Here is a 56,707-nt window from a genome sequence, read left to right as displayed (position 1 = left end):
GGCTCGAAGCGATCCGCGCAGCCGAGGCCCACGGCCACGCGCCGCCGCCGCGGTACGTGCCGCCGGGCGTGCGCGCGCTCGTGCCCGCGCAAGCCGCGCAAGCCGCGCCTGCTTCGCCCGAGGCCGCGGGCGTGGTGCAATCTGCGCCCGTCGCCGGCGCTGCCGTGGCCGCGACCGATCCGAGCGCGAGCGCAGCGCCGCAACCGCAAGCGCCGCAGCCGATCCCGCAAGCGCCGAGCGTTCGTCGGGTGAAGCTGCGTGTCCTCGGCAACCCCGAGGCCGCCGCGTACTTCCTGCGCGGCGGGCCCGGGATCGTCGAGGTCCACGTCATGGGCGGCCTCGTGCACGTGGGCTACACGGGCACGGAGACGAAGATCGCGGAGATGGTGACCCACCTCGTGCACCGCAACATCGGCATCGTGGGCGTGGAGCCGGAGAGGAACGAGCTCGAGCGCATCTTCCTCGAAGTCACGCGCGGAGACGTCCAATGAGCGCGCAGACCGGAACGGCAAGGGCCGCAGGCGCCTCGCTCCTGCATCGCCTGAAGGACGATCCGAACCCGATCTGGATCCGCGAGCTTCGCCAGTCCGCGCGCCTCGTCCGCACGCCGATCATCCTCTGCGTGCTCTCGATCCTGGCCACGCTGGCGATCGCCGCGATCGGCGGCCTCGTCTCGATCAACGAGAGCCCCGCGACCACGGGGTACGTTCTCTTCCAGGTCTTCTTCTCGCTCGCGTACTTCGTGGTCACGTTCGTCGGACCCGCGGTCGCGGCGAACGCGATCGCCTCGGAGCGCGAGGGCCGCACGTGGGAAGCCGTGATCCTCACGGGCCTGCGTCCCGCGGTGATCGCGCGCGGAAAATTCCTCGCCGCGTACACGTCGATCAGCATGTACGTGGTGATGCTCGCGCCCGTGGGCGCGCTGCCATTTCTTTTCGGCGGCGTCACCGCGACGGAGACGATCGTCGCGTTCGGGTTCCTGTTCCTCATCGCGGCGCTCGCGGTCGCCTTCGGGCTCGCGGTCAGCTCGAAGATGAACAGCCTGCGCGCCGCGCTCGTGGTCACGTTGATCTGCGCGGTGATCGCTTCGCTCAACGTCTACGGCTGGTTCGGCGTGGGCCTCTCGGTCGCCGCGCACGACGCCTGGTCCGGCGTGCCGGAAGGCCCGCCCGTCTGGCTGCCGACGGCGTACGCACGCGCGCCCTTCGATCTCACGTACGTCCTCTGCTTGATCATGCTGCCGATCGTCGCGACGGGCTTGCCCGCGTGGTTCCTCTACGAGGTCACGGTCGCGAACCTCACGAGCATCACGGACGATCGCTCGACGGGCCTCAAGCGCTGGTTCCTCGTGGCCGCGCCGGTCTTCGCGCTCTGCTCGGCCGCGCCCGTCGCCGCCGTCGCCACGCACCGTCGCCTGGAGGTCGCGATCGCGGGCATCTGCGTGCTGCTCGTGTTCCTGATGATCTCGGTCTACATCTTCCTCGGCGACTCGCTCGGGCCTTCGCGGCGCGTGCGGCTCCACTGGGATCGACAGGGCGTGGGCGGGATCAGGCGGCTGCTCGGGCCGGGCATCCTCGGCACGTCGATGATGCAGCTCTCTATGGCCGCCGTCGCGTTCCTGATGCCGGTCGCGGCCGGCATCCTCGCCGTGATGGACAACACGAACGCCGCGGAGGAGATCCAGCAGATTCTCCTCGTCGCGCTCTACGCCGGCTCGTTTTATCTGTTCTCCGTGGGGCTCGGCGCGCTTCTCCGAGCGCGGCTGAGCACCACGCTGCTCTCGCGTGTCTTGCTCCTCGCGGTGCATTTCCTCGTCACCGTGGGGCCGTGGATCGTCGCGGCGATCGCGGGCCTCTTCGCGTCGGCCTCGGGCCGAGGCGCGCTCATTGTGGCCGCGCCGTCGCCGCTTTATGTCTTCGTCGCGCTCGACGCGCTGGGGACGTCCGGCGAGGAGCTGCTCGTCGTGGCTTCGGTGGCGGCTTCGGTGGTGTGGGGCCTGTTCGGGCTCCTGTTCCTCACGCTCGCGCGGGGCCGCGTGAGGCGCGTCATCGCGGCGCACGAGGTCGCGCTCGGCGAGAGTGATCGGATCCTCGCCGAGGAGGACGCAGCGGCGGTGCGCGTGATGGAGGAAGCAGCGGCGGCAGCGGCGGCCGCGGCGGCAGCGCCCCCGGTGGCCGACGCGCCTGCGGTCGCGCCCGAGCCTGCGGGCTGAGCGAGGTCGCGCGGCCGGATCAAAGTTCACTGCAAAGCGAATCTCCGGGCTGGCACAACGACCCTTTGCGGGGCGGCGGTTTCCTGGGGGGTAGCTTGCGCCCTGTCTCGGGCGTGAACTCCACGAGTTCGAGCAGGTTCACGAAGCGGGCCCTGTGCCCGCCGGGATCGGTGCCGAGGCTTTTTTTGGCCATCGCCACGACATCCGCGAGCGTCATCTCGCCCTTGAAGGGCGAATCCCGCAGGAGCAGGCCGAATGCCGCCACGGACGCGGCGAAGTGGAAATCCGTGCTCTGCGTCCCCCGATACCTGTCGTCGATGAGCGGCACTTCGATCTCGCGGCTCGTTTGTCCCGTCGCATCCTTGTACCGCACCCGCAGCGTCAAGAGATACGGCACCGGCGGCGCCTCCGAGCCCCCCGAGGTGTCGGGCCTGGGTTCGAGCTCGTAGAGCGCCGTCACCGCATGCCCGGCGTAGAGATCGACCGGGCCTTTCCAGGCGTCCAGAAACTCGCGCTCCGGGCCCGTCCGATCCTCGTTGCCGATCAGCCGGAACGACCGCACGTACAACGGAGCGAAATCGACCTCGACCCGCACGTCCCTCGCGATCGGCGTGCGCGTCCCGAGGGCCTCGTCGACCAGCGCTGTGCGCGCGTCGTTCGGCCCGCCGATCGGCGCGAAGCTCCCTTTTCCTTCCTCGGCGAGGAGCTTCAGGGTTTGTCCTGCCGGGCCGTCCATCGGGCCGAAGCCGAGCGTCGACAGGGAAATGCCCGTCGTCGCCTTGTCCCGGATGAGCGCCGCGAGTCGGCCTTGCTCCGACCCTGCCGCGAATTGTTCGTCCGTCGCCAGGAAGACCCGGTTCACGCCACCCTCGACGAAATGCGCCTGCGCCGCCTTGAAGGCGCGCTCGATGGAATCGCCGGGCGAGGCCGCTCCGCTCGGTTCGAATCGATCGATGGCCGTGAGGATTCGGGGTTTGTCGTCGCCCGGCGTCGGGGGTAACCAGGGTTCTTGCGAGGGACCTCCGTGCTCGATGAGCGTCACCCAATCTTGCGCGTCGAGCCGCGAGACCACCCTGCGCAGGGCGGCCTGGAGGAGCGGCAGTTTGTCCGGATCTTTTGCGAAGCCCGGCGATTTGTCGATCACGAAGATCAGGTTCGCCGGGGGGCGGCGCGTCGAATCGAGCGGCGCTGCTTTCAGCACGAGCCGCACGAGCCTGTGCGACGGCGTCCACGGCGCGTATCCGACCTCGGCACGGGCGGCGAGCGGCTCGTCCCCGAACGGAGGCGGGTCCTCGTAGGCGAACGCATTGACGAGCTCGTCGACGCGCACGATGTCCTTCGGCGGCCTGCGTCCGGCTTCCTGGATGTACCGCTCGACGAGCGAATACGAGGCCGTGTCCACGTCGAGCGGGAACGTCGTGCGTGCGATGCTCGTCGTGTAGACGAACGGGTTCTCGTCGGCCCGCGGCTTCGATCGCGCGGTCAACCTGCGGGGCTTCGGGATTTGCGAAGGGACCCCGCCGCCTTGAGCCGCCCGCTCCTCCTGGAGCATTCTCAGAGCCTCTCGCCGCGTCGCATCGTCGATCTTCGTGTCGTCCTTCGGGCGCGGGGCCGTCGTCTTTTTCTTGTCGTTCTCCTTCTGCGGCGCCTCGAATGCCGTGGCGTCTTTCCTCGCTTGCTCGGTCACGGGTTCGGCATTGCGGCGCGCGAGCATGACCCCGATCGGAATGGAGACGAGCGCGACGGCCGCCGCTGCGAGCCACGACGGACGCAAGAGTCGCCTTCGGAGCGGCGCCACCTTGGGCATTTCCGTCTCGCGCGTGGCCTCCTCCAGCACCTTTCGCTGCTGGGCCGGGAGCTCCTTCGGCGCGCGCTCCGCGAGGCCTTCGCGCAGCATCTCCGCCGTCATGCGCAGGGCGTCGATCTCCGCGCGGATCTCCGGATCGCCGTCGAGGGCCGCCTCGATTTCGCGCGACTCTGCCTCGTCGAGCTCGCCGAGCACGTACGAGAGCAGGCGCGGATCGTCTTTCGAGAGCGTCATCGGTTCCTCCGCCCGGCTTCGCGGTCCTTTTTCTCCACCTGCTCGCGCAGCGCGCGCAGCGCCGTATGCAACAAAAACCCCACGTTCGAGACGCTCGTCCCGAGCACCTCGGCGATTTCTTGGTAGCTCAGGTCGCCGCTGAATTTGAGCAGGACCGCCTCGCGTTGTCGCTCCGGCAGGGTATCGAGCGCGCCGAGGACACGGCGCATCGCCTCCCGGCGTTCGAGGGCCTCCGTGGGCCCGGGTTGATTGTCCGGCATGACCTCGTCCACCTCCGCCACGGGCTCGACCTGTCGTTTGTCGCGCCGTACGTCGAGGGCCCGGTTCCGGCAGACCGTGAAGAGCCAGGCCCGGAGGTGCGGCTCCACCGCCGCCCGGTCCTGGTTGCACAAGCGCAGGAACGTGTCCTGCACCACGTCGGCTGCCTGGGCGGATCCCACGATGGCCGAGGCGTAGCGGAGCAAAGGGGCCTCGTAGCGCGAGAGCGCGAGAAGGACCCAGTGGCTCGTCGGTTCGCTCGGCATGGGCGCGAAAGAGCTGTCGTTCGCTCGAAGAACGGGGGGGCGGGAGGTTTCTTAGAGAAAAAAGGAGCGGGGTCGGGACTTTGTCTCGGGCGGCTTCTCGCGGGGCGCGGATCGAGGTAGGGGGCCCTCATGTCCGACGCCTCCTCGGCCCGCAAGACGCGTTTGGCGCAGGCGGCCTACGTGATCCTGGGCCTCCTCGTGCTGGCCTCCGTTGCGCTCGGCGTGATGATCAAGGTGTACAAGGTCCCGTCCGGGGCGATGATACCCACACTCGTTCCCGGGGACCACGTCTCCGCGACGCGGGGCGGCGAGGTGCATCGCGGCGACGTGATCGTGTTTCCGTTCCCCGAAAACCCGGAGCAGCTCTTCCTGAAGCGGGTGATCGGGATGCCGGGGGACGAGATCCAGTTCGTGGACGGTCGGCCCATCATCAACGGCTTTCGCGTCCCGCAGTGCCGCGTGGGCCTATACGATTGGGAGGGACAGACGCACGAGCTCTTCCTCGAATGGATCGGCGATCACGTGTACGGCGTTTTGCTCGACGGACCGGTCGACGGGGGGTCGTGCGAGAAGGACAGCGATTGCAGCGGGATACAATCGTGCCGGGGCGGGATTTGCGGGATGTTGCAAGGGCCGTGGCGTGTGCCTGCGGGGGAGGTGTTCGTCATCGGCGACAACCGGATGAACAGCCACGACTCGCGGAGCTGGAAGCATGGAATCGGGAGCGGCATGCCCATTTCCACGGTCATCGGGCGCGCGGGGAGGATCGTGAGCGGCGGTTTTTCCGGCCGCACGGCGGCGTCGGTGGACGGACCGCCTCTCCTGCCGGCCGGCGCGGCGTCGCTCGGGCCTGCGATGGAAACGTGCTTGAAGAAAAAACCGTCCGTGACGACGCCGCCCGCGCGTTAACGCGCGCGCCGCCTTCGCGCCGCGGCGATTCCGGTGCCGACGGCGACCATGGCGAGCCCGAGCCACGGCGCGGCCTGGTCGCCCACGGCGGTGCACGTGCATCCCTTCACCACGACGTCGCCCCCGTCCCCGCCTCCCCCCGCGCCGTCGCCCGCGCCCGCGCCGCCCGCGCCGCTGCCGCCGCTGCCGGAGCCCGCCTGGGCGCCGCCGACGCAGACCTTGATGGATTTGCACGTGCCGGTCGCGCAGGCGCCTGCCGCGTCGCAGGGCTCGACCACGATGGGCTTGAGCGGCGGGAGCGCGGCGTCCGGATCGAGCCAGCCGCCGACGCAGTTGATTTCCTGCATGCAAAACGAGCGATCCGCGCACGTGGCGCCGCCGCTGCAATCGGCGTCCGTCGCGCAGTTTCGCGGCTCGCAGTGCGGGCCGCCGTGACACGTTTCGCCCTCGCTGCCGTCGGGGCAATTCGTCGGGGGAGAGTCGACCACGTCGGCGAGGGCGGGCGTCGCGGCGAAGAGCGCAGCGGACGCAAAAAGCAAAGCGAATGAGCGCATGAAGTTTTCCTCCTCCGGCGCCAGGGCGCCGGTCTCGGGATCACAGTACCGCCGCAGCACACTTTGGTCCAAGGGGAACGGCGAGGACGCTTCCCCGCGCGCTTCGAGATGCGGTAGGATCCCGCCATGGACGTCGCCACCCTGATCGCGCGGCAAGATCGCGGCGAGCCGCTCGATTTCCTGTTCTTCTGGGGCCATACGCCGAGCAAAGACGGGACGCTGGGTCCTTTCATCTTGAGCCAATGGTATCCGGCGCCGTTCGTTGTGCGCGGACAGCGGTACACGGCCGCCGAGCATTTCATGATGGCCGAAAAGGCGCGGCTCTTCGGGGACGAGGCGACGCGCGCGAAGATCCTGGCGACGGAGGATCCGGGCAAGGCGAAGGCGCTCGGCCGCGAGGTGCATGATTTCGACGAGGTGCGGTGGCGCGAGCATCGGTTCGGGATCGTGGTGGAGGCGAGCCTCGCGAAGTTCGGCCAGAATGAAGCCCTCGGCGATTGGCTGCGCGGGACGGGATCGAAGATCCTCGTCGAGGCGAGCCCAAAGGACGCGATCTGGGGCATCGGGCTCGCCGCGTCGGATCCGCGTGCGACGGACCCTCGGGCCTGGCGAGGGCTGAATTTGCTAGGGTTTGCGCTCATGGACGCGCGCGAGGGGCTTGCCGGCGCGGCGCGTCCTCGATAGGCTCGGCCCCCGAGGCGACGTGGTCGGCCGATGAGTAGCGACAGCGAGGAGATCGAGCTTCCGGTCAAGGCGGGCGACGTGATCGCCGGGAAATACCGCGTCGATCGCGTGCTCGGCGTGGGCGGCATGGGGGCCGTCGTCGCGGCCGAGCACACGGAGCTCGAGCAGCGGGTGGCGATCAAGTTCATGCTCGAGGCCGCCGCCAAGAACGAGGTCGGCAAGAAGCGCTTTTTGCGCGAGGCCCAAGCCGCGACGAAGCTCCGGAGCGAGCACGTCACGCGCATGCTCGACTTCGGCACGCTCGACGACGGCGTGCCGTACCTCGTGATGGAGCTGCTCGAAGGCAAGGACCTCGACGCGATGATCCGCGCGGTCGGGAAGCTGCCGATCGAGGAGGCGTGCGAGATCCTGCTGCAGACGTGCGAGGCGCTCGCCGAGGCGCACGGGCGCGGCATCGTGCACCGCGACATCAAGCCCGCGAACCTGTTCGTGACGCGGCGGGCTGACGGGAGCCCGGTGGTGAAGGTGCTCGATTTCGGAATCGCGAAGCACGGGGATCCGGCGGCGATCGACGGGACGGCGCTCACGCGCAGCAACGCGCTGCTCGGCTCGCCGATGTACATGTCGCTCGAGCAGTTCCGCGCGGCGCGGGAGGTCGACGCGCGCAGCGACATCTGGTCGCTCGGCGTGGTGCTGTACAAGGCGCTCACCGGGGGGATGCCATTCGTCGCCGATTCGCTCGGCTCGCTCATCATGGTGCTGATGACCGAGGATCCGGAGCCGCCGCAGCGCCACCGCGAGGAGCTGCCCGCCGAGCTCGGGGACGTGGTGCTGCGTTGCCTGCAAAAGCACCCGGCCGATCGATTCCAGAGCGTCGCCGAGCTCGCGGACGCCCTCGCCCCCTTCGTGCCCGAGCGGTCGCAGGCGCTGCTCGATCGCATTCACGCGCACCTCGCCGGGCCGCGGGATGCGGGGAGCTTGCGGCCCGAGGCGCCGATCTCGAAATCCGGCACGACATCGCCCGGACAAACGACGGGCTCGTCGCTCCGAAAGAAGGAGGCTTCGTCGGGTGGGGCGACGGGCGAGCAGGTGTCGGCGCCGACGATGGGGAAGACGGCCTCGGAGTGGTCGCAGACCCAGCCGGGGGCGGCGTCGCGATCGGGGAAATGGTTCGTCCTGACAGGCTTGGTCGCTTTGCTCCTGGGAATCGTGGGGACGCGGCTGTTCGGGGGGCGCGAGGAGAAGGCCATGACCGCGGAGCCGCCGCGGCCGCCGGCGATCGAGGCGCCCGCGGCGATCGTGACCGTGGCGCCCGTGTCGAGCGTGAGCGTGACCGCCGCGCCCGCTCCGACGCCCGAGACGACCGCTGCGCCTCCGAGCACGTCGGCGGCGCCTGCCGCGAGCGTGGCGGCGCCCAAGGTCGCGGCGCCCGGGAAGACCGGCGCGACGAAGCCCGCGGTGACCCAGGCGCCGAGCGCGGCGCCCACGCCCGGCCTCGTTCCCGATTTCGGAGGCCGCAAATGAAGAAACGCGCCGCCGCCGGGTGGCTCCTCGCCGTGGCGCTTGTCGGCGCGGCGGGGCCGGGGTTTGCCCAGCAGGGCGACGTGGCCGCGGCCGAGCACCTCTTCAAGGAGGCGCTCGCGCTCATGGAGAAGGGCGATTACGAGCACGCTTGCCCGCGGCTCGCGGAGAGCCACAAGCTCGATTCGGGGATCGGCACGCTGCTGTACCTGGGGGATTGCCAGGAAAAACTCGGCAAGCTCGCGTCCGCGTGGGCGACGTTTCGCGAGGCCGCCGACGCGGCGCGCCGGGCGGGGCAACCAGAGCGGGAGAAGATCGGGCGGGCGCGGGCGGACGCCCTCGAATCGAAGCTCTCGCGCCTCCGCATCGAGGTGCCGGATTTGGTGTCGCGCGAGGGGCTCGTCGTGCGACGCGATGCGCTGGATGTCGCGTCCGTCCTGTGGAACACGGCCGTACCCATCGATCCGGGGACGTACAAGATCGAGGCGACCGCGCCGGGAAAAACAACGTATTCGGTGTCCGTGGTGATCGAGGCGGGATCGGCGACGACGACCGTGACGTTGCCGCCGCTCGAAGACGCGAAACAAGTCGAGGCGCCGAAGCCCTTGCCCGCGCCCGTGAAAGTGCCGCCGCCTCCGCCGCCTCCGGCGCCTCTGCCGAAGCCGCGAGGAATCGGGGCGCTCGGGATTGCGGGCCTCGTGGTGGGCGGGGCGGGTGTTCTCACGATGGGCGCGTCCCTCGGCGTGGGGCTCGCGGCGCGCGCGCGGTTCGACGAGGCGGCGCCGTTTTGCGACGCGACGTATTGTGATCGGGAGGGCGTAGCGATTCGCAAGGACGCGAAGGAGCTCGCGGGCGTGGGGACGACGATTTTCGTGCCCGGCGCGGTCCTCACGGCGGCGGGCGCCGCGCTCCTCGTCGTATCGCTCGCGACGCGAGGGCCGGCGGATGTGGCGCCGAAGCCGCGCGCCGCATTGACGCTCGGGCCCGGGGGGATTTTCGCGCGAGGGAGTTTTTGATGCGCGTTCGTCCTGCCCACCTTGGTGTCATCCTCGGGGCGCTCGGCTCCGCGGGCGTGACCGGGTGCGCCTCGGTCTTTGGGATCGAGGAGGGTGTGCTTCGCCCGATCGTCGAGGTTTCAGGCTCGATCGGCAAAGATACGACGTGGTATGCGGATCAGACCACGATCCTCACGGGATTCGTGGTGGTCGAAGCGGGCGCGACGCTCACGATCGAGCCGGGAACGAAGATCCTCGCCCAGATGGAGGGCGGGCTCCTCGTGAAGCCGGGCGCCCGGATCGTCGCGCGGGGCACGAAGGAGGCGCCGATCGTCTTCACGAGCGCCGCGTCCGAGCGCGCCGAAGGGGATTGGCGGGGCGTCATTCTTTGTGGCCGCGCCCCGATCAACGGCGCTCCCAGCGGCATGCGCCCCATGGATGTTCTTCCGCCCGGCATCCAGGCGACCTGCGGCGGGACGGCCGAGGACGATGACAGCGGCGTGCTCGAATTCGTGCGGATCGAATTCGCGGGCCGGAACAAAGACCTCCCGGGCTCGCCGGGCGGATTCCGCCTGGAGGGCGTCGGCAGCGGCACGGTCGTCGACCACGTGCAGGTGCATCGCACCGAAAGCGACGCGATGGATCTACGGGGCGGGACGGTGTCCGTGAAGCACATCCTCGTCACGATGTACGAGGACGACGGCTTCGATTGGGCGCTCGGCTGGCGCGGCAAGGGCCAATTCATCGGCGTCGTGATGGGCAACATGCAAGGCGACACGGGCATTCAGGCCGGCCAGGGCACGAGCGACGCCGAGATCGACGGCGCGGGCTCGGCGCCTTCGGATCCCTTGCTTTACAACGTGACGTTGAGCGGGATGGAGGACCAGTACGGTCCGAACATCAAGCTGCGGGGCGGGACGCGGGGGCGGATGTTCGACATGCTCGTGGCGCGCGCGGGGACGTCGGGCCTGGGCATCGAAGAGGCGCCGGCGCAAAAGAATGCGAACGAGGGGCTGCTCGACATCCAGCATTCGATTTTCGCGAACGACGACAACTTCGTGGACGAGCCCAATTTTTCGGCGTCGGATTGGGCCATGGATCCGGCGCGGAACAATCGTGCTCTCTCGGCGAGCGAGAGTGGTTTGCCGTTGTTCACGAACGGCGCGATCTACCTGTCGCTCGTGACCGGGGCGGAGGCGCTTTCGGGCGCGGTCGCGCCGCCGGACGACGGGTTTTTCGATCCGAGCGCGCTCTTCGTGGGCGCCTGCGGCTCGGTGTGCCCGGATTTCGAGGGGTGGACGGCGTTTCCGGACCGTTGAGATGTGGTAGGCTGTGTCCGCGCCGAGCTATTTGAGGCGATCGAAATGGACCGCTTCCTGCTCTGGACACCCATCCCACCGACCCCCTGACCCTCACCCCCGCCGATACATCACATCCGTCCGGAGAACGTATTTCGTCCCCTCGATCACCGGCGCTCCCCGGTGGTATATCGGGTGCGAGAAGATGAGCGCCATGCCGCGTCGCGGCGCCACGCGGAGCTCGTCGTCGTTCACGAACATGAAATCCGTCGTCCCGCCGACGCACGTCTCGTTCAGGTAAAAGATCAACGTCAGCAGGCTCTGCTCCTCGGGCGTCCGCACATACGCGCCGTCCCGGTGCCAGTCGAATTGCTGGCCCGGCGTGTAGCGGTAATACCGGAACCGCTCGTTCAACCCCACGGGGCGATACGCGCCGCGCGGAGACGGCACGTGCGCCGCGATCCGCGGCCAGAGCAGCGCCGCGAGGGCCGGGTCGTCCTGCATGACGCGCCGGTTGTTGCGGATGTCCGGCGCCATCATGAACTTGTTCGGCCCCACCGTGATCGGCGCGTCTGTGAAGCCGTGGGCCTCGGCGCGCCGGATGAGGTCGTCGCACTCGGCGGGGGCGAGGACGTTCGCGAGCGTGAAGAGGTCCCCGTCGTTCGCGAGCAGGCGTTTCTCGATGGCGTTCATGCCGGACACCATGCGGCCGCGCTGGGCAGCAGAACAGGGCAGAACCGGGCAGGAACCGGGCGGGCCGGGCGGTGGACAGGAGCGCCGCGCGGAAGGATGATGCACGACGCCCATGGCGCAGCGGTTCCATCACGAGGCCTTGCTGCGGGCGCGCCTCGAGCTCGAGCTCACCCAGGAGGAGCTCGCGGCTTCGGTTGGCGTGGACGTGCGCACGTATCGTCGGTACGAATCCGGCGAGGTCAACGAGGGCGGCTTCTCGGTCCGGCAACCCGCCCGGCGAAAGCTCCTCGAAAGGCTCTCCGCCGAGCTCGGGATCGCCGCGGCCGATCTCGTGATCGAGGCCGATCCCACGCCCGCTCCGGCGCTCCACGCGCCCGCGCCGAGGCTCTTTTCGCCCGAGCATGTGCATACGCTCCAGCGCGCGCCGCATTTCGTGGGGCGCGAGGACATCCTGGAGGAGCTTTGGGCGTGGGCGTCGGCGCCCGAGAAAGGCAAGGGGCCGGGCGTGGTCGCGCTCGTGGGCGTGGGCGGCGCGGGAAAAACGGCCATCGCCGAGCGGCTCGTCACGCGCATCGGGGACACGCCGCGGCGCGGCGGGCTCTTCGTGTGGAGCTTTTACGACGACGAACGAACCGAGGCATTTTTGGCCCATGCCGTGCGGTATTTCGCAGGGGTGGAGCCGCAGGCGGGGGAGCGGCTGGAGGCGCTCTTGCTTGCGCTCGGGAGCGGGCCGCCGCACCTCGTCGTGCTCGATGGGCTGGAGACCGTGCAGGCCGCGGGCGGGGCCTCACGCGCGCACGGCGAGCTCGAAGATCCGCTGCTCCGGCGGCTGCTCGTGGCGCTCGCGCGGGGGCTCGGGGCGGCGCGCGCGCTCGTCACGTCGAGGTTTTTGCTGGGGGATCTCGCGCCCTGGGGGGACGCGGGCGCGCGCACCGTGAAGCTCGGGCCGCTCTCGCCGATCGACGCCGAGCGGTTGCTCCGGTCGTGGGGCGCGGACGGGGATGGCGAGGCGCTCGCGCGGGTCGTTCATGCCTCGGGCGGGCATGCGCTCTCGCTCGCGGTCGCGGGTTCGTATGCGGGGGCGTTCCTCGGCGGCGATCTGCGCCCGCTCGATCCGCTCGATCTCGCCGAGGCCGCGCGCGACGATCCGCTGGCCCGGCGCCTCGCGCGGGTCCTCTCGGCGTACGCGGCCGCCTTGCCCGACGCCGAGCGAGACCTCCTCGCGCGCCTCTCCGTGCTCTCGGCCGGCGCCGACGAGGACGCGTTGCTCGTGCTCGCTTCCGCTTCCCCGCGCGTCGCGGGCGCGCTCGCCGGGGCCTCCGCGGAGGGCGTTCGCCGCGCGCTCGCTCGCCTCGAACGGCTCGGGCTCGTGTTCCGCGCCGGAGGCGAGCCGCCGCGGTGGTCGTCGCACCCGTTTGTCCGGGACCATTTCCGCTCGTTGCTGCCGGTCTCGCCCTCGGCCGTGCAGGCGGCGATGACCGCGCCCCCCGAGGGCACGTTGATCTTCGCGCCGCGGCAAAAACCCCGGGACCGCGGCCGCCTCGACGCCGTCGAGGAGGTGATCCGGGCGTTGCTCGACGCGGGCCAGCCGACCGAAGCCTATCGGGTGTATTCACAAACCCTGGGCGGTTTTTCACACCTCGGGCTTGTCCTCGGTGAAATGAGCCGCGGAGCTCGGATTTTACGGTTGTTTGGCGAAACAACCGATCCGGCCGCGCCCGCCGCGTCGCTCGCGCTTGGCTTTCGCCTCGCCTTGCTCTACGAGCGTGGGCTTTATGCAGGGGCGCTCGGGGACCTCGCGTTTGCCCGGCGCTCCTACGAGGCGCACAACACGCTGGTCGAAGGGACGCCCGAGGTGACGCACCTCGTTACAGGATTGCGCACCTTGGCGTACACCGAGCGGCTCGCGGGGGCGCTTTCGGCGGCGCGGGCGCACGTGTCGCAGTCGCTCGTGATGGCGGAGTCGGCCGGGCTCGGCACGCACATCGCGCGGGGAATCGCGCTCTCCGCGTCGATCGCGCACGACCTCGGGGACATCGACGCCGCGCGCGCGGGGTTTTCGCGGCTCGCGGCGATGGGGGACGCGCGGGTCGCGCGGCGCGGGTTATGGGAGGCGGAGCATTGGCTCGCGCTCGGGCAGCGCGAGGAGGCCGTCCAGATGACCGAGGCGAACGTGGCCGCCTGCGAGCGTCTTGGCTGGGCCGGGCACGCGGCGCAGGGGCAGGTGCTGCTCGGGCTCGCCGTGGTGGAGGAAGATCCGGCGGAGGCGGAGCGACGTCTCCACGCGGCGCGGGCGTGGGTCGTTGTGTCCGGGGAAGTGGAAATGGCGGCGCGCGTGCACGAGCTGACGGCGCGGATCGCGCTTTCACGGGGGGCGTTTTTCGAGGCCGCGCGGGAGGCGCTCGCGGGCGAGCAGCTCGCGGAGGCGTGTGGGCTCGGTCTATTTCGGACGCGGCTCTTCGCGCTCGGGCTCGAAATCGCGCACGCGCGGGGCGACGAGGCGGCGATGGGGCGGGCCAAGGACGTGCAGCGCCAAGTCCTTGGCGAAGATGCCTGGGGGTGCGCAGACGTGTTGCATTGGGCCGGGCTCTGTCATTCGAGCGTGGGCGAAGCGGAGCTTGGGAAACGGTACCTCGAAGCGGCGCTCGTTTTGCGGGAGCGGATCGGCCATCCCGGGCGCGAGGCGACGCGCGAGGAGGTGTGCCGGCGCTAACCTTATGTCGACTACGGAGGCAATCGATTTCGTTTCGTCGCGTGCCAGGATTCACAAGCATCCAGAAAGGCCACTATCCTTGTAAGGCCCCCGGATTGTCGACGAGTTCTCGTAACGAGCGGCGTCCCCACGCCGAGCCTCGGGGACACGACGATCGCGCCCCGGCGCGGCGTCGACCCGGAGATCCCACGAAACGCCTCGAGCGCCGTCACAAACCGAAAAACCCTGCGGGGCACCCCAGATCCTTGCTCCCCCGACGGAGGAACCATGAGACGTCTCGCTTTCGCGGCGCTGTTTACTTCCATCCTCGCCGCACCGGCCCTCGCTTCCGCGACCCCTTCCAGCGCATCGCGCCCCTACAGCCTGCAGTACGCCGTCACGCCCTATCAGGTCTCGATGGATCCGAACGGGCTCGCGCAGGCGTCAGCGCACGTACAGAACGCCGTGAACGCCGGCGGCATCGACGGGGCCGTGCTGCTCGTCGCGCGCCACGGCAAGGTCGTGCTCCACAAGGCGTACGGCCGCCGGGATGGAAACTTCGCCGGTCCTTCCTGGCAAAACCCCTCGATGCCGAAAGACGGCATCTTCGACCTGCAATCGATCACCAAGATCTTCACGGCGTTCGTGGCGATCGATCTGCACGACCAAGGGCTGCTCGACCTCTCGGCGCCGGTCGCGGCGTACCTGCCGGAGTTCGCCACGCCGGAGAAGTCGGGCGTGCTCGTGGCCGACCTCGTCCGCTTCACGTCGGGCCACTCGATCGACGCCGCCGCGTCGCTCGTCGGCGACCCGGATCCGTGGAGCACGATGATCGCCGAGAGCCTCGCCTACACGCCGGGCACGGCGGTGTTCTACAGCGACATCGCGTATCGCCTGCTCGGCCGCGTCGCCGAGGCGGCGGGCGGCGCGCCGCTCGACGTGCTCGCGAAGAACCGGATCATGAGCCCGCTCGGCATGAAGGACACGGCGTGGAGGCCACTCGTGACCATGTCGTCGAAGTCGAGCCGCTTCGTCGGCACGGGCTACTCGACGGTGCGCGAGCCGGACGGCTCGCCGCGGTACATGCGCGGCGAGGTGGCCGACGATCAGGACTACTGGATCGAGTCGCAAGGGCACGGCATCACCGGCTGCGACGGGACCTTCTCGACGGCGTGGGACCTGGCGCTGCTCGGGCAGATGTTCCTGAACCGCGGCGCGCGTGTCCTCGGCAACCCGAGCTGGGGCTACTGCACGCCCTGGATGTGGTCGTGCGGCATCGACTTGCTCGCGGCGCCGGCGCTCGTCGAGGAGATGATGGAGGTGCAGTCGAAGGACGCGTCGGGCACGCCGCTCGGCATCCACGGCGCGACATCGAGCTGGCTCGACGACCTGCTCTTCGCGAACAAGGGATACGGCTGGGAGCTCGCGGACGCCTCGCCGGGGGCCCACGTCGTGACGGGCCTCCACGCGTCGCCGTACGCGGTCTCGAAGATCGGCGGCTCCGGCACGTTCCTCACGGTCGACCCGGATCCCTCGCGGGACCTCGTGATCGTCCTCTTGACGAACCACGGTTTGCCGCCGTTCGTCGGGCCCGACGGCATTCAGGTCGACGGAAACGGGAACCTGCTCTGGCCGGGGTACGAGAACATGCTCGGCGCGATCCAGCCGCACGTGGTGAACGACCTCGTGCAGCTCTCGATCACGGGGCCGTGACGAGAAGCCCGAGGGGCGCGCGTCGTGAGGTCGGCGCGCGTCCCCTCGCTTCGTTTTCAAGGGTTCACTGCGGATTGTCTTGGCAGCACCCGGTGATGCAGCTCTCGCCGAGGGGGCAGGGGGCCTGGCCGGGCAAGCCGCACTTCTGCACGCCGGGCGGGCAGACTTGCTCGACGCAGCCGGGCGGCAGGTCCGGCTTGCCGATGCAGACCTCGCAGAGCTCGCACGTGTTGAGGCACGCGGTGACCTGCGTGCAGGGCTTGCACTTCGACGGGTCGTTCAGCGTGTTCGCGTTGCAGCTCCCCGTGCCTGCCGGGTTCTCCGATCCGAGCCAGATCGTGTGATCCAAGCCGGGCAGGGCGCAGCAGCCGAAGCAGTCGCAGCCGTTCGGCGTGAGCGGGCCACAGTAATTGAGGCAGAGCTGCGATTGCGTGGTGAACGCCGTGGCGCACGTCCCGTTGTACCCGGCGATGTTCGCGTTCGGGTTGTACGCGCACTGGCTGCCCTCCGGCGGGTAGTTCGGCGGGACCTCGAGCGTGTCGCACTTGTGGCTCCAGTAGCAATCGTCGTTGCCCGCGCCGGTGTCCTGATCGAAATAACAATCCGACTTGCAGGGCGAGTTGTTCTGGCCCGGGATGCCGCCGTAGAAGCTGTTCTCGGTGTTGTCGCAGGGGCCGAGGCACGGGTCGTCGGCCGCGTCCGTCTTGCAGTCGCCGTCGTTGTCGATGCAGTCGCCGCAGGCGTACGTCTTGCCCTGGCACGTCGCGACCTGGCAGAAGTTGCCGCAGCCGCCCTGCGCGGGGTTGCACGTCTCGCCGCAGCCGCAGAGGTTCGTTGCCGCCGCCGTTGCCGCCGCCGTTGCCGCCGGAGCCGGCCATCGTGCCGCCGTTGCCGCCGCCGCTGCCGCCGGAGCCGGCCATCGTGCCGCCGTTGCCGCCGCCGCTGCCGCCGGAGCCGGCCATCGTGCCGCCGGAGCCGGCCATCGTGCCGCCGGAGCTGGCCATCGTGCCGCCGGAGCTGGCCATCGTGCCGCCGGAGCTGGCCATCGTGCCGCCGTTGCCGCCGCCGCTGCCGCCGTTACCGCCACCGATGCCGCCGGAGCCGGCCATCGTGCCGCCGTTACCGCCACCGATGCCGCCGGAGCCGGCCATCGTGCCGCCGTTGCCGCCGTTGCCGCCGCTGCCGCCGTTGCCGGTCGTGCTCCCGCTCCCCGTGGTTTGAAGGATCGCACCGTCGCCGCCGCAGCCGATGGCGGCGACCGCCACCCACGCGAACCAATGCCGTTGGAACCCTCGTCGCTTCAGCATCGCCCTCTCCGTCGCAAGAAGCCGCCCGACAAGCACAGCATAAACCTAAAAATTCAATGACAGAGGATGGTAGATGTTGTTACCGCCACTGTTCTCGCGTGGCTGTTCTTGGGATCTCTTTGTTGGTGGTTGGGAACACTTCGCGCCGGGGTGGGGTGCGGGGTGCGACGCTCTCGACGCCGCGGCGGCGCTGGGCCAGAAGGGCTCGGATGCAGGCGACGCGTCCGGGGATCCCCTCCCGGCTCCTCGATCCGGCCTTCGTACGTGAGCTCGAGGTGCTCAGGCGCCGGCTCGAAATCCGCGCGCGTTCGGGCGCCTCGGGCGAACACGTCGCGCGGCGGCGCGGCGGCGCGGCGGAGTTCCAGGAGCACAGGCCCTACAGCCCCGGCGACGACCTGCGCCGCATCGACTGGGCCGCCTACGCGCGCACCGACGAGCCCGTGTTGAAGCTCTTCCGCGCCGAGGAAGACGTGATCGTGCGGCTCCTCGTGGACACGTCCGCGTCCCTGGATTTCGGAGAGCCGCCGAAGTTCGAGTCCGCATGCCGCATCGCCGCGGCCTTCGGCTACATGGCGCTCGCGGCCTCGGAGCGAGCGCAGGTGATCTCGGCCGGGGAGGGGATCCAGCGCGAGGAGACGCCGGTGCGGGGTCGGAGTGGGCTGCCTTCGCTGTTGCGAGCGCTCGGAGGGATCACGCCGGGCGGCGGGACGGATCTCGCGCGGGCCGTCGATCGGCTGATACAAAAGAACAAGCGTGCAGGGATGCTCCTCGTCGTCTCCGATTTCCTCGACGGCGGGCCGCTCGGCCCCGCGCTCTCCCGCGCGGCCGCGGCCGGGCACGATCTCGTGCTCGTGCAGGTCGTCGCGCCCGAGGAGATCGAGCCTGCGTACGAGGGAGACTGGGCGCTCGAGGACGCCGAGACCGGCGCGGTCGTCGAGGTGACCATGGATGCCGCGTCGATCGAAGCGTACGTGCTCAGGTTCGCGGGCCTCTGCGAGGAGCTGCGGCAGATGGCGAAGCGGCTCGGCGCGACGTACGTGCGGGTTCGCACGGACGAACCCTTGGAGAGCGCGATCCGGCGGATCGTCGCGCGGAGCATCGACTGAATGTCCTCGCCGCTCGATCTGCTCGCGCCGAAGGGACTCGCGCTCCTCGGGCTGCTCGGTCCGCTGGTGCTCCTCTACATCCTGAAGGTGCGGCGGAAGCGAAAGCGCGTCGCGTCGACGTGGCTGTGGGCCTCGGCGAAGCGGGATTTGATCGCGCGTTCGCCGTTCCAGAAGCTCATCGCCCAGGTGCCGCTGATCTTGCAGGCGCTGGCGCTGCTCCTGCTCGCGTTCGCGCTCGCGCGGCCGGCGACGCGGGGGAGGGCGATCACGGGGGATCACCTCGCGATCATCGTGGACGCGAGCGCGTCGATGTCGGCGCAGAGCGTGGCCGGCGCGGAGACGAAGACGCGGATGGACCTCGCGCGCAAGGTCGCCGAGGACATCCTGTCGTCGCTCGGTCCGGGCAGCGACGCGCTCCTGCTCGAAGCGGGGCGCGACGCGCGCGTGGTGGCGCCGCTCGATCGTGACGCGGTCCGGCTGAAGGCCGCGTTGAAGACGCTGCGCGTGCACGACGTGGAGGGCGACCTCGGCGCGGCCGTGGCGCTCGCGGTGGATCGGCTGCGGCAGCTCGGCGGATCACGGCGGATCGTGGTGATCACGGACGGCAACCTCGCCGCGCCGGCCGCGCTCTCGGGTGCGTCGCTGCCGATCGAGGTGATCACGGTGGGCACGCCGGTGGACAACGCGGCCATCGTGCGCGTCGACGTGCGGTCGGGGATCGAGCCGACGCTGAAGCGCGAGCAGGTGCAGGCGTTCCTCGTGATCGCGAACTTCGGCAAGGCGCCACGCGAGCTCTACGTGACGATGCGCGAGGACAACGCGTCGGACGTGCTCGCGTCGCGGAAGGTCCTGGTCGCGCCGGGCGAACGTCAGGCCGTGGTGCTCGACTTCCTGCCGGCGCCCGGCGACTACCGGCGCGGGCTCATCTTCGACATCGCGCCGCACGACGCGATGGAGGTCGACGACGCGGCCTTCGCGCGCGTGCCGGCCGGGGACAAACTCCCCGTGGCGTATGCGGCGCCCGATCCGCAGAAGACGTCGCCTTGGATCGAGCGAGCGATCGTGAGTGATCCGGCGACGACGCTGAAGACGCTCTCGGTGGCGGAGCTCGCGCAGGCGGCCGCCGTCGAGATGGATGCGTTTGTCGTGGTGGAGGGCGCGTGTCCGGACTTCGTGCCGGGCGGCGATCTCCTGATCGTCGCGCCGCCCGCGGGTCGATGCTTCGGCACCGTGGTCGGCAGGACGCTCGAAGCCCCGTCGATCACGTCGTGGGAGACGGGCGACGCGCGCATGCGGTTCCTCTCGCTCGACGGCGTGTCGATCTCGCGCGCGATGGCGCTCAAGCCCGAGGGACCCACGCAGGAGCTCATCCGCACGCAGGACGGCACGATCGCCACCGACATCTCCACGCCGACGCGCACGGGCACGTTGCTCGGCTTCGACGTCGGCGACAGCGACTGGCCGCTCAAGGCGAGCTTCGTGCTCTTCATGCGGAACCTCCTCGAGCAGGCGCGTATCCATCGCGCGCACGGCATCACGGGGCCCGCGCGCGCCGGCGAGCCGCTTCGCTTGCGCTTGCCCGCGTCGGCGAAGGACGTCGAGGTGAAAGGTCCGACCGGCGATCGGCTCGACGTGTCGTTGCGGAGCGGGCTCGCGGTCGTGCCGGAGATCTCGAAGGTCGGCCTCTATCAGCTCTCGTGGCAAGGCCCCGAGGGCGGCGCGATCGTGGCCCCGGCGAACCTGACGAGCGCGGCCGAGAGTGATCTCGGCAGCGTCATGGCCCCGGCCGGAGCGGGCAAGGACGAGATCAAGGTGACGGCCGCGGGCTTCGAGCCCGACGCGCACAACGAGTGGAGCTGGGTGCTCGCGCTCGTGGCGCTCGGCTTCGTGGTCTTCGACATCTGGTACCTGACGCGCAAGCCCCGCCTCGCGCCCGCCGCCACGCCCACCGCGCCCAAGCGCCCACCGGCGCCGGAGAGGAGGGCCGCAGCGTGATCCCGAGTCATCTGCGCCCGTACGTGCCCTTCGTGGTCGTTGGCCTCGGCCTGCTCGTGTTCGTCCTGCTCGCGCGCTGGGTGATCCGCGAGGCAGGCCTCACGAAACGCAAGATCTTGCTCGCGGGGATGATCACGGGCGCGCTGCCGGCGCTTTACGTGGGCCTCGTCTGGACGGGCCTCGTCCCCGGCGGCTACCTGCGCCTCGCGCGGCCGCAGATCACGCTGCTCGTGCTCGCGTCGACGATGTTCGTCGCGTACCGCATGGCGACGGGCTGGACGAACCAGGGACCGTTTCGCACGCGGCTCGGTGATCTCCTCGCCCAGCTCGCCACGTTCATCGCGGCCATGGCCGCGGCCGGCCCCGAGCTTGGTCGGCCGCTCGATCGGCTCACCGTGCTCGTGGCGATTGATCGCAGCCGCTCGATCGATCTCGTGCCGAGCGCCGAGCAGCGCGTCAAGCAGGAGCTCACGGTGGCCGAGATCGGCATGCGCGAGGAGGATCGGATCGGCACGATCATCTTCGGCGCAGACGCGGCGACGGAGGATCCGCCGCGGCCGAAGTCGGACCTGCCCGCGCCGCAACGTGTCTCCATCGGGCGCGACGGGACCGATCTCGGCGCGGCGATCCGGCGCGCGCTGGCCGAGGTGCCCGCCGACAGCGCCGCGCGTATCGTGGTGCTCTCGGACGGCGTGGCGACGCGTGGCGACACGATGGCCGCGGCCGCGGCGGCCGTCGCGGCGGAGATCCCGGTCGACGTGGTCCCGCTCGAACAACGCTCGATCCCGGACATCCGGGTCGTCGCGCTCCGAGCGCCGACGCGCGCGGACGAGGGCGAGCCCATCGATCTACGCCTCGTGACCTCGTCGCCGAGCCCGGCCGCGATCCAGATCCGGCTGCGCCGCGACGGCGAGCTCATCGCGGAGTCGGGGGCGAAGATCGCCGCAGGCGAGGACGTCCTGCGCATCCGCGAGAAGGCGCCCGGCCCTGGGTTTCACCGCTACGACGTGGAGATCACCGCGGCCGACCCGGCGCTCGATCAATCGCCCGAGGACAACGCGGGCAGCGCCTTCATGCGCGTGCGTGGCCAGGCTTCGGCGCTCGTGCTCGACGGGGACGCGGGCAAGACGGCGTTCGTCGCGCGCGCCCTGCAGGCCGCGGCGTTCCAGGTGGACGAGGGCTCGACGAGCAGCGTGCCTGCGGACCTCGCGGGGCTCGTCGGCTACGACCTCGTCGTGATGGGCGACGTGCGCGCCTCGGATCTGTCGCCCGGCCAGATCGACGCGCTCGCGAGTTACGTGCGCGACCTCGGCGGCGGCCTGCTCCTCATGGGCGGTGATCGCAGCATGGGTCCGGGCGGATACGCGCGCACGCCGCTCGAAGAGGTTTCCCCGGTTTCCTTTGATCTCAAACAAGAGCGGCGCCGCGCGAGCCTCGCCGAGGTGATCGGGATCGACATCTCGGGTTCGATGGGAGCCACGGCCGGCGCGCACACGAAGCTCGAGCTCGCGAACGAGGCGGCCGCGCGCAGCGCCGCGCTGCTCGGCAGCGGCGACCGGCTCGGCGTGCTCCACGTGGACACTGCCGTCAACTGGAGCGTCCCGCTCGGCCCGGTGAGCGACAAGGCCGCGATCGACAAAGCGATCCGCGGCGTGGGCCCGGGCGGCGGCGGCATCCTCGTCGACATCACGCTCGAAGCCGCGTACGCCGCGCTCGCGAAGGAGAAGGTCAACCTCAAGCACGTGCTGCTCTTCGCCGACGGCTCCGACGCCGAGCAGATGGGCCCGTGCCGCACGATGGTCTCCGACGCGTTGCGCGCCGGCATCACGACGAGCGTGGTCGCGCTTGGCAACGGCGGCGACGTGCCCGAGCTGGAGACGCTCTCGCGCCTCGGCAGCGGCCGCTTCTACCTCATCGAGGACGCGAACCGCCTGCCCGCGGTCTTCACGCAGGAGACGATCCTCGCCGCGCGCTCGTCGATCGTCGAGAAAGAGTTCCGCGTCTCGCGCAGCGCGCCTTCGCCCATCCTTTCGGGCGTTTCCCTCGACGAGGCCCCCTCGCTCGATGGGTACGTCGTGGCGATCCCGAAGGGTCGCGCGAGCGTGCTCATGACCGGGCCCGAGGGTGATCCGATCCTCGCCGTGTGGTCGGCGGGCGTCGGTCGATCGGGCGCGTTCACGAGTGACCTCAAGGATCGCTGGGGCCGCCGCTGGACCACGTGGCCCGGCGCGGCGCGGCTCGTCGGCCAGCTCGCGCGCGACCTCACGCGCAAGGGCGAGGACGGCCGCGTGCGTGTCGAGGCCGACGCCTCGGGCGGCGAGCTCCACGTGCGCGCCACGGTCGTCGGCGACGACGGCCGCGCGCAGTCGTTCCGCCGTTTGATGGTGCGCGTCGCCGGGCCCGACGGGTTCGTCCGCGAGACCGCGCTCGAAGCCACCGGCGCCGGCGCGTATGCCGCCTCGATCCCGCTCTCGCGCCCCGGCACGTACATCGCGATCGCCAAGGACGAGCAGTCGGGCGACGTCGTCGGCACGGCGGGCGCGGCGCTCACGGCCGGCGAGGAGCTCCGGCCCACGGGCTCCGACGCTGCGCTGCTCGGCCGCATCGCGGACCTCACGGGCGGCAAGCGGCGTGACACGCTTGCCGGCATCTTCGGCGACCGCGCCGCGCGGCGTTTCTCTTACCAGGACATCACGCCCATCTTGATCGCGATGGCCGGCTTCGCGCTCCTCCTCGCGGTCGCGGCGCGCCGCTTCGCCTTGCCGGAGCCCGTCCTCGCGTGGGCCGCGCGCACGCGCGCCGCGCTGCAACCGAAGCCCGCCGAGGCCCACGCGCGCCCCGATGCGCGCTCGCCCGACGCCGTCGTCGGCGCGCTCCTCCAGGCGAAAGAGCGCGCCGCCCGCGATCGCGCCGCCCGCGAGGCCCCGCTCCCCGCGGCCTCGGCCGCTGCCCTCGCGCAGCCCTCCGCGCCGGCCCCGCATGCGCCTCCACCGGCTGCTGCGAGGCCGCACGTCTCGGCCCCGACCGCGGCCCCGCATTCGCCCATCGGCGCCGCGCCGCCTGCGGGACCGCCGCAGCCCCGCCCGCTCACGGCGGCCGAGATCCTCCTCGCGCGCCGCAAAGGCCAGCCGCGATCCTGATCGTCGCGAAGAACGCTCGTCCCTGAAAAACGCGCGCTACCGGACGACGCGATACCCCTGCGTCCAGGCCATCTTCCCGTTCGGCAACGAGACGCGCGCGCGTACCCAGGTCTCGCCGCCGCGGAGCTCGTACGAGGCGTCGCCCTCGGCGCCTCGTTCCACCTTCGCGAGCTCTTTCCCGCCGTCGCCGATGAACACGACGACCGCGCCTTCTTCTTTCGGCCACACGCTCAGCTTGTTCTCGGTCACGCGGATCCGCGTGAGCGTCACGCCCGACGACGCGTAGAGCCGACCCTTCGCGAGCCCCTCGCAGATGAGCCCTCGTTCGGGCTTCTCCGCGAACACCTGCACCCAGCCTTTCCCAGGCCGCGCCGGCTTGATGTTTGGCTTCGTCAAACCGAGGTGATGCGCGTCGTCGACCGCCACGCCCGCGATCGTCCACCCCTCGTCGAGCAGCGTGTTCCACACGGCCTCGTGGGAGGGCCGCTCCGCGTTGCCCTCCGTGTTCACGTACGGGTGGCCGCTCCAGATCTCGAGCAGCTCCGCGCCGCGCGTGACGCGCACGTCGTCCAGCGTGAGCGCCCAGTCGAAGTTCGGGTGGTTCACGAGCGCGACGCCCTTCTGGTCGTGCACCTGGGTGAGCCCGTGCAGCAGCGCCTCGCGCTTCGTGTTGAACCGGCCGCCGCCGATCGTCTTTTTCGTGCAGAGGCCGTTGACGTGGACGGGTTTGCCCTCGGCCATCATCGTGATCTCTTCGCCCCCGATGATCACGAACCCCTTCTTTTCGAGCGCCGCGAACGTCTCGGGGCTGACGCGGTTGTCGTGATCGGTGAGCGCGAGGAACGCGTAGCCGTGGCTGCGATACCAGGTGTAGACGTCTTTCGGCGGACGATCGCCGTCGCTCCACTGGCTGTGCGTGTGGAGGTTGCCGCGCTGGAACGTCGAGACGTCGAGCGTCTCGGCGAAGTGCGGCGGGCCGAGCTTGGGCGGCTCGATCTTGATGTTGATCGACAAGGGCGCCGCGAGGGCGGCGCGCACGGGAGGCACACGCGTGAACGCGATGGCTGCCACGCCGCCGATCGCGGTGACCCCCACGCCGAGCGCGATCCAGCGCAACATGCCCGTCTTCGATCGCATCGGCCTTTCCCTGCCCGCGAGGATAGCTCCATACGCCGCGAGGGCGGAAGCTCCCCCGCGGCGCGCCCGTTCAGTCGAGGACGAGCCTGACTTTCACGGCGACGTCGATCCCGTCCGTTGGCCACGCCAGGAAGTTCGGGTTCGTACGGCCGCTCCACTCGACGCGGACCTTCTTACCGTCTTCGAAGAAAGGACGAATGTCGCCGTCGTGGAGCACGTCGAGGATCACGTCGGGCTCTTTCGGGGGCATCTCCGACTTCGAGACGAGCGGCGTGCGCCCCGTCGAGGTCACGGCTTCGCCGAGGATCTCGTCGACGAACGTGACGTCCTCCGCAGGCGGCGCCACGGAGATCCGCACGAACCCGAGCCTGGCCGCGCCGTACGAGTTGACGTCGCTCTCCAGCGTGACCTCGTTCCACCAGAAGAAGCTCCCGTCGACCTTGGGGGTCACGGTGAATTCAGCGTCCACGTCGTACTCGCTCACGACGGACGAACACCCGAACGTGCCCATGGCCATCGCGGCTCCGACGAGGAGAGCCCATCGCGCCCCGCGCCTCTCGCCGCCCACCCTTTGCTCCGCGCCTGATTCGATGAAGCCATTCATTCTGAAATCGTAGCACGCCCGGGGCCTGGATCCCGCCGCGTGGTGCGCGCACCCAAGGGCGCACGAAACCGCGCGTCCAAGGGGACACCCTCGGCCGGGCAGCGCCTGAGGCGCCGCGGCGTTGGGGCATTCAGACCGAAGGAGTCGTCGCGCATGGCCACGATGCAGGAGGGCGCCCTCCTCTTTTCGTTGAAGTACCTCGCGCGCCTGGAAGAGGCGCGCGTTCGTCCGGAGAACGAGGCCGCGGGGCGGCTCGAACACGAAGAGGTCGAGCGCCACGCGCGCGAGGCCTCCTCGATGCACGCCCGGATCGAGGCCGAGCGCCGCGCGCGAATGGACGCCGAGCGCCGCGCCGAGGAAGCGCGCATCGAGGCGATCCGCGTCACCGCCGTCGAGCGTGCGCGCGCAGAGGCCGAAGCGAATGCGCGCCTCGAGGTGATGCGGATCGTCGAGGCGCACGAGCGCGCCCTCGCCGTATTGAAGGAGGACAAACAGAACCAGCGCCTCGGCCGCGCCGTGCGCCTCGGCGCCCTCGGATCCATGCTCCTCTTTGCCGCGGCCTTCGGCTTCTATTTCGGCAAGATCAAGCCCGACGGCGAGGCCCAGCTCCGCGCCCAGCAGGCCGCCATCGCCGCGGCCGACGAGGAGGCGTCGCGGCTTCGCAAGAAGCTCGCCGAGCGCGACGCGCGCATCAAGGAGGCCGAGCGCGTGCTCGGCGCGCTCGCCCGGCCGGCGCGTTAGCTAGATCGAATAGTCCTGCACGAAGAGCTTCGCGTCGCGCAGGTTCACGAACACCTCTTCCCCCTCCGCGAGCCCGAGCTCGGCGACGCGATCCTTCGTGAGCTCCACCGTCAGCGGTTGATCGTCGTCCAGCGTGAGCTCGATCCGCACCATCCAGCCGACCCGCACGAGGCGCTCCACCCGCGCGGTCGCCACCTCCACGCTGCTTCGTTTTTCCACGCGGCTCGTCACGCCCACGAGCTCGACGTCGTGCGGCCGGACGAACGCGCGCACGCTCGTCCCGTCCCCCGCGCCCGGCGGCGCGTGCACCGCGAGGCTCCCGAGCGCCGCGCGCCCGCCGCGCACCTCGCCTTCGAGCTCGTTGATCGAGCCCACGAACCCCGCGACGAACGCCGTCGCCGGGCGATCGTAGATCTCCTCGGGCGTGCCGATCTGCTCCACCTTGCCGCGGTTCATCACGATGACCCGATCGGCCACGCTGAGCGCCTCTTCCTGATCGTGCGTGACGAACACCGTGGTGATCGCGCGCTCCTCGTGGAGGCGGCGGAGCCATTCGCGGAGCTCCAGCCGGACCTTCGCGTCGAGCGCGCCGAAGGGCTCGTCGAGCAGGAGCACGCTCGGCCCCGGCGCGAGCGCGCGGGCGAGCGCGACGCGTTGCCGTTGCCCGCCCGAGAGCTCGTGCGGGTACCTCCCGCCAAGCTCCGCGAGCCGCACCAGCGCGAGCAGCTCGCTCACCACGCGATCGATCTCCGTCCGCGATTTGCCTCGGATTTCCAGGCCAAATCCGACGTTTTCGCGCACCGTCATGTGCCGGAACAGGGCGTAACTCTGGAACACGAACCCGATGTTCCGCTCCTGCACGCGCACGTCCGTCACGTCCACGCCGCGGAGCAACACGCGCCCTTCATCGGGCGATTCGAGCCCCGCCAGGATCCGCAGCACCGTCGTCTTGCCGCCGCCGCTCGGGCCGAGCAGCGCCACGAGCTCGCCCGATCCGATCTCGAACGACACGGCGTCGACCGCCCGTCCGCTCCCGCCGGCAAAACGCTTCACGAGATCACGCGCCACGATACCCACGAGCGCCTACCCTCCCGGCTCCGCGCGTGCGCCGCGCTTCCGTCGCATGAGGTCGAGCAACAAGAGAAGCCCGATCGACGCGAGCGCGAGCACCGTCGCCACCACGTACGCGCCGCGGTCGTCCCGATCTTCGAGCGCCCGGTACACGAAGACCGTCGCCGTCTCCGTCTTCCCCGCGATCCCGCCCGAGACCAGGAGCACCGCGCCGAACTCGCCGATCGCCCGCGCCATCGTCAGCGTCGTGCCGTACGCGAGCCCCCAGCGAATCCCCGGCAGCGTGACACGAAAGAACGTCACGAACGGCGACGCCCCGAGCGTGTACGCCGCGAGCTCCTGATCCGTGCCCATCTCTTCGAGCACCGGCCCGACCTCGCGCACCACGAACGGGAGCGTCACGAACGCCGTCGCCATCGCCATCGCCGGCCAGGCGAACGCGACCTCCCAGCCGAGCGCGTCCGTGATCGGCCGGAGCAGCCCACCCTTGCCGAAGAGCGAGAGGAGCACGACGCCCACCGCGACCGGTGAGAGCGCGAACGGCACGTCGACGAGCGCGTGGAGGACACGCTTTCCCACGAAGCGATCCCGCACAAGGACAAAGGCGAGCGCCGTGCCGAGCGTGCCGTTCACCACGACCGCGAAGGCCGTGAGCTTGGCCGTCATCCCGAGCGCGGCGAGCACGTCGGGCCGCGCGAGCACCTCGACGAAAGGCCGAAGCCCGCCGCCGAGCGCGCCGCGCAGGAGCGAGAAGGCCGGCAGGAGCACGAGGGTGCCCACGTAAAGCACGGCCGCCCCGATCAGGACGACGCGCACGCGGCCCTGTCCGCCGCCCGCTCGCTCAGCCATGGGCCCCCCGCTGCCGCGCTGAGACGACGAGCACCACGCAGAACGAGATCGTCACGAGCACGAGGGACATCGCGCTCGCCGCGTGCACGTCGCCCGACTCCACCTCCCCGAACACGTGCACGGCCGCGGTCAACGTCCGCCGTGGGATGTTGCCGGCCACCACGACCACCGAGCCGAACTCGCCGAGGGCCCGCGCGAAGCTCTGCAGCGCGCCCGAGACGATGGCCGGCGCGATCGCGGGGAGCGTCACCCGCCGGAACGTCGTCCACTCGCTCGCGCCGAGCGTGTAGGCGGCCTCCTCGTCGGCCCTGTCGAGCTCGTGCAGCACGGGCTGGACCGTGCGCACGACGAGCGGGAGCGTCACGAAGAGCAGCGCCAGGATGATCGCCGGCGGGGCGTACACGACCCGCACGCCGGCTGCCTCGAAGAGCTGCCCGAGCGCGGCGCGGGGCCCGAGGAGTGTGACGATCATCATCCCCGTCACGAGCGTGGGGATGGCGAAGGGCAGGTCGATGAGGACGTCGAGCAGCTTGCGCCCGGGGAAGCGGTAGCGGACGAGCACGTAGGCGATGAGCGTGCCCATCACCGCGTTCACGGCGGCCATCACGAGCGCCGTTTCCAGCGTCAGGAAAACGGCCCCGCGCGCGACCGGGTGGACGAGGGCCCGCCCGAGCTCGGCGAGGCCCTTCGAGAGCCCCTCCCGCGCGAGCGTGGCCACGGGCAGCGCCACCATGACCAAGAGGTAGGTCGCCGCCGCCCCACGCAGGCCGAGCTTGCCGAGGGGCTGTCCTCGCGCCCTCGATCGGCCCGTCGGCCGCGCCTCGGACAGCTCCACCGTCGTGCTCAAGCGAGCGAGAGGATGGCCCGCCGTGGAGCTCGTCCGCAATGACGATGTGAAAGTTGCATCGGAAAGATGCAACAATATCCGTGACGCCCATGGAAGCGGGGATGCGTCCGCCGGTCCGAGCTGCCCGTGTTCCTGCGGACAGCTTGCAAATCTGCCCGTGATCTGCCGTCGATCCGTGGGGGAGGTCTCCAGGGTTGCGGCGGCTCGGCGATTCTGGTAACCACCTCGAACGTGATCGGCGCGATGCGTGGGAACCCACACGACATTTCATCGCGATCTACCGATCGCCCTTGCCCAGGCCGAGGGACACATGGCCCCGACGTCGGGCGTTCGAGCGCGACGTTTCACGGCTTGACGGAACGAGCGTAATCGCCCCCCAACATGAGCCCGCCGGAAACCCTCTTCGACAAGGTGATTGCCGCCAGTGGTCTTTCGGAGGTGTTTGCCCGAGGTACCATCAAGCGCGCGTGCTCGCGCGTGGGGGTGACGGCGGAGACGATGAGCCCCTCGGAGCTCGCGCGCGCGCTCGGCTCGATCGAGCAGGCGCTTTCCGTGTTTTTGCCGCCGGATCAGAAGGATTCGCGCATGCAGGCCATCCGCGCGCTCTCGCGCGGCTGAGCATTTCAAGCCGCCTTTTGGCGGATCGTCATCACGGGGACGGGGGCTTGGCGAACGACGGCGGTCGCCACGCTGCCGAGGAGCACGCGGCCGATCGGGCTGCGGCCGTGCGTGCCCATCACGATGAGATCCGCCGAGATTTCGGCCGCGGTTTTGCAAATCTCGTCGGCCGATCGCCCCTCGCGTAGCACGCCGTCGAGCCGGACGCCGCGGGTCCGCCGCGCCTCGACGGCGGTGTCGAGCCTTCGCTGCGCGGCCTGCCGCACGTTCTCCGCGATCTCGGACGCGGGGAGGTAGGAGCCGTCGGGGAAGCTGTAGACGGTCAGGCTGTAGACGTGCACGACGGTGATCACGGCGCCGAGCTTCGCGGCGAGCTCGATCGCATGTTCGAGCGCGTGCTCCGAGGTCTCTTCGAAGTCGATCGGCACGAGGATTTTGTGGAACGGCATGGTTCCTCCCTGATGCGCCGAGCCTGGATCGGTAAGGTCTCTCGGCAAGCGAGAGCGGACGCGGGCTACCCTGGACGGACGCGGCGATGGCGGGGAATCGGCTGTGGAAACCGGCGTTTCCCGCGTCGCGATAGTTGCTTGCGCGTTGGTGACCGTGGCGTTAGCCTCATGATCGCCCTAGGCCCGTTCGTCGTCGAACTCTGACAGCCCGCTTTGCTCGCGGTCGCTCGATCTGTATCGGCTGACGGTCGCTCGTCTGTGTGGTCTCGAAGCGATCCGATGCACGGCCCGGGTCGCATCCGGGGAAGGTCAGGAGAGGTCGTGCATCGGGTGGTCTGAGGATGAGCAAGCGACTGTACGTGGGCAATTTGGCCTTCCATTCCACTGAGGAGAGCGTCCGCAGCGCTTTCCAGAGTGCCGGTGTGGAGGTCGTCGGTGTCCAGGTCATGACCGATCGGGTGACGGGGCAATCGCGCGGGTTCGGTTTCGTGGACGTGGCGGGCGACAAGGAAGCGCAGGCGGCCATCGACGCGCTTCATGGCAAGAGCCTGGACGGGCGCACCCTGACCGTGAACGAGGCGCGTGAGCGCACGCCGGGCGGCGGCGGTGGTGGTGGTGGCTTCCGCGGTGGTGGCGGCGGCGGCATGGGCGGCGGCGGCGGCGGCGGTGGCTACGGCGGCGGCGGTGGCGGCGGCGGTGGTCGTGGTGGTGGCGGCGGCGGTCGCGGCGGCGATCGGCGCGGCGGTCGCGGCGGCGGCGGCGGCGGTCGGGATCGCGGTCGCGGCGATCGCGGCGATCGCTGGTAAGACGTGAGGGCCCGGCGAGAGCCGGCCCGAAAGAAAGCGCCCCGGAGCCAAGGCTTCGGGGCGCTTCTGTTTTGTGCGCGTCTCCGCGCGTATCAGCGCTTGAACGGCTTGCGGCCGGCGAAAACCTGACCCTCGCCGAGCTCGAAGCCGATGCGGAGGAGCTGGTTGTACTTCGCCACGCGATCCGAGCGGGAAGACGAGCCCGTCTTGATCTGGCCCGCGTTCGTGGCGACTGCGAGATCGGCGATGAACGTGTCCTCCGTCTCGCCGGAGCGGTGCGAGATGATCGACCGATAGCCGCCTTCGCCCGCGGTGCGAATGCAGTCGAGCGTCTCGGTGACCGTGCCGATCTGGTTCAGCTTGATCAGGATGGCGTTCGCGATCCCGTCCGACATGCCGCGCGCGAGGCGCTCGGGGTTCGTGACGAAGAGGTCGTCGCCGACGAGCTGCACCTTCTTGCCGAGCCGCTCGGAGATGAGCTTCCAGCCCTTGTCGTCGTTCTCCGCGCAGCCGTCCTCGATCGAGGCGATCGGGTAGCGCTTCGAGAGCTCCTCATACACCGCGACGAGCTCCTCGGGCGTCTTCGGCCCCTTGTCGAAGGTGTAGATGCCCTTCTCGGCGTCGAAGAACTCGCTCATCGCGGCGTCGAGCGCGAGGCCGACGTCCTCGCCGGGTTTGTAGCCGGCGGCCTCGATCGCGCGCATGACCTCCTGCAGCGCCGTCTCGTTCGTGGCGAGGCGCGGCGCAAAGCCGCCCTCGTCGCCGACGGCCGTCACGTGCCCGCCCTTCTTCAGGATCCCTTTGAGCGTGTGGAAGATCTCGACGCCCATGCGCAGCGCCTCGTCGAACGAGACGGCGCCGTACGGCACGATCATGAACTCCTGCACTTCGAGGCCGTTGTCGGCGTGCACGCCGCCGTTCAGGATGTTCATGAGCGGCGTCGGCAGGACACGCGCAGCGGCGCCGCCGAGGTATCGCCAGAGCGGCAGATCCACGGTGTCGGCGGCGGCGCGCGCCACGGCCATCGAGACGCCGAGGATCGCGTTCGCGCCGAGCTTGCCCTTGTTCGAGGTGCCGTCGGCGTCGATGAGGACCTTGTCGACGGCGGACTGATCGAGAGCGTCCATGCCCACGACGGCGGGGCCGAGGACGGTCTCCACGTTGCGCACCGCCTTCGAGACGCCCTTGCCCAGGTACCGCTTCTTGTCGCCGTCTCGCAGCTCGACGGCCTCGTACGCGCCTGTCGAGGCCCCGCTCGGGACGGCGGCGCGCCCCAGGCCGCTGGTCGTCCTGACCTCGACCTCCACGGTGGGGTTGCCACGGGAATCGAGGATCTCACGGGCCATCACGCTTTGAATCTCGGACATGAGGAACGCTCCTTCGGCAGAGGGCCGGCAGCATATGCGCGGTGGGCGCCGCCGAACAGTGCTCGATCACGACAGAAGTCTTCCTCCCCGGGGCGCGACTCGCGTTATGCTCCCCGGCCGCGTGGAACGTTCGATCGGCGTGTATGGCGAGGAGCTGCTCCTCTGGATTTGCGCGGTACGCCAGTCCCCGAGGCGTCCGCCTGCGGAGCACCTGCTCCAGCAGGCAAACTCCTTGATGAACGAGCTCAAGAGCTCGAAGGCGAGCGACGAGCTGCCCGTCGTCTCGTCCGACGATGGCCAGTTCGCCATCGCCGCGATCATCGACGAGATCGCGATGAGCCTGCCGGATCTGCGCCCCCTCTGGTCGCAATACTCGCTGCAGGCCACGCGCTGGCATACGACGAACGCGGGCGTCGAGTTCTACCAGCGCCTCGATCGCGTGAAGGAAGGCCCGAAGAGCGTGCTCGCCACGTACTATGTCGTGCTTGGCCTCGGCTTCCTCGGCAGGTTCGGGTTGCCCGGCCAGGTGCAGTACGGCGCGACGCAGACGCGCATCGACGTCGCGCGGATCCTCGGCGTCGACCCGGATCGCGACTGGCACGCGGGCGCGCTGCGGCCCGTGCGCGAGGAGACGGTGCGCCCGATCGACCACCAGAACCCCTGGTGGAAATCGCTGTGGATGGCCCGCGGGATCGGGATCTTCTTCGTGGTCGTGGGCTTGATCCTGATCATCGTCTCTGCCGTCGGGGGCAAGTGATGGCGAACGAGATCGGCCCGTTCACCCAGGAGATCGACGCGCTGCTCGCGGCGATCGCGCAGAAGCACCCGAGCAAGAAGCCGCCCTACCAGGTGCCGATCTACCTCGTCGTCGGGGATCCGGGGATGGGGCGAACGACGGCGATCCGCTCGCAGTTCCTCACGTGGTCCGGCGGCGACGGGCCCTTGCCGCCCGCGTCCTCGACGCCGTTCTGCACGTACTGGATGGCCGAGGAGTGCGCGTTCATCGAGCCCGAGGGCCACGTCATGGGCCCGCGCCGCGATCCGGCGCTGCTCCAAGCGCTCTGCGAGGAGCTCTTGCGCAAGCGGCCACGCGAGCCGCTCGACGCGCTGATCCTCGTGCTCAACGTCGCGGCCTTCGCCGACCTCGACGAGGCCGGCGTGCAGGCGTACGCGAAGAACTACCGCGACGTGCTCGTGGAGATCGGCCGGCACCTCGGCGGCGACGTGCCCACGTACGTGATCCTCACCCGCTTCGACACGGTGTGGGGCTTCGCCGACGTGTTCCAGTGGACGGCCGAGCGCAAGCGCGAGGATCCGTGGGGCTTCACGCTGCACCAGGAGGTCGCGCCGCAGGACGCGCTGCCGAAGATCCGTGAAGAGATCGACGGGCTCGCCGCGCGCTTCGAAATGTTCTGCTTCGCGAAGCTCTCGGGCGAGGAGCATGTCGAGACGCGCATCCGTGCCTACCAGCACCTCGTGGAGGTGCGCGAGCTGCTCGATCGGCTCCGCATCGTCTTCGGCGTGCTCGCGATGCCGAACGCCTACGAGCGTGTGCCGTGGTTCCGCGCGATGGCCATCGGCAGCGCGGTGCCCGGCGTCGGCGATCGGCAACGCGCGGGCGTCGCGCGGTTCCAGAGCATGGGCCTCTACCCGGCCTCGATGCCCCAGGGCATGCGGCCGGGCGGGCTGCCGATCCATGCGCTCGTCAAGACGGTCACGCTGCCCGAGAAGGACCTCGTGCCGCTGCGCGTGCGCTGGCGGGATGATCTCGCGACCTTGATCCTCGCCGGCTCCGCGATCCTCGTGTGGATCGCTGCGATCATCGTCGCGGGCGTCAACCGCTAGCGCCCGCGGGCGATCTCGATCTCCATCGTGACCCACGCGTCGAGGTCGGGCTCGGGCTTGAAGAGGCCGAGGTCGAACTCGCGCCCGTTGATCAGGATGAACGGCGTGCCCATCAGGCCGGCTCGATCCGCGTCGGCTTTGTCCCGATCGATCGTCTTCGTCGCCGCCTCGGATTGCATGTCCGCGCGCAGCTTGCCCATGTCGAGCCCGAGCCCTTCGGCGATCTCGCCGATCATGGATTCGCCGAGTTTGTCCTGGTTCTCGAAGAGCGCGTGCTCCATCTCCCAGTAGCGCCCTTGCCGCTGGGCGGCGTAGGCGGCGCGGGCCGCGACCTCCGCGTGGGTGTGCCTCGGCAGCGGGTAGAACTTGTGCACGAGGCGCACGTCGTCCTCGTGTGCTGCGGCGACGCGCTCGACGATCGGCACGATCCGGCGGCACGCGGGGCACTCGAAGTCCGACCAGACCATGATCGTGACGGGCGCGGACGCCGAGCCCTTCATCGGCGAGCCGGCGACGTCGACCGCGGTCACCTTGCTCCCGAAGCGGAGCTCGTAGGCGCGCGCGGCGTCGGCGCGGCCGAGGCCGGCTTTCACGCGCTCCGTGAGGAAACGCGCGGCGGGATCGCAGGCCTTGCAAGGTCGCTTCTCGTCGAGGCAGACGGAGAGCGGCACGGCCTGGTCGGGGCAGGGCGCGATCTGCTCGTCGAGCAGCCGTTCGACGGTCTCGCGTTCACGCGGCACGAGGTCCGCCATCTCTTTGGGCCGTTGGATCTCGACGGCGCTGCCGCCGTCCGCGTGCTGGCTCCCGCCGCACGCGCTCGCGAGGAGCGCTGTGAGCAGCAGGAACGGAGAGAGGGTTCGCAGAGTCACGCCGGCATCTTACGTCCACATGCGGGCTTCGGCTCGCCTCACGGCGGCCTTTGCCCCAAACCCCATCGCTGCCTCGGGCGGATCGGCTTCGCCCCCCTCGACGCCGGGACGCGCTCGGGGTATTCACCGGCCGAACGTGCACGACGCCGCACCGCCTCCCCTGACCCCCGCCAAGACCAGCGCGCCGATCTCCGTCCGCGACGCCGGCAAGAAGCGGCTGCGGTGCCCGACGTGCCTGGAGTCCGTGGCGCCTGGGGTCGATCTCTGCCCCGAGTGTGACGAGCCCCTCGCCGGCAGCAAGAGCCTTCGCACGGGCGCGGTGACGGTGAAGGCGCCGAGCTGGCTGTCTTTGCACTGGCGTCCGCTCGTCACGGGCCTCGCGATGGCCGGCGTGCTCGCGACCGGCATCGCCCTCCGCAGCCTCGCCCCGGGCCGCTTCCTCCCGCCGAAGGCCGCCTCGCGCTCGCCGAGCGTCGTCACGCCGACCTGCACCTCGCCCTGCTGGCACGGCGAGGCTTGCCAGGTCGGCCAGTGCGTCTGGCAAAAGCCAAACGATGTCGGACACCTCGGCGAGCAACCCCTCGTGACGGGGCCCTTCGCCTTGCCGAAGGATGTCTCCGACGCCTTGCCGCTCGACGCGGATCGCTTCGCGCTCGCGCTGCTCACGGGCATCGAGGTCCACGACGCGCGCACGGGCGCGCTCGTCACGCTGGTCAGCGATGCGCCGCAGATCAAGGGCCTCTACCGCGTCGGCGAGCACCTCTACGCGACCTCGCCGCAGCGGCTCTACGTCGTCGACGCAGCGACGACGGGCCTGCAAAAGACGATCGATCTCGGCGCAATGGTCGGGCAGGTTTCGGTCGGAGCGAACGGCCGGCGCGCGCTCGTATCGTTGCCGTCGGCGCACGCGGTCGCAATCCTGGCGACGGAGTACCACGCAGAGATCGACCGCATCCATTTCGGCGACGACCCCGTGGGGCCGATGGGCGTCGACGACACGGGCACGCGTGCGCTCGGCACGACGGGCCAGGTCCCGCTGCCGGGCCTGCGGGATCCCGCGGGCGGCGCCGTGTATGCGTTTGATCCGAGCCGCCTCGCGTCGCAACAGGACCGCGTGCGCACGTCGATGCTGGGCAACCCCGTCAGCGTGCTGATGACGCCGGACGGAAGCGCGAGTTACGTCGTCCTCCGCGCCGAAGACGCGCTCGTGCCGCTCGAATGGCTGCCCTCGGGGGCGGTGCGCCGTCGCGAGCGGATCCAGACGTGCGATGAGCCCGAGCAAATCGAGCTCGTGCGTCGCGGACGCCGCGCGCTCGTGCGTTGCCACGAGGGACGCGCGCTCGAGGTCTTCGACCTCGTGAAGGGTGAGCTTGCGCGGCACATCCCGTTCAACGGGCGGGCGACCGACCTCGTGGTCACGCCCGACGGCGAGCAGGCGCTCGTGACGCTCACCGGCGACGGCGCGGGCTCGCTCGCGCTCGTGGATCTCGAGTCCTACGCGGTGAAGCTCCTTCCGCTCTCGGGCGAGCCCAAGCGCGTGCGGCTGACGCCGGACGGCCGCATGGCGCTCGTCTTCTCGGATTGGGCCAAGGTCGCGTGGGTGGTGCGATGAGCCAGCAGCGCGTCCCGTGCCCCGCCTGCAAAGCGCCGATCGTCTTCGGGGCGCACAAGTGCCGCGCGTGCAAGGCGTGGCTCGTCCCGGAGGCGCAGCCGCGCGTGCCGCGCGTGATCCTCGGCGGCATCGCGCTCGCCGGGACGCTCTTCGCCGTCGTCGTCGGTGGGCGCGAGTCCCCCGTCGGCGAGGCACCGCCGCTGACGAACCTCGATCCTGCGGGATCCAGCAGCGCCGCGGGGGCGCCGCGTCCCGGCTCGATCGGCCCCGAGATCGAGGCCGAGCCCGAGCCCACGCCCGCCGACCCGCAGAAGCGCTGGAAGACCCGCGAGATCCGCCTCGGCGACGCCCACCCGCTCGACGTCGTCTTCCACCCGAAGGGCACGAGCGTCTACGTCAGCGCCGACGACGCCACGCTGCGCGAGTACAAGCTGAAGACGGGCGAGCTCGTGCACAAGGCGTCGGTGCCGGCGCAGGGCGACGAGATCCGGATGCTCTTCGACCGGTACGTCGCCGTCCTCCGGCACGAGGACGCGGCGCGGATCCCGGTGATGGATACGTCGACGTGGGATCGGGATCCCGTGCTGCTCGACGTCGGCAAGAGCCCAGGCGAGATCGTCCCGATGCCGGACGGCCGTAGCGTCGTGGCTTCGACCATCGACGGCAAGCGCGTCGCGCGCTTCGACCTGCCGACGGGCGTGCGCCTCGCGGACATCACCTTGCCGCACGCGACGGGCCAGCTCTTCCTCGTCCGTGCCGAGAACCGCCCGTACATCGCGGCGATGGGCGCGCTTTCGCACGGCGGCCGCGCGGCGGGCGCGTGGATCGACCTCTTCGACCCGAGCGAGGAGCCCTTTGGCGCCACGCGCCGCAGCATCTTCGTCGGCCGCGAGCCGCGCACGGGCACGATCTCTCGGGATGGCGGCACGCTCTTCTTCCCGGACCGCGTCTCGAACAAGGCCGTGCTGCTCGACATCGCTGCGACCACGCAGGTCAAGTCGACGGCCGTGGGCTTGAGCCCGGAGCAGGGGTTCCTCCTGAACGACGATCGCCTCGGCGTCACGCTCGACAGCAAGGCGCGCACGGTCACGGTCGTCGACCTCGCCACGATGAAGGTCACGAGCACGCTCATGCTCGACGGCTCACCTTGCGCGGGCGCGGCCTCGCCCGACGGCCGCACGCTCTTCGTCGCGCTCGGCGGCATGGAGCGGCCTCCGAAGGGCAGCGGCGTGGCTGTCATCGCGGGCGACCCGCTCCGCATCGTCGCCACGATTCCCACGGGCCCTGGCGTCTGCGCCGTGGACGTCACGCGCGACAGCTCCCGCGCCGTCGTCGCGTCCTATTACGACAAATCGGTCCTCGTGCTCGAGCAATGAGCCGGCGGCGCGTGCGCCCGGCTCAGGCGCCCTCGACGTAGGCGTCGACCTCGATTTCCACGATCATGTCCGGCGCGATGAGCCGCCGCACCTCGACCATCGTCGCGGCGGGCGCGTGGGCGCCGACTTTCTCCTTGTGCGCGCGCCCGATCTCGGGCCAGCGCTCGATGTCGGTCACGTACATCCGCGTGCGAACCACATCCGCAAGGGATCCGCCGAGTTCCCGCAGCGCCGCCTCGATGATCTCGAAGCATCGGATCGCCTGCGCGTACGCGTCCCCCTTTCCGTGCGTCCCTCCGCCTGCTGCGACGGGCGCCGTCCCCCCCACGTACACGTGCGGCCCGACCGCCACGGCGCGGCAATACCCCACGCGTGCTTCCCACTCCGCGCCCGAGAACACCCGTCGTTTTTGCATGGCCCGGGTATACCACGGACCCGCTTCTCTACCGGCGCACCCGAGAATGGAGGCGTGTCATTGCGTCGGCGTTCTCGGCGCCAGAAGCGAACGCCAGAGTTCGCGGCTTTCGAGGTCGAAAATGGCATCGGCGACGACGTCGGGACCGTCCACCCGCAGGTGTTCGGCGAGCTGCTCCTGTTCGTCTGTGCGGAGGGGGCGTCGGAGCCGTCGCTCGACCTGGCGCGCGAACACCGCGAGCTGGCCTTGGACAACCCCCTCCTCGATCCCCATCGCCTTTCCTTCTCTGTAGATCCGGTTTTGCATGACGATCTCCCGCGACAAACAGGAGTGTACCACGTCCGCGAGTCTCCGCTGCCTCTTATCCGCACCCGCCAAGGCGACCATCGCTGCGCCGAGCTCTGCGAAGTCGCGTTCGTTCGTCCGGGCACGCAGGTCTTCCAGCACCGCCTCCAGATTGCGCGCATCCGCGTCGACGGCCAGGGGCGCGAAAATCATCCAGAACGGACTCCCGCGGCCTTCGAGTTCGGCCACGGTGCGCTGGTAGACCGGCTCGATCCGGAAACGCACCCCGCAAAACGGGGCCTGCGCCGGGGAGGTTCGGTACGCGGCGTGTGTCGGCCAGGGTTCTTCCCGACCGGACAGGACGATCACCACGCTCTCGATCGGCAGCGGCGTGCCTCGGCTCCCGCGCGCCTCGTCGGCCGCCGCGAGCGCCGTCAGGTTGTGGTATTCGAAGACGCGGAAAGCGATTTCCTCGTTCATCGTGAGTGTCCACTCTGCGTGGAGCAGCCGCCGCCCGTCGCCGACTTGCACCGAAAGCGCGCGATCGAGCCTCCGCTGGCGCCCCGTCACCTGCGTGTCCACCCATCCGAGGGGCTCGATGGGCCCGCCCGCGTCGCAGAGCGCGCGCGCCACCTCGCTGGGGAATTGCCGGGACACGTGGCGGAGCACGAGATCGACGTCGTCGTCGAGCCCCGCCTCGCCCTTCCGCTTCCTGGGCTGCATGCCCTGCCCCTGAGCGAACGACGTGCCAGGAAAAAACGCCGCTGTCGTGCATGAAAATGCCCTCATCCGGGGTGGCGGCGCCATGGCGCGGGGTGGCGGCTGCCGCGGAAACCGAACCATCGTGCTCTCGGGCGCGCCTCGTGCCACCATGCGCGCGCTTCCGCCCGCCCTCCGAGCCGAATCATGAAATCCCCTCGCTCGCTCCTCGCGCTCCTCGCCACGACTGTCGCTTGTTCCGCTGCTCCGCCGCCGCCCGCGCCGCCGCCGGAGCCCGTCGCCGCCGCCAAACCCCAGGCCGCCGCGCCCGCGGCCGACCTCCCCGCGCCTCCGACGGGCCTGCGCCTCCCGCGCGCCGTGCATCCGCTTCGTTATGCCGCGATGCTCACCCTCGTCCCGGGCGACGACGTCCTCCGCGGCGAAATCACCATCGACCTGAGCCTCGCCGAGCCCACGCGTGTCCTTTGGCTCCACGCCGAGCACCTCACTGTCGAGGAAGCGCGTATCGAGGCCGCGGCCAAGCACCTCCCGCTCCGCGTCGTGCCCACGAAAGGCGACCTCGTCGGATTCGCGCTCGACACCCCGGCGCCCGCCGGCTCGGCGCGCCTCGTCGTGAAATACCGCGGCGCGATATCGTCCCTCGACGATCACGGCGCCTTCCGCGAGGAGGCCGACGGCGTTTCGTATATCTTCTCCCATTTCGAGGCCACCGCTGCGCGTCGCGTCTTTCCTTGCATCGACGACCCGGGCGTGAAGGTCCCCTGGCAAATCTCGCTCCGCGTGCGCGAGGCCGACGTCGCCCTCTCGAATACGCCGGTGCTCGGCGAGACCAAGGAGCCGGGCGGCATGAAGCTCGTCCGTTTCGCGCCCACGCAGCCCTTGCCGAGTTACCTCGTCGCCTTCGCGGTCGGGCCCTTCGACCTCGTCGATGCGGGCACGGCCGGGAAAAACAAGATCCCGGTCCGCCTCGCCGTCCCCCGCGGCGCCGCCGGCAAAGCCTCGTTCGCGGCCAAGACCACGCCGTCGCTGCTCGGCATCCTCGAAGAGTACCTCGGATCGGCCTATCCGTACGAAAAGCTCGACGTCGTGGCCGTCCCGCGCCTCGCCTCGTTTGGCGCCATGGAAAACCCGGGGCTCATCACCTATGGCGCCCGCGGCTCGCTCGCCGCGCCGGCCGACGAGACGCCGATGTTCCGGCGTGGCTTCACCGCGACCATGGCCCACGAGCTCGCCCATCAATGGTTCGGCAACCTCGTCACCATGGACTACTGGGAGGACATCTGGCTCAACGAGGCCTTCGCCACCTGGATGGGCAGCAAGACCGTCGAGCGTTTTGCCCCGTCCTGGCACGAAGACACCCGCCGCGTCGCCTCGGCCTCGTATGCCATGGGTGAGGACGGCCTCCTCAGCGCGCGGAAAATCCGGCAGGAGATCCGCACCCAGGACGACATCGCCAATGCCTTCGACAGCATCACCTACCAGAAAGGCGCGGCCGTCCTCCGCATGTTCGAGGCCTACGTCGGCCCCGAGAAGTTCCAGCGCGGCGTCCGCCGCTACCTCGACGAGCACGCCCACGGCAATGCAAAAGCGGCCGATTTCCTGCGCGCGCTCTCCGCCGAAACCGGCCCCGAGATCGGACCCGCGTTCGCGACGTTCCTCGACCAACCCGGCGTCCCGCTCGTCAAGGCCGAGCTCTCGTGCGAAAAGGGCAAACCCCCCACCGTAAAACTCGCCCAATCGCGCTGGCTCCCAGCCGGCTCCGCGGGCGCGGCCGAATCGACCTGGCAGATCCCGGTTTGCCTCCGGTATGGAACCGGCCCCGAGGCGCGCGCCTGCACGCTCCTCACCACGAAGACGGCCGAGCTCCCGCTCGACAAGGCGAAAGCGTGCCCCGCGGCGTTTGCCCTGAAAGACGCCGGCATCGGTTATTATCACGTCGACCTCGGCAAGGACCCCCTCGCGCGCCTCCTCGGCAAGCAAGGAAAATTTCTCGGGTTGCCCGAGCGCCTCGCGCTCCTCGACGACGCCTCGGCCCTCGTCGAGAGCGGCGCCCTCGGCCCCGGCGACGTGCTCTCCCTCGTCCCGAGCGTCGTCGCCGAGCCGGAGCCTTACCTCGAACGAGGCGCCGCCATGCTCGTCGACCGCGTCCGCGACGTCCACGTCCCTGCCGACCTCCGGCCGCGCTTCGCGAATTTCGTCACCCGCACCTTCGGCAAGCGCGCCCGCGCCCTCGGGCTCCTCCCGAAGCCCGGCGAGGACGAGGCCACCACGCTCCTCCGCCCCCTCCTCGTCGCGCTCGTCGCCGATCGCGGCGAGGATCCGGCCCTGCTCGCCGAGGTCCGCGCCCTCGCCGCGCGGTTCCTCGCCGACCCGGGGGCGGCTCCGCTCGACATCGCCGGACCTGCGCTCGTCCTTGCCGCGCGGCACGGCGGCGATCGGGTGCTCTTCGACCGATTGCGCGAGGCCGCCAAGAAAGAGCGCGACGAGCGCCGCCGCGGCGCCTTCCTCGAAGCGCTCTCGAGCTTCCGGGATCAAACCCTCGTCGACGAATCCCTCGCGTTCGTGCTCGGCGGCGGCTTCGATGCACGCGAAGCCGTGTGGCTCCTCGGCCAGGACGAGCGAATGCTCGATCGATCCCTCGGATACATCGAAAAGAACTGGAGCACCCTCGTCGCGCGCATGCCGGGCGAGACGCTCGGCTACCTCCCCCTCCTGTTCCAGGGCTCCTGCGACGACACGAGCCGTACTGCCGTCGCGCGTGTCTTCGAGGGGCGCGCCTCCGAGATCGTCGGCGCTCCGCGATCCCTCGCGCAGTCCCTCGAGGCGATCTCCCTTTGCGTGGCCCAACGGCAGAAGCTCGAACCGAGCCTCCGGGCATTTCTCCAGAAATACTAGCCCGGCCCGCTTCCCCGACGGCCGACGTTTCGGCGCACGCTCCTTCCGGCAGCGCCGAAATAACATGCGCGAGAAGGGCAACCTTCGCCGAGAATGCCGGAACAACCTTCGGTTGCGGGGGACGGGGGCTGTTCCGCTGCGGAACGACCCGCGGCGCCGCGGGCCGGGGGCGGTTTGGGCGGGTAGCAGGGGCGGATTGCGGGGCAGGCGCGTCCGTCGGCGGAACAACAGGGGGCCGGCTTAACGGCGAGGGGCTGTCCCGCGGAGCCGGGGCGGGCGCGCCGCGCGCGCCGAGCTCGCTCCGGGCGCGAACCGTCGCCGAGCGGATCCCGCGGCGTCCGTTCGTTCGTGAAGCAGGAAAGCGGCGCTCCCAGCGAGCTCTGTTCTCGTCGGAGACCGCCGAGGGGCGATCGCGCCGGGCGTCGGTGGGGCGAGACTGGAGGCGGCCTGCGCCGGATAGGAGATCGATTCAGGGGCGAAACACGGGTGGGGTTCTTTGCGCGGCGGTTGTTCCAGCGATCCGAAGGAGCCTCGCTTTTGCTCCCATCCCTGCCGAGCGTTATTTTTTTGCCTGTGCCTTGAGCGCGGCGGCCTTTTCGAGCAGCGCCTTGGCCTGCGCTTCGAGCTCCTCGGCGATTTGGGCCTTGGCGAGGCGCTCCTCGTCGGCGCGCGCCTCGGCTTCGGCTTCCTCTTCGAGCTTCTTCAGGAGGGCCTGCCGTTCCTCGAGCTGCGCGGTGAGCTCCGCGATCGACGTCTTGACCTCGTCGATCGTCTCCTCCTCGTCTCGCGGCGGCTCGCTGTAGAAGAACCCCTCCGCAAAATCCCGCGGCAGGGCAGGATGTTCGAAAGGCAGCTTGGCGAGCCCGCCATGCGCCTCTTTGCGAGCGGCATTGACCTTGTCGATAAATTGCTTGCGATGGCCCACGTCGCGGAAATTGCGATTGGACGATTGTGCGCTCTTGCGTTGGTTCTCGGCGTCCTCCCCCGCCGCGACGAGCATCTCGGCCTCGGGCGCCATGGCGATGAGCGCGGGCACGCCGCATTTCGCGAGCGTCTCGGCCCAATCGCTCATGCTGGCGAGTTGCCCGCCGAGGACCGGCCGTCGGAACTTCGCGAGCGGTTTATTCTTGAAGAGCGCGGTGCGGAGCTGCTTGCGGGTATTGCCGCTCGTCGACTCGTCGACGGTGCGGGAGACGCGGCCGGCGAAACCATCCAGCCCCCCGTCTGCCTTATCGACGGCGGCCTGCGCCTGCGCGAGGATATCGAGCATATCGATTTCCTCGAGAAGGATGAGCTTCCAGTCGTCTCGTAGCGCCTGGAAGCCGGGCACATAACCTACGGCCAGCGGCTCCTCCTTCGCGCGGGAGAGCGTGTATTGCAGCTCCCTCAAGAGTGTGAAAAGGCCGATACGATAGGCGATGATGCGGGCTGCCATGGCGCGGAGCGTAGTCGAGGTCGCATGGAGGTTGTCAAGGAGATTCGTAAGGGAGGGCGCTGGCGGGCCTCCACGGACAGGGTAGGTCCTACCTTGCCTGCGAATTTCGTTGCGCAGATCAGCGCTTGCTGGGTACGAGGATCGCCAAGAACAACGCAGGCCCGCACACAGCGCCACGGGGGTGGTTTGGTGTTGCCTGCGCTAACGGAAGGGTCCTTCCATGGCCTGGCTTCCATCGATCCGCCCTCCGGGCGGGGCGCTCTCGCTCGCCCTGGACTCACAGATCACGCTCGATGTCCGGCAATTTTCGATCTCGGAGGGAATGTCAAACTTTTTCTCCGTCAACCTGGAGGCGTTCTCCACCGACGCGGCCCTGGTCTTCGACGAGGTGGTCGGCCAACGGGCCCGCTTCACGATCCGGCGCGGCGCGGAGGAGCGCACGTGGAGCGGTATCTGCCGCGGTGCGCGCCTGCTCCGCGTCGAGGAAGACGGGCTCTCCACCTACGAGCTCGCGCTCGTCCCGATGTTGTGGCTCCTGTCGCAGCGCGTGAACCGCCGCATTTTTCAGCACATCTCCGAGCCAGAAATCGCGACCCGTCTTCTCGACGAGTGGCAGCTCCCCCATGAGCTTCGGTTGTCGGAGACGTACAAGCTGCGTGAATACCGGACCCAATACGACGAATCGGAGCACGCATTTTGGAGCCGGCCGCGAGCCGACGCGCGCGCAGGAGCGCACATGGAGCGGCATTAGCCGCGGAGCACGGCTGATCCGCGTCACCTTGACAGGCGTCCGGCATCTCTGCTCACATCCAGGAAATGAGACGTCCCTCCTTTCGAGCCATCGTCTCCCTGGGTCTCGGCGTGTGCATGACGCTCTCCTTCATGCCGCTCGGCTGCTCCTCGGCCAGAATCCATTATCACCCTTCAATACCCGAGGACCGACCGCGCATCCCCAAGGGTACCGCAGACCGCATCCGGGAATGCGTGGATGAACTCAGCGGCACCATCGAGCCCGGATACTACTCGCTCGACGCCGCGGTGAAAGTCGACCCAGACGGGCATGTCTTGGAAGTGGAGACGACGGGCCAGCCCAATCCGGATGTCGGGATATGCGTGCGGATCGCCCTGCGAGGGATGAGGTTGTCCGGGGAGATCTTCGACAGGGACGTCTTGCGTACGTCCGCGTCGGGCAGCGGGCGGGCGACGCCGGATCGGGGGCAGGTGGGGGAGGTCGTGACCATCGTTGTCGTGACGGTCGTCTTCACCGAGGTCATCATCGAAGCCTTCGCGATCACCGTCGCAGTGGCGGTTACGGCGACGGCGACGGCAGGGGCGGCGAAGCGGGCCAAGCGGGAGAAAATGTGTATGCCGTTGCTGCACGAATGTCTGGGAAATAAGAACCACCCAAATCCGGACTTTGGCCCCGAAAAGGATTGTGGAGCATGCTACCGATATTGCATGAATGAAGGATCTTGGCCGGAAGACAAGTGTCCTCGCCCGTAAGATCATGACGACCATGGCCCATGGAAAGCGACTCATGACGCGTTCACTGCCAAAGGACTGTTTTTACTGTCGCGACAAAGAGGCGACCGCGCAATACGTTCACGCGGGGATTGATGAGGCGGTTTGTTCGAGCTGCCTGAAGCGGCTGACGGCTAGGGACGCGCTCGAAGATCGTCTCATGGAAATCGTAACCTTGGAGTCACAGGGGCGATATGATGATGCGCTCGCTTGTCTGACTGCGATCTTCGAAGCGAACCGTCATCTCGACGATGACCAGTGGCTCGAGAGGAGCATCGCGATGCATCGCTGTGCGATTTTTGTCGACGCAGGGCGGTTCACCGAGGCGGAACAGGCTTGTCGAGCCTGGGCTGCGCTTGGATTCGACACCGTGGATTTGCGATGGTTGCAGGCCTCATACCTCGCGCAGGCGCTCGATGCGCTCGGGCGGTCGCGCGAGGCTTTGGCCGTACTGGAGGAGGCGCTCGGCCATCGTGACCCCAGATATCTACCTCGTGCGCGGGGTCTCCTGCGACAGTTGGCAGAGCTGTCCGAGGAGCTCGGCGAGATGGTCGCCCCAGAATGGCGGCACCTCGCCGAAGCCGTGGCGAGACGTTTTCGCGTGGAGTTACCGGTAGCCGATACGCTAGCCGCTTCCATCATTGAACTGGCGAACGCCACCAGGGACTTGCGACCGGCGTCCCTCGATGAATGGGAAAAGGGAGAAGGCAAAGGCGGCGGTCCCTGAATGCATCCATCTGCGAGAGGGGCGCCCGCCGAGCAGTACGGCGCGACGGTCGAGCGCGGCGACACGTCGTCGGCGCCAATACGGCCGACCAGGAGGAGCTGGGTCCTCCGGAACGAGCACGCTTGGCACCGCTGCGGATCGAGGAGCGGGGTTTACCACTCATCGCCGTGAGCGGCATACGCGCCGGGCGGCCAGCGCGCAGCCGCATGGCGTGCGGGCGTGCGCGTGGGAGCTATGCGGAAGTACGTGACCGTTACGGGGCCGCGCGCCTGGGTGCATACGCCGCTGCTCGGTTGGTCCCTTACGCAGACTGTTCCCACGCGAAGCGTAGACTTGCCGTATGAATTCGCGTTCGGGGGCGAGGGATTCGAGGCGAACCCCGTGGGGATCGGCGTGCTCGATACGCAAAGTTTCGCAGCTCAGAGGATGATCCCGGCGCCGCGTATCCTGACAGCCGACGGGCGCGCGCCGAGGTTTGGCGAGCCCTACCCCGTGGAAGGCTTCGGGGCTCTCGCGAGGACATGGAACCCCCGCAAGGCATTCGGAGGCACCCCAGGTGCCGCGCCGCTCGATCTGATGCAATGGCCGGATGGCTTCGATATGCGCTTCTTCTGCGCGGCACCCCCCGATCTCGTCGGCGATGGCTTTCTACGGGGACACGAGGAGGCGCGCCTCCTCGCGCTCCACCCTGCTCATGCCGAATTTGCCTTCCGATTGCCGTCTCTCCTCGTCGCCGTCGGCGCCGTGCATGCCTCCGGCTTCCGCCACGGCTCCCCCGCGCGCCTCGATACCATCGTCATCGACGCCGACGTGATGCGCGTCGAACTCACGTGGCGCGCGACGATGCCTGTCTACAAAGGCGGCATCGAGAGCCTGCACGTCGCGATGCGCCCGCTCGACAACAACGTCGCAGGGGCTCCATGAGCGGCGAATGGGCGCGCAAGGGCCCCGAGGCTTACGTCGTCTCGATCGTCCCCGATTACTGCTGGACCCCGTCCGGCTCCGCGATGGTCCTCGTGCCCTACACGATCATCGGCCGCCTGGAGACAGCCGAGGGGACGGACCCCAACCACCTCATTTGCGGCAAAGAAGCCTTCACGACGGCGAGCCGCATTCCGCACGTGGAGGGGAACGAGGTCGGGATTGGGGGCGGCGTGATCTCGGGCGTGAACAGGGGTTATTGCCGCCCGGTCGGGCACAGTACCACCGCAATGGCCGGCGATCATTGGCTCGTCCGCGAGGGCGACCTCTTCGCCATGAATTGCGATGGCCCCGATGGACCGGCGAACACCTATGGCATCCTCGTCATCGCGAATGAAGCGGCCGTCGCGCCGAGCGTGAGCCTCGCGAGCGTCACGAATACGGCGACGGATCCGGCGACGGGCGTGGTCACGGTCGAGAGGTCCGAGACGAGTGAGGATCCAGAGACGGGCGCAGTCACGGAGCTGCGTGAGCGGACCGTCATCGATCCGGCGACGCGCCGCACCGAGGTGCAGCGGGTCGAGATCACGACGAACCCCGACGGGTCGAAGACGTACAAGGCGAGCGCGGGGGCATTCGATCCGGCGAGCAAGCAATACGAATGGAAGACGTCCACCGGGAGTTTGCCCGAGGCGGAGGTGGACCCGGACGGCGTGTCGATCGACGAGAACGGGCGGCTCTACCTCGCCGACGACGGGGAGGGGTTCGTCCCGTCCGACGAGCTGGACCGGGTCGACGAGATCGCCGATGATGACCCGGAGGTCTTGGCAGACCCCGAGGTCAAGGCCGCGCTGGAGGAGGAGGCGGCGTGCAAGGCGGAGCTGGAGAAGACCAACGAGGCGATTGCGTGGGAGGGCTTCAAGGCCGGCGTGGACTTGGCCGGGATCGTGGACCCTACGCCGGTCGCGGACCTCACGGGCGCGGGGCTGGCGCTGGCCGATGGGGATTGGCTCGGGGCCGGGCTTTCGGTGGTCTCGGCGGTGGTGCCGTACGTCGGGGACCTCGCGGGGAAGGGAATCAAGGCGGCGCGGGCGGCGAAGGCGCTGGCGAAGCTGGATCGGTTGCTGTTGAAGTGGCAAGCGCATCTCGCGAATGCGGCGGCCGCGGCGAGGAAGGCGAAGCAGGCGGCGAAGAAGCGGATCGCGAGGAAGAGAGGCGGCGGGGTTTGGGCGAATGCGCCGAAGAATCCGGGGGATGGGGGGTTTGCGCCGGGCGGTGGGGGGCCGAAGAAACCGACGGGTGGAAACGGGGGCGGTGGGGGCCCGAAGAAGCCGCGGAAGCCAAATCAGCCGGACCGCACGAAGTGGGAGCAGAACGGCGGGTCGGTCCGGGACGATCCGGATGGGACGACGACGTTCCGGCGGAAGGATGGAGTGGAGGTGACGTATGATAAAGATGGGTTCCCGGATTTCTCGCGGTACAGACATCCGGAGGTGAAGGACGTGCAGATTGAGTTTACGGGGAGCCAGCGGAGAGACAATAGGGCTGCGGACGAAGCCGCGGGGATCACCGAAAAGATGAGGAAGGAAGAAGAATACATCTGGCATCACCATCAAGACGGGAAAACGATGCAGTTGATCAAGAAAGATGTGCATCAGGAATTCTATCACACCGGCGGCATGTCGGGGACACGAGCACGCTAAAGGGAGAACGTGACGATGCGAATAGAGGAACCGAATCCGTTTGGCGCTACGTCTCGCGAGGCAATCGCCCAATTCGAGGCACGCTGGGGCGTGCTACTGCCCATCGAATACAAGCAGTTTCTGCTTTCATCGAATGGTGGATGGCCGACCCCCAATGTGTTCGAGGTCCCAGGCTGGCATGGTCAGGGATCTGTGCTGGACGCATTCTACGGGATTCATGACGGCCGAAAGACCGAGCGGCTCGATCGTGCATTAGAGGTGTACGACGAGCGCATCCCCCCCGACCTGATACCCATCGCTGACGACGCAGGCGGAAATGTCGTCTGCATCGGTTGGAAGGGCAAACGTCGCGGCAAGATCTACTTCTGGGACCACGAGGACGAGCTGGATGAGAATGGGTTGTTCGTAACGGACTACCGAAACGTGTACCTCGTTGCGAAGAGCCTCCAGGAGTTCCTTGATAGCCTCATGACCCATGAAGAGGCGGATAAGAGGGACCAAGCAAAGGGGAAGTAAAAGAACTCGCGCGGCAACCATTGAGGCCGGAGACTTCCGATGCCCGACACCCTGATTCCCACGACCGCTGCCGACACCCCGACCGTCTACCCCTCGGAACCTGAGCCCGACGACGCGTCGCCGTGGCTCACGTGGATCCCTGCGCCCGATTACTGGAACGCCTCCCCCACGATGTTCCTCCCCCCTCCAAAGCCGGCGCCACCCGTGCCGATCCCGGAGGGCGTCATCCTGATCCCGACGGAGCTGCTACCGCCGCCCGCCCTCGCTCATGGTCCCCGTGCGCCGTCCGCGATCCCGCCGCCGCAGTTCGTGGGGCCTGTCGCGGACGTCGCTCCCGAGCCGCCCGTGTCCGTCCCTGCCCCTGCGCCCGCGCTTGCTCCCGCCATCGTGCCCACGCCGCTCCCGCTCGACGCCTTCCCCCTCGAACGGTGCGCCCGGCTCGACGCGGCGCTTGCGCTCGACCCCGCGGCGGAGCCGAACATCCTCGAACAGCATCACCTCGACCTCGCGACATGGCGCGCGCTGCGCCAGCACTGGCAAGGCGCACTCAGGGCCGCGATCCGCGGCGGCGATCTCGCCCCCCTCCGAGCGTACGACGATGCCTTTGTCGGGGAGTTGGAGCGCGTTCGTGGAACCGTTACGCCAGAGCAACACGCAAGCCTGACGCGCGCCAACGAGCGGGGCGCGCGGGCCGAAGCGCTCGCCGCGCTTGGCCTGCCTGCCGCCGCCATCCTGCCCGTCGAGCGCGTGATGCTTCGACGAGCTGCGCGCGTGTGAGCCCGGGAGTTCGTCGCGGGAGCCATGTCCTTCGTCTTGACATTCGGGTTTGTCCGCATTAGGAGGTATTTCGAAAGCCGACGCGGCGTCATCGGCGTTGGTCTCCCACAAAGACAGCACGGCGCCGCGTCGGCTTTCATCTTGAAGCGGCCAATGGCGCCCGGTTGGTCTTGGCTGCTGTCCTCTCGGGCTCACTCCAGCGCGTGAGGGCCTTGCCCGGACCAACGCGGATGCCGTAGGAAGATCATCTTCGCGATGAACTGCGCCGGCCCCGACGGGTCGAAGATGTACAAGGCGAGCGCGGGGGCGTTCGATCCGGGGAGCCAGCAATACGAATGGAAGACGTCCACGGGGAGTTTGCCAGCGGCGGAGGTGGACCCGGACGTGGTGTCGATCGACGAGAATGGTCGGCTTTACCTCGGCGACGACGGGGAGGGGTTCGTCCCGTCCGATGAGCTGGACCGGGTCGACGAGATCGCCGATGATGACCCGGAGGTCCTGGCGGACCCCGAGGTGAAGGCCGCGCTTTCGGAGGAGGCGGCGTGCAAGGCTGAGCTGGACAAGACGAACGAGGCGATCCGGTGGGAGGGCTTCAAGCTCGGCGTGGACGTCGCCGGAATGCTGGACCCGACGCCCGTCTCGGACCTCACCGGCGCAGGGCTGGCGCTGGCCGATGGGGATTGGCTGGGGGCGGGGATCTCGGTTGTCTCGGCGGCGGCGCCGTACGTCGGGGATCTCGCGGGGAAGGGGATCAAGGCGACGCGGGCGGCGAAGGCGCTGGCGAAGCTGGATCGGTTGTTGTTGAAGTGGCAAGCGCACCTCGCGAATGCGGCGGCGGCGGTGCGGAAAGCGAAGCAGGCGGCGAAGAAGCGGATCGGGAGGAAGAGAGGTGGCGGGGCTTGGGCGAATGCGCCGAAGAATCCGGGGGATGGAGGGTTTGCGCCGGGCGGTCCGAAGAAGTCGACGGGCGGAAACGGGGGCGGTGGGGCGCCGAAGGGGCCGCGGAAGCCGAATCAGCCGGATCGGGCGAAGTGGGAGAAGAATGGCGGGTCGGTTCGGGACAACCCGGACGGGTCGACGACGTTCAGGCGGAAGGATGGGGTAACGGTGTGCCCGGCTCGACGCGGCACTTGCGCTCGACCCCGCGGCAGAGCCGAGCATCCTCAAACAGCATCACCTCAACCCCGCGACATGGCGCGCGCTCCGCCAGCACTGGCAAGGCGCGCTCCGGGCCGCGCTCCGCGTCGGCGATCCCGCCCCGCTCCGCGCGTACGATGACGCCCTTGTTGCGGAGCTGGAGCGCGTGCGCGGAGCCATCACGCCGGACCAGCACGCGAGCTTGACGCGTGCCAGCGAGCGGGGCGCGCGGGCCGAAGGGCTCGCCGCGCTTGGCCTGCCAACCTCCGCCGTTCTGCCCGTGGAGCGTGCTCTGCTCCGCCGTCGAGCGAGCTAGCAAGAGGCCGTCCTGTTCGCGCTCGTCGGCGTGGACCTTGTCGCGGGTGATCGGAACAGACCTAGCTCTTGCGGGACAATCCGCCACCATGGTAGATAACCCTTCGACTTGACGCGTTTTTCCGGGACCGGAAGAAATCGACACGCGACGGTCAATTCTTGCGAACAAAACCCCGCGCTCGGTCATGGGGCGCGTATGGCGGATTCTACCAAACTCTCAAGGCTGTGGGACGAACTACTATCGGTTCGCCCTGACCTCGCCCGCTTCATGCTGCGGGGGCGACGAACCCCGAAAGCCGAGGACCGCGTTCAGGAAGTAATGACACGGGCGTTCGTCCGGCTCCCCGACTACGTGCCGCACGAGGACGGTATTCGTCCATGGACGTTCGGCATTGCGAAGAACGTTGAACGCGAGGCGCGCCGCGCGGAGCGGCGCGAGCGGCGCCTGTTCTCCGCGGACACGAACGACGCCGAGCCGGCGGCGAACCCCGGGCGGACGCCCGAGGACGATGCCTTCCTCGCCGAGGCCCGAACCAAGCTCACGGCGGCGATGAGCAGCATGCCCGAGCGCTACCTCGCGGTGTTCCTGCTCGTCGACCTCATGGACGTCTCGTACGAGGAGACCGCGGAGAAACTTCGGATCTCGATCGGCACCGTGAAATCGAGACGAGCCGCCGCCATTGACCACCTCCGTTATCACCTGGGGGAGCGCGAGGACTGGTTTGGCGCGCTTCTCGTGCGGCTGTTTCGGGCTGCCTCGATGCGAAGCGCTTACGAGTACATCCACCGCGCCGCGCATTTTGGCGGCCCGATCTTCCTGGCGCTCGCCTGCATGCACAGCCCGAAGCCGGAACTGGCTCGCGTGCGAGCCTCCTTTGCGGGCACGGCGCACGCGTTGGCAGGGCTTGCATCGGATGTCCTGACCGTCGACCCACCTGCAGGACCGCCCGCGCCGTCGCTGCTGCATGAGGAGGCGAGGCAACTGCGCGCATCGCCTCCTCCTCGTCCACGCGTGCAGGAAGCCCCGGACACCGCCGACATGGGCGAGCCCAAAGCCCCGGAGCGGTCCACAACGGAAGGGCAAGGTTGGTCCCGCTAGAACCTCTCGCGAGGATACGGTAAGATTAGGCGTATGCGTCGCTCCGCTGTGGTGTTCTCGATGGTCGTCAGCCTCGCTTCGCCCGCATGGGCGCAGGCGGACGACGAGATCGAGATGAGTGACGACGAGCAGCGGTTCCAGGCGTTCGCGGCGCTCGGCGACCGCGAGGCCGCCACGGGCCGGCGTCGCTCGGCGGTCGCGGCCTACCGGCGAGCCTTGACGGTTCGCCCGGATCCGCTGATCGCCGGGCGGCTCGGCGTGCTCCTCGTGCAGCTCGATAAGCCCGAGCAAGCCGCGGCCCATCTGCTTGACGCCATTCAGCTCGCGGTGAAGGCGTCACCCGCGGAGCGGCAACGGTTCTTCGAGGCGCATGAGGTCGCGCGGAACGCGGGCGCCTGGATCGAGGTGGTCCTTTCGCACACGGGTGTACGCGTCACGCTCGACGGGAAGCCGTCGAACCTCGCTGGCCGCTCGTCGTACTTCACGTTCATGCGCGCGGGCGAGCATGAGCTACACGCGCAGCTCGACGGGTACGAGGAGGCGATCGTCCGGTTCACGGTCGAGAAGAAGAACGACAAGCAGCTTCCGATCACGCTGAAGCCGCTGCCCGTGCCTGACGCGCCGGCGGTATACGAACCTGCGAAGGATCCGCCCAAGGTCGACCGGACGGTCACCGTGGCCGATACCAAGCTTCCAAAGCAGGAGGATCCGTGGGGGTACGAGGATCCGCGGTCCGTGCAGAAGTCCGAGGAAAAACGTTGGTCGATCGGAGGCGGGCCGGTCGTCGTGTTCGGGGTGGCGTCGTGGATGCCGGCGGTGGGGTTGGCCGTGAGTGGCAGCGTGAGGCCTCATGAAAACGTTTCCTTGGGCTTGGAGGCTCGTGCTGCATGGCTCTCCTCTGGTATCGAGGGACGGCAGATCAGCGCGATGACGGTTGGAGGCCTGGCGAGTGCATGCGGGCACTACCGCTGGTTCTTTGGTTGCGCGCTGGGGCACATCGGAGTGCTCAGCGTGCAGTTCTCCCAGTACACCTACACGGGCAAATCCTACGTGTATGTGCAGCCCGGCGCTGGGGCGCGCATCGGCGCGAGCGTCCGCGTAACAGAGTCGGTCTCTCTTCAAGGAGCGGCGGACGTTCTCGGTCTGACGAGCGGTGTGAGGGTGGTGGCGGGGCAAACCGTCGTCGCGGAACAGCCCCCCGTGATGTTGGGTACGCAGATCTTTGGCGTTTGGGAGTTTTGAGATGCGATATTGGATGCTGCCAGTGTTTCTCTTCGGCCTGACGAGCGCATGTACGGGCGAGCCTTTTGTCGCTGGTGACAAATGCAATCCGGAAGCGGCTTTTCCAGATGTCGGCTGCGAGCTCGACGCTGGCACCGACGCTGCCGCCGACGCTGCCGCCGACGCGGCCAACCAGGGCCCCCAGGCGCTCGAATGCCCCGGCCGCTGCACCCCCGAGCCGAGCAGCGAGTCGGCCGGGGACTGGCCACGAACGCCGATGCTCCTCTGGTTTGGGCCGCGTGAACTCGCGCCCGCGAACTGCGATGAGGCGCGCAAGCTGGGCGGCTACGGCGACGACGTGGAGTTTTTCGAGAAGTACCGACGCTACGCATTCCTCGACGCGCCGCCCGCGGCGTGCGAGTGCTCGTGTCCGGCCTCGGAAGGCTTATGCACCAAGCTCCCCGAAACAATCGAGGTCCGCGCTGGCACGTGCGCGGAGGAGGGAGCTACCGCGCTCCCTTTCGGGGGACCCGCCGGCTGGGACGGCTCGTGCACGAGCACGAACGCCCTGCCGGCGGGGGCTGATTGTGGCGGCGAGTTCTGCGCGCAGTCCGTCTATGCCTCTCCGCTCCCCGGCCCGACGAGCGAGGCGTGCCCGTCGATCACGAAGCCGGCCGCATTCACCAAGACCACGGACTGGCGTTGGGTGGGCCTCGCCTGCGAGGCGAAGGAGCGCGAGGGCACGTGCAAGACGGCCACGCATCGCTGCATGTACGACCTGCCATACCCGTTTCTCCAGTGCATCGCGCTCAGGGGGATACACGCCACGTGCCCTGGCAACTACGACCGATATAACCCCATTTACCTCTACGGCGAGGTGCCGCTCGACACGCGCGGCTGCACGGCGTGTGAGTGCGGCGGGAGCCCGGTAGGGAGCGGGTGCATAGGAAACCTGCGCTATTACAGCGATGGCGCCTGCGCCGTTGGGGGAAATACAGTTGACGTGGCATCCTCCGGCGAGCAGTGCACGAATGTCTTACCACCGGGCCGAGCGCTCGGGAGCAAGGCCATCACCGACCTTGCGTACATCCCCGGCCTCTGCCTCGCGACGGGCGGAGAGCCCACGGGCGCGGCCTCGGAAGACCCCGCCGACGCCGTGACGTTCTGCTGCCTCCCGTCGTTTGAGTTCGCCGAGTAGCCAAAGCTCCTACCTTTCTCAAAAATCAGCGAACAAAATCCGGCCATCGGTCAAGGGCGCGGGTAGGGGGGCGGCGCGCTGCTTCCGGGCGGTGACCGCCCCCTCCTGCCCGAGCCGAACACGGTCCTCCTGGCCTCGTAAACGAAAAGGCGCCGTGCTCGGCCTCGGGCGGGTTTCCTGCAAAACGGCCAGCAGAAGCGGGCGATGGGGGCGCGCGCGTTTGGGCAAGCACCTCTCGCCTCCATCGTCCTCTTCTGCTGGTCGTTGATCACCGTTCCGATCCGGCTGCGCCGCGCGGCGTTTCCCCGTACGCGCACGTTCCACGCGACGCAGCCGCCTCGGGTCGGTGACTCTCTGGAGATAGGTGATGAGCGGCGCACCGAACATGAATGACGATGACGTCGCGACGACCGTGATGGTTCGCGCGGCGCTACCCCCCGGCGAGCGGAACGCGCGTCTCCGTCGCGCGTTCCGAGCCGCCACGTGACACGGTCGTGGATCCGCCCTCGTTGTGGAGTCGGGCCAGCGCCGCGCTCGGGGCCGTTTTGCGTCGCATGGGCCAACGACTCCGCAGACCTCGTCTCTCCGATCGCCTCCCCCCGCTGCCGCCGCGGCGGTCCATGACGGCGACGTGCGTGTCCGTGGGCGCCGTGGCTCATGACGAGCGAGGCGAACAGATCCTCCTCGACATCGTGCGTGCGGCACCCGGCTTGCTGGGGAGCGGCGCGAGGAGGTATTCGTGTCACCCCACCGCACCCTAGTTGCTGCCTCTCTTGCCATTGCGCCTCTTTTTGCAGGTTGTCTCGCCTCCGATGCCTCCTCGGCACCCGAGGCCACGGCAGAACACGAAGCCGATATCTCCTTCGCGACCTATTACACGGCCAGGCAGGACCTTCGCCGCTGCGCATATCCCCTTTGCGGGGGGATCTTCGTCTCCGCCGTCAATCAGGACAGGACGGTCTGCGCCGACGGCACCCTCGCCGACGAGTGTTACGTCGCCGATATCCAGTTCTCCAGCCTCCTCATGCTCGCCGGCGTCGACGGCACGATTCGCGAGGCCATCGGTGAAAAGCGAGAATCGACGCGCGCCGTCCTTTTCGGGGATCTCTTCCCGGGCCAGAGCGGCCTCGGCTCGCTCTCGCTCCGGTTTGCCTGGGTCGCCCTCGAACCGGCCGAGCTCCGCGGCGCGTTCCATCGTGTATGGCACAACGGCGTCGTCTGCGTCGCCGCGCCCTGCCCGAGCTTCGACCAGGAGCACCTGAACGACGGCCTCCCGCGGACGATCCACGAGGTCGAGTTCAAAGAGGTCCCCGGCAATGGCCGGGACGATTTCGACTCCGGGCGCGCGCTCTTCTCGTCGCTCGGCATGATCCTGACCGGCCAGAACGTCGTCCTCGAGAACTACGGGCCGGCCGGGGACGCCACCGTCCTCCAGGCGACGCAGGCCTTCCTCCCGGTCGTCCTGCCGGCGATCCGCGGCGCCCGCGCGCCCGTCGACAGCGGCCCGATCCTCGGACGTAGACCGCCGGGCGGCGGCGGCGGGGGCGGCAGCGGCGGCATCCTGAACACGAACGTGGAGTAGGGGCGATCCTTGCAGCGCGCGCCCGGACCCGTCACGATCCCTGGGCCATGGACATCGAATGGCGGACGGACGTGGAACCGGGCGCGCGGCGCGTGATCGAGTCGCTCCTCGCTTCGCAACGCACCCTCGAAGACGTGGTCCGCTGGGGCCTCGCGCTCACCCCGCCGCGGCTCGTCGCGGACGTGGTCGTGCAGGACGAATACAACCACGACGTCGTCCTCGAACATCCGGCCGGCGTGTATCTCGTCTACGACACCACCTGACTGGGCGGATTGACGGCGGTCGCCGTCTGGAATCACAAGCCGACCGCGGCGGAGATGCTCGAAGCGCGCCTCGCGCGTGGCTGGACCCCCACGCCCACGGCCACGCGGGATGGGCCCGTCGTCCTCGGGTACGCCGCCTGCGCGCTCTCGCGCGCTAGCTCGCCAACCACCTGAGCACGGCGCTCTCGCCGAATTGCTCCCGCGCCAGCCGGGCGGCCTGCGCGTTCGCCGGCACGTCGCGCAGGAGCCGCGTTTGTCCCTCCGGATCCCGCACATCCGCGAGCTCGCGCCCGAGCACCCGCAGCGCCGCGCGAAGCTCCCCCTCGAACGCCTCGACATCACCCGCCGCGCGCAGCGCCTCGGCCGCTGCCATCCGCAAATCCACCTCGCCCGCGCCGAGGC

At 69.2% G+C, this 56,707-nt stretch carries 50 protein-coding genes and 1 pseudogene (2 of these 51 running past the window's edge); 34 read left to right on the top strand and 17 right to left on the bottom strand.

Annotation, left to right across the window (positions count from 1 at the left end; all coding sequences use genetic code 11):
* Both E8A74_RS05060 and E8A74_RS05055 read left to right on the top strand, forming a co-directional pair.
* A protein-coding gene (locus E8A74_RS05060) for an ABC transporter ATP-binding protein (RefSeq protein ID WP_232379377.1) crosses the window boundary here: on the top strand, positions 1-491 show its 3' portion. Its footprint begins 802 nt before the window's first position; 491 of the gene's 1,293 nt are visible here — the last part of the coding sequence; its start codon lies off the left edge, out of view; it ends in the stop codon at positions 489-491.
* Positions 488-2,212 carry an ABC transporter permease gene (locus tag E8A74_RS05055; protein WP_136927765.1) on the top strand — a complete coding sequence of 575 codons (1,725 nt, stop codon included), beginning with the start codon at positions 488-490 and terminating at the stop codon, positions 2,210-2,212. The genes E8A74_RS05060 and E8A74_RS05055 overlap by 4 nt, the downstream gene beginning before the upstream one ends.
* Before the next feature lie 19 nt (positions 2,213-2,231).
* Here E8A74_RS05055 and E8A74_RS05050 read toward each other — a convergent pair whose 3' ends face one another.
* Positions 2,232-4,253: a YfbK domain-containing protein gene (locus E8A74_RS05050; protein ID WP_136927764.1), complete on the bottom strand. Its 2,022-nt coding sequence runs from the start codon at positions 4,251-4,253 to the stop codon at positions 2,232-2,234.
* Positions 4,250-4,777 carry an RNA polymerase sigma factor gene (locus E8A74_RS05045; protein WP_136927763.1) on the bottom strand — a complete coding sequence of 176 codons (528 nt, stop codon included), beginning with the start codon at positions 4,775-4,777 and terminating at the stop codon, positions 4,250-4,252. Before E8A74_RS05045 ends, E8A74_RS05050 begins: the two co-directional genes overlap by 4 nt.
* A gap of 129 nt (positions 4,778-4,906) precedes the next feature.
* Between E8A74_RS05045 and lepB the strand changes: the two genes are divergently transcribed.
* Entirely contained in the window at positions 4,907-5,686 is a 780-nt protein-coding gene (gene lepB / locus E8A74_RS05040; protein WP_136927762.1) for a signal peptidase I, read from the top strand.
* Here lepB and E8A74_RS51920 read toward each other — a convergent pair.
* Positions 5,683-6,240, bottom strand: coding sequence for a hypothetical protein (locus E8A74_RS51920; protein ID WP_170228866.1), 558 nt, complete (start codon positions 6,238-6,240; stop codon positions 5,683-5,685). The genes lepB and E8A74_RS51920 overlap by 4 nt on opposite strands.
* A 126-nt stretch (positions 6,241-6,366) precedes the next feature.
* Between E8A74_RS51920 and E8A74_RS05030 the strand changes: the two genes are divergently transcribed.
* Genes E8A74_RS05030 through E8A74_RS05015 form a run of 4 tightly spaced genes read left to right on the top strand, consistent with a single transcriptional unit; the run spans position 6,367 to position 10,759 of the window.
* Positions 6,367-6,924, top strand: a complete 558-nt coding sequence (locus E8A74_RS05030) for an NADAR family protein (protein ID WP_136927760.1) — start codon at positions 6,367-6,369, stop codon at positions 6,922-6,924.
* Between the two features lie 30 nt (positions 6,925-6,954).
* A complete protein-coding gene (locus E8A74_RS05025) occupies positions 6,955-8,448 on the top strand; it encodes a serine/threonine-protein kinase (RefSeq protein WP_136927759.1) in 1,494 nt (497 codons plus the stop codon).
* Positions 8,445-9,461: an outer membrane protein assembly factor BamD gene (locus tag E8A74_RS05020; protein ID WP_136927758.1), complete on the top strand. Its 1,017-nt coding sequence runs from the start codon at positions 8,445-8,447 to the stop codon at positions 9,459-9,461. The genes E8A74_RS05025 and E8A74_RS05020 overlap by 4 nt, the downstream gene beginning before the upstream one ends.
* A complete protein-coding gene (locus E8A74_RS05015; protein WP_136927757.1) occupies positions 9,461-10,759 on the top strand; it encodes a hypothetical protein in 1,299 nt (432 codons plus the stop codon). The genes E8A74_RS05020 and E8A74_RS05015 overlap by 1 nt, the downstream gene beginning before the upstream one ends.
* Before the next feature lie 93 nt (positions 10,760-10,852).
* On the opposite strand, the gene E8A74_RS05010 is transcribed toward E8A74_RS05015, so the two are convergent.
* A complete protein-coding gene (locus tag E8A74_RS05010; RefSeq protein ID WP_136927756.1) occupies positions 10,853-11,431 on the bottom strand; it encodes a prolyl hydroxylase family protein in 579 nt (192 codons plus the stop codon).
* Between the two features lie 112 nt (positions 11,432-11,543).
* Between E8A74_RS05010 and E8A74_RS05005 the strand changes: the two genes are divergently transcribed.
* Together E8A74_RS05005 and E8A74_RS05000 are read left to right on the top strand one after the other, a co-directional pair.
* On the top strand, positions 11,544-14,144 hold the full coding sequence (locus E8A74_RS05005) for a helix-turn-helix domain-containing protein (RefSeq protein WP_136927755.1): 2,601 nt from the start codon (positions 11,544-11,546) through the stop codon (positions 14,142-14,144).
* 267 nt (positions 14,145-14,411) lie between these two features.
* A complete protein-coding gene (locus E8A74_RS05000) occupies positions 14,412-15,836 on the top strand; it encodes a serine hydrolase domain-containing protein (RefSeq protein ID WP_136927754.1) in 1,425 nt (474 codons plus the stop codon).
* Positions 15,837-15,900: 64 nt separating this feature from the next.
* Here E8A74_RS05000 and E8A74_RS51915 read toward each other — a convergent pair whose 3' ends face one another.
* On the bottom strand, positions 15,901-16,923 hold the full coding sequence (locus E8A74_RS51915) for a hypothetical protein (protein ID WP_170228865.1): 1,023 nt from the start codon (positions 16,921-16,923) through the stop codon (positions 15,901-15,903).
* Between the two features lie 429 nt (positions 16,924-17,352).
* Between E8A74_RS51915 and E8A74_RS04985 the strand changes: the two genes are divergently transcribed.
* Genes E8A74_RS04985 through E8A74_RS04975 form a run of 3 tightly spaced genes read left to right on the top strand, consistent with a single transcriptional unit; the run spans position 17,353 to position 23,384 of the window.
* Complete coding sequence (locus E8A74_RS04985; RefSeq protein WP_136927751.1) at positions 17,353-18,249, top strand: DUF58 domain-containing protein; 897 nt, start codon at positions 17,353-17,355, stop codon at positions 18,247-18,249.
* Positions 18,250-20,244, top strand: a complete 1,995-nt coding sequence (locus tag E8A74_RS04980; protein ID WP_136927750.1) for a vWA domain-containing protein — start codon at positions 18,250-18,252, stop codon at positions 20,242-20,244. It abuts the gene before it with no gap.
* A complete protein-coding gene (locus tag E8A74_RS04975) occupies positions 20,241-23,384 on the top strand; it encodes a VWA domain-containing protein (RefSeq protein WP_232379376.1) in 3,144 nt (1,047 codons plus the stop codon). The genes E8A74_RS04980 and E8A74_RS04975 overlap by 4 nt, the downstream gene beginning before the upstream one ends.
* A 36-nt stretch (positions 23,385-23,420) precedes the next feature.
* On the opposite strand, the gene E8A74_RS04970 is transcribed toward E8A74_RS04975, so the two are convergent.
* Together E8A74_RS04970 and E8A74_RS04965 are read right to left on the bottom strand one after the other, a co-directional pair.
* Positions 23,421-24,521 carry a PHP domain-containing protein gene (locus E8A74_RS04970; RefSeq protein WP_136927749.1) on the bottom strand — a complete coding sequence of 367 codons (1,101 nt, stop codon included), beginning with the start codon at positions 24,519-24,521 and terminating at the stop codon, positions 23,421-23,423.
* A 70-nt stretch (positions 24,522-24,591) separates the two neighbouring features.
* The gene (locus E8A74_RS04965; RefSeq protein WP_136927748.1) at positions 24,592-25,125 is read right to left on the bottom strand and encodes a hypothetical protein; all 534 of its coding nucleotides are present in this window, start codon (positions 25,123-25,125) and stop codon (positions 24,592-24,594) included.
* A gap of 153 nt (positions 25,126-25,278) precedes the next feature.
* Between E8A74_RS04965 and E8A74_RS04960 the strand changes: the two genes are divergently transcribed.
* A complete protein-coding gene (locus tag E8A74_RS04960; protein WP_136927747.1) occupies positions 25,279-25,866 on the top strand; it encodes a hypothetical protein in 588 nt (195 codons plus the stop codon).
* Here E8A74_RS04960 and E8A74_RS04955 read toward each other — a convergent pair whose 3' ends face one another.
* Genes E8A74_RS04955 through cysT form a run of 3 tightly spaced genes read right to left on the bottom strand, consistent with a single transcriptional unit; the run spans position 25,867 to position 28,633 of the window.
* Positions 25,867-26,943 carry a sulfate/molybdate ABC transporter ATP-binding protein gene (locus E8A74_RS04955; protein ID WP_136927746.1) on the bottom strand — a complete coding sequence of 359 codons (1,077 nt, stop codon included), beginning with the start codon at positions 26,941-26,943 and terminating at the stop codon, positions 25,867-25,869.
* A gap of 6 nt (positions 26,944-26,949) precedes the next feature.
* The gene (locus tag E8A74_RS04950) at positions 26,950-27,786 is read right to left on the bottom strand and encodes a sulfate ABC transporter permease subunit (RefSeq protein WP_136927745.1); all 837 of its coding nucleotides are present in this window, start codon (positions 27,784-27,786) and stop codon (positions 26,950-26,952) included.
* The gene (cysT, locus tag E8A74_RS04945; RefSeq protein ID WP_211365288.1) at positions 27,779-28,633 is read right to left on the bottom strand and encodes a sulfate ABC transporter permease subunit CysT; all 855 of its coding nucleotides are present in this window, start codon (positions 28,631-28,633) and stop codon (positions 27,779-27,781) included. Before cysT ends, E8A74_RS04950 begins: the two co-directional genes overlap by 8 nt.
* A 381-nt stretch (positions 28,634-29,014) precedes the next feature.
* Here cysT and E8A74_RS04940 point away from each other — a divergent pair, with 381 nt between their 5' ends.
* The gene (locus E8A74_RS04940; protein ID WP_136927744.1) at positions 29,015-29,251 is read left to right on the top strand and encodes a hypothetical protein; all 237 of its coding nucleotides are present in this window, start codon (positions 29,015-29,017) and stop codon (positions 29,249-29,251) included.
* A gap of 5 nt (positions 29,252-29,256) precedes the next feature.
* Here E8A74_RS04940 and E8A74_RS04935 read toward each other — a convergent pair whose 3' ends face one another.
* Positions 29,257-29,700 carry a universal stress protein gene (locus tag E8A74_RS04935; protein ID WP_136927743.1) on the bottom strand — a complete coding sequence of 148 codons (444 nt, stop codon included), beginning with the start codon at positions 29,698-29,700 and terminating at the stop codon, positions 29,257-29,259.
* Between the two features lie 341 nt (positions 29,701-30,041).
* On the opposite strand from E8A74_RS04935, the gene E8A74_RS51910 reads away from it, so the two are divergent.
* Positions 30,042-30,506 (top strand): RNA recognition motif domain-containing protein, encoded by a 465-nt coding sequence (locus tag E8A74_RS51910; RefSeq protein WP_170228864.1) that lies wholly within the window; start codon positions 30,042-30,044, stop codon positions 30,504-30,506.
* A gap of 92 nt (positions 30,507-30,598) precedes the next feature.
* Here the strand turns inward: E8A74_RS51910 and eno are convergent, their stop codons facing one another.
* Positions 30,599-31,873: a phosphopyruvate hydratase gene (eno, locus tag E8A74_RS04925; RefSeq protein ID WP_136927742.1), complete on the bottom strand. Its 1,275-nt coding sequence runs from the start codon at positions 31,871-31,873 to the stop codon at positions 30,599-30,601.
* Positions 31,874-31,994: 121 nt separating this feature from the next.
* On the opposite strand from eno, the gene E8A74_RS04920 reads away from it, so the two are divergent.
* Positions 31,995-32,630 carry a DotU family type IV/VI secretion system protein gene (locus E8A74_RS04920; RefSeq protein WP_136927741.1) on the top strand — a complete coding sequence of 212 codons (636 nt, stop codon included), beginning with the start codon at positions 31,995-31,997 and terminating at the stop codon, positions 32,628-32,630.
* Positions 32,630-33,718 carry a type VI secretion system protein gene (locus E8A74_RS04915; RefSeq protein ID WP_136927740.1) on the top strand — a complete coding sequence of 363 codons (1,089 nt, stop codon included), beginning with the start codon at positions 32,630-32,632 and terminating at the stop codon, positions 33,716-33,718. Before E8A74_RS04920 ends, E8A74_RS04915 begins: the two co-directional genes overlap by 1 nt.
* Here the strand turns inward: E8A74_RS04915 and E8A74_RS04910 are convergent.
* Complete coding sequence (locus E8A74_RS04910; protein ID WP_136927739.1) at positions 33,715-34,587, bottom strand: DsbA family protein; 873 nt, start codon at positions 34,585-34,587, stop codon at positions 33,715-33,717. The genes E8A74_RS04915 and E8A74_RS04910 overlap by 4 nt on opposite strands.
* 136 nt (positions 34,588-34,723) lie before the next feature.
* Between E8A74_RS04910 and E8A74_RS04905 the strand changes: the two genes are divergently transcribed.
* Together E8A74_RS04905 and E8A74_RS04900 are read left to right on the top strand one after the other, a co-directional pair.
* Positions 34,724-36,199: a YncE family protein gene (locus E8A74_RS04905; RefSeq protein WP_136927738.1), complete on the top strand. Its 1,476-nt coding sequence runs from the start codon at positions 34,724-34,726 to the stop codon at positions 36,197-36,199.
* Positions 36,196-37,575, top strand: coding sequence for a YncE family protein (locus tag E8A74_RS04900; RefSeq protein ID WP_136927737.1), 1,380 nt, complete (start codon positions 36,196-36,198; stop codon positions 37,573-37,575). The genes E8A74_RS04905 and E8A74_RS04900 overlap by 4 nt, the downstream gene beginning before the upstream one ends.
* A 22-nt stretch (positions 37,576-37,597) precedes the next feature.
* On the opposite strand, the gene E8A74_RS04895 is transcribed toward E8A74_RS04900, so the two are convergent.
* Both E8A74_RS04895 and E8A74_RS04890 read right to left on the bottom strand, forming a co-directional pair.
* Positions 37,598-37,990 carry a RidA family protein gene (locus tag E8A74_RS04895; protein ID WP_136927736.1) on the bottom strand — a complete coding sequence of 131 codons (393 nt, stop codon included), beginning with the start codon at positions 37,988-37,990 and terminating at the stop codon, positions 37,598-37,600.
* Positions 37,991-38,047: 57 nt separating this feature from the next.
* Complete coding sequence (locus E8A74_RS04890; RefSeq protein ID WP_136927735.1) at positions 38,048-38,755, bottom strand: hypothetical protein; 708 nt, start codon at positions 38,753-38,755, stop codon at positions 38,048-38,050.
* Between the two features lie 426 nt (positions 38,756-39,181).
* Here E8A74_RS04890 and E8A74_RS04885 point away from each other — a divergent pair, with 426 nt between their 5' ends.
* Entirely contained in the window at positions 39,182-41,890 is a 2,709-nt protein-coding gene (locus tag E8A74_RS04885) for a M1 family metallopeptidase (protein ID WP_136927734.1), read from the top strand.
* A 559-nt stretch (positions 41,891-42,449) separates the two neighbouring features.
* Here E8A74_RS04885 and E8A74_RS04880 read toward each other — a convergent pair.
* Positions 42,450-43,325 carry a hypothetical protein gene (locus E8A74_RS04880; RefSeq protein ID WP_136927733.1) on the bottom strand — a complete coding sequence of 292 codons (876 nt, stop codon included), beginning with the start codon at positions 43,323-43,325 and terminating at the stop codon, positions 42,450-42,452.
* Between the two features lie 220 nt (positions 43,326-43,545).
* Here E8A74_RS04880 and E8A74_RS04875 point away from each other — a divergent pair, with 220 nt between their 5' ends.
* The 14 genes and pseudogenes from E8A74_RS04875 to E8A74_RS51905 all read left to right on the top strand — a co-directional run bounded on the left by E8A74_RS04875 (position 43,546) and on the right by E8A74_RS51905 (position 56,479).
* A complete protein-coding gene (locus E8A74_RS04875; protein WP_136927732.1) occupies positions 43,546-44,076 on the top strand; it encodes a contractile injection system protein, VgrG/Pvc8 family in 531 nt (176 codons plus the stop codon).
* A gap of 116 nt (positions 44,077-44,192) precedes the next feature.
* The gene (locus E8A74_RS04870) at positions 44,193-44,828 is read left to right on the top strand and encodes a hypothetical protein (protein WP_136927731.1); all 636 of its coding nucleotides are present in this window, start codon (positions 44,193-44,195) and stop codon (positions 44,826-44,828) included.
* On the top strand, positions 44,788-45,573 hold the full coding sequence (locus E8A74_RS04865; protein ID WP_170228863.1) for a hypothetical protein: 786 nt from the start codon (positions 44,788-44,790) through the stop codon (positions 45,571-45,573). Before E8A74_RS04870 ends, E8A74_RS04865 begins: the two co-directional genes overlap by 41 nt.
* A gap of 183 nt (positions 45,574-45,756) precedes the next feature.
* Positions 45,757-46,497, top strand: a pseudogene (locus E8A74_RS04860) (DUF2169 domain-containing protein); the annotation flags it as partial.
* Entirely contained in the window at positions 46,494-48,197 is a 1,704-nt protein-coding gene (locus E8A74_RS04855) for a PAAR-like domain-containing protein (protein ID WP_136927728.1), read from the top strand. The pseudogene E8A74_RS04860 and the gene E8A74_RS04855, both read left to right, overlap by 4 nt.
* 15 nt (positions 48,198-48,212) lie before the next feature.
* A complete protein-coding gene (locus E8A74_RS04850; protein WP_232379382.1) occupies positions 48,213-48,713 on the top strand; it encodes an SMI1/KNR4 family protein in 501 nt (166 codons plus the stop codon).
* A gap of 39 nt (positions 48,714-48,752) precedes the next feature.
* Positions 48,753-49,490: a hypothetical protein gene (locus tag E8A74_RS04845; RefSeq protein WP_136927726.1), complete on the top strand. Its 738-nt coding sequence runs from the start codon at positions 48,753-48,755 to the stop codon at positions 49,488-49,490.
* Positions 49,491-49,745: 255 nt separating this feature from the next.
* The gene (locus tag E8A74_RS04840) at positions 49,746-50,768 is read left to right on the top strand and encodes a hypothetical protein (protein WP_136927725.1); all 1,023 of its coding nucleotides are present in this window, start codon (positions 49,746-49,748) and stop codon (positions 50,766-50,768) included.
* A gap of 370 nt (positions 50,769-51,138) precedes the next feature.
* Positions 51,139-52,041 (top strand): RNA polymerase sigma factor, encoded by a 903-nt coding sequence (locus E8A74_RS04835; RefSeq protein ID WP_136927724.1) that lies wholly within the window; start codon positions 51,139-51,141, stop codon positions 52,039-52,041.
* Between the two features lie 33 nt (positions 52,042-52,074).
* A complete protein-coding gene (locus E8A74_RS04830; RefSeq protein ID WP_136927723.1) occupies positions 52,075-53,283 on the top strand; it encodes a hypothetical protein in 1,209 nt (402 codons plus the stop codon).
* A 1-nt stretch (position 53,284) separates the two neighbouring features.
* The gene (locus E8A74_RS04825) at positions 53,285-54,460 is read left to right on the top strand and encodes a hypothetical protein (RefSeq protein ID WP_136927722.1); all 1,176 of its coding nucleotides are present in this window, start codon (positions 53,285-53,287) and stop codon (positions 54,458-54,460) included.
* Positions 54,461-55,199: 739 nt separating this feature from the next.
* Positions 55,200-56,042: a DUF6748 domain-containing protein gene (locus tag E8A74_RS04820; protein ID WP_136927721.1), complete on the top strand. Its 843-nt coding sequence runs from the start codon at positions 55,200-55,202 to the stop codon at positions 56,040-56,042.
* A gap of 47 nt (positions 56,043-56,089) precedes the next feature.
* Positions 56,090-56,305, top strand: coding sequence for a hypothetical protein (locus tag E8A74_RS04815; protein ID WP_136927720.1), 216 nt, complete (start codon positions 56,090-56,092; stop codon positions 56,303-56,305).
* 9 nt (positions 56,306-56,314) lie between these two features.
* Complete coding sequence (locus E8A74_RS51905) at positions 56,315-56,479, top strand: hypothetical protein (protein ID WP_170228862.1); 165 nt, start codon at positions 56,315-56,317, stop codon at positions 56,477-56,479.
* On the opposite strand, the gene E8A74_RS04810 is transcribed toward E8A74_RS51905, so the two are convergent.
* Positions 56,460-56,707, bottom strand: the 3' end of a protein-coding gene (locus tag E8A74_RS04810) for a serine/threonine-protein kinase (RefSeq protein ID WP_170228861.1). Its footprint extends 3,517 nt past the window's final position; the window shows 248 of its 3,765 coding nt (coding positions 3,518-3,765); its start codon lies off the right edge, out of view; it ends in the stop codon at positions 56,460-56,462. The two genes, E8A74_RS51905 and E8A74_RS04810, sit on opposite strands and share 20 nt — an antisense overlap.

The sequence above is a fragment of the Polyangium fumosum genome (genome assembly GCF_005144585.1).
Classification (GTDB): domain Bacteria; phylum Myxococcota_A; class Polyangia; order Polyangiales; family Polyangiaceae; genus Polyangium; species Polyangium fumosum.
This window is presented reverse-complemented; position numbering and strand designations above follow the sequence as displayed.

Coding starts and splice junctions, on each gene's coding strand:
- E8A74_RS05055 (WP_136927765.1), top strand. CDS start 488: ATGAGCGCGCAGACCGGAACGGCAAGGGCCGCAGGCGCCTCGCTCCTG.
- E8A74_RS05050 (WP_136927764.1), bottom strand. CDS start 4,253: ATGACGCTCTCGAAAGACGATCCGCGCCTGCTCTCGTACGTGCTCGGC.
- E8A74_RS05045 (WP_136927763.1), bottom strand. CDS start 4,777: ATGCCGAGCGAACCGACGAGCCACTGGGTCCTTCTCGCGCTCTCGCGC.
- lepB (WP_136927762.1), top strand. CDS start 4,907: ATGTCCGACGCCTCCTCGGCCCGCAAGACGCGTTTGGCGCAGGCGGCC.
- E8A74_RS51920 (WP_170228866.1), bottom strand. CDS start 6,240: ATGCGCTCATTCGCTTTGCTTTTTGCGTCCGCTGCGCTCTTCGCCGCG.
- E8A74_RS05030 (WP_136927760.1), top strand. CDS start 6,367: ATGGACGTCGCCACCCTGATCGCGCGGCAAGATCGCGGCGAGCCGCTC.
- E8A74_RS05025 (WP_136927759.1), top strand. CDS start 6,955: ATGAGTAGCGACAGCGAGGAGATCGAGCTTCCGGTCAAGGCGGGCGAC.
- E8A74_RS05020 (WP_136927758.1), top strand. CDS start 8,445: ATGAAGAAACGCGCCGCCGCCGGGTGGCTCCTCGCCGTGGCGCTTGTC.
- E8A74_RS05015 (WP_136927757.1), top strand. CDS start 9,461: ATGCGCGTTCGTCCTGCCCACCTTGGTGTCATCCTCGGGGCGCTCGGC.
- E8A74_RS05010 (WP_136927756.1), bottom strand. CDS start 11,431: ATGAACGCCATCGAGAAACGCCTGCTCGCGAACGACGGGGACCTCTTC.
- E8A74_RS05005 (WP_136927755.1), top strand. CDS start 11,544: ATGGCGCAGCGGTTCCATCACGAGGCCTTGCTGCGGGCGCGCCTCGAG.
- E8A74_RS05000 (WP_136927754.1), top strand. CDS start 14,412: ATGAGACGTCTCGCTTTCGCGGCGCTGTTTACTTCCATCCTCGCCGCA.
- E8A74_RS04985 (WP_136927751.1), top strand. CDS start 17,353: ATGCAGGCGACGCGTCCGGGGATCCCCTCCCGGCTCCTCGATCCGGCC.
- E8A74_RS04980 (WP_136927750.1), top strand. CDS start 18,250: ATGTCCTCGCCGCTCGATCTGCTCGCGCCGAAGGGACTCGCGCTCCTC.
- E8A74_RS04970 (WP_136927749.1), bottom strand. CDS start 24,521: ATGCGATCGAAGACGGGCATGTTGCGCTGGATCGCGCTCGGCGTGGGG.
- E8A74_RS04965 (WP_136927748.1), bottom strand. CDS start 25,125: ATGAATGGCTTCATCGAATCAGGCGCGGAGCAAAGGGTGGGCGGCGAG.
- E8A74_RS04960 (WP_136927747.1), top strand. CDS start 25,279: ATGGCCACGATGCAGGAGGGCGCCCTCCTCTTTTCGTTGAAGTACCTC.
- E8A74_RS04950 (WP_136927745.1), bottom strand. CDS start 27,786: ATGGCTGAGCGAGCGGGCGGCGGACAGGGCCGCGTGCGCGTCGTCCTG.
- E8A74_RS04940 (WP_136927744.1), top strand. CDS start 29,015: ATGAGCCCGCCGGAAACCCTCTTCGACAAGGTGATTGCCGCCAGTGGT.
- E8A74_RS04935 (WP_136927743.1), bottom strand. CDS start 29,700: ATGCCGTTCCACAAAATCCTCGTGCCGATCGACTTCGAAGAGACCTCG.
- E8A74_RS51910 (WP_170228864.1), top strand. CDS start 30,042: ATGAGCAAGCGACTGTACGTGGGCAATTTGGCCTTCCATTCCACTGAG.
- eno (WP_136927742.1), bottom strand. CDS start 31,873: ATGTCCGAGATTCAAAGCGTGATGGCCCGTGAGATCCTCGATTCCCGT.
- E8A74_RS04915 (WP_136927740.1), top strand. CDS start 32,630: ATGGCGAACGAGATCGGCCCGTTCACCCAGGAGATCGACGCGCTGCTC.
- E8A74_RS04900 (WP_136927737.1), top strand. CDS start 36,196: ATGAGCCAGCAGCGCGTCCCGTGCCCCGCCTGCAAAGCGCCGATCGTC.
- E8A74_RS04895 (WP_136927736.1), bottom strand. CDS start 37,990: ATGCAAAAACGACGGGTGTTCTCGGGCGCGGAGTGGGAAGCACGCGTG.
- E8A74_RS04890 (WP_136927735.1), bottom strand. CDS start 38,755: ATGAACGAGGAAATCGCTTTCCGCGTCTTCGAATACCACAACCTGACG.
- E8A74_RS04885 (WP_136927734.1), top strand. CDS start 39,182: ATGAAATCCCCTCGCTCGCTCCTCGCGCTCCTCGCCACGACTGTCGCT.
- E8A74_RS04880 (WP_136927733.1), bottom strand. CDS start 43,325: ATGGCAGCCCGCATCATCGCCTATCGTATCGGCCTTTTCACACTCTTG.
- E8A74_RS04875 (WP_136927732.1), top strand. CDS start 43,546: ATGGCCTGGCTTCCATCGATCCGCCCTCCGGGCGGGGCGCTCTCGCTC.
- E8A74_RS04870 (WP_136927731.1), top strand. CDS start 44,193: ATGACGCTCTCCTTCATGCCGCTCGGCTGCTCCTCGGCCAGAATCCAT.
- E8A74_RS04865 (WP_170228863.1), top strand. CDS start 44,788: ATGAAGGATCTTGGCCGGAAGACAAGTGTCCTCGCCCGTAAGATCATG.
- E8A74_RS04855 (WP_136927728.1), top strand. CDS start 46,494: ATGAGCGGCGAATGGGCGCGCAAGGGCCCCGAGGCTTACGTCGTCTCG.
- E8A74_RS04850 (WP_232379382.1), top strand. CDS start 48,213: ATGCGAATAGAGGAACCGAATCCGTTTGGCGCTACGTCTCGCGAGGCA.
- E8A74_RS04845 (WP_136927726.1), top strand. CDS start 48,753: ATGCCCGACACCCTGATTCCCACGACCGCTGCCGACACCCCGACCGTC.
- E8A74_RS04840 (WP_136927725.1), top strand. CDS start 49,746: ATGAACTGCGCCGGCCCCGACGGGTCGAAGATGTACAAGGCGAGCGCG.
- E8A74_RS04835 (WP_136927724.1), top strand. CDS start 51,139: ATGGCGGATTCTACCAAACTCTCAAGGCTGTGGGACGAACTACTATCG.
- E8A74_RS04830 (WP_136927723.1), top strand. CDS start 52,075: ATGCGTCGCTCCGCTGTGGTGTTCTCGATGGTCGTCAGCCTCGCTTCG.
- E8A74_RS04825 (WP_136927722.1), top strand. CDS start 53,285: ATGCGATATTGGATGCTGCCAGTGTTTCTCTTCGGCCTGACGAGCGCA.
- E8A74_RS04815 (WP_136927720.1), top strand. CDS start 56,090: ATGGACATCGAATGGCGGACGGACGTGGAACCGGGCGCGCGGCGCGTG.